This window comes from Pseudomonas sp. MPFS (genome assembly GCF_022537035.1).
In the GTDB taxonomy this organism is placed as follows: domain Bacteria; phylum Pseudomonadota; class Gammaproteobacteria; order Pseudomonadales; family Pseudomonadaceae; genus Aquipseudomonas; species Aquipseudomonas sessilinigenes.
Genome location: NZ_CP066123.1, coordinates 570,310 through 627,980 on the forward strand (window position 1 = coordinate 570,310; position 57,671 = coordinate 627,980).

Below are 57,671 nucleotides of genomic sequence, written 5' to 3' on the forward strand. Positions count from 1 at the left end.
ACCGGCGCACCGCCGACTTTCTGGGCGATGAAGGCGGCCAGTGGCATGTCGGCGTCCTGGCCGTCGAGCTTGAGGCCGTAGAGCGCCGAGACCGCGCCCAGCTGGGCGTCGCCTTCGAGGACGAAGTCGCCGAAGAAGCGCAGGTCCAGACCGCGTTCCGGGGCCTGGCTGAACAGCTTGCCCAGGGCCGGGAGGTTGTGTTCATGGCCGATCACGCACAGCAGGTCGTCGGCTTCCAGTACCGTACTACCCGACGGATGGAGCAGTTGCTGGCCGCGAAACAGGGCGGCGATCCGCGTGCCCTCGGGCATTTTCAGTTCGCGCAGGGCGGCGCCGATGCACCATTTTTCCGCCCCCAGGCGGTAGACGAACAGCTCCCACTCGCTGGTGACGTGGACCTCCAGGGCGGCCCGGGAAATCGGTGCCGGCTCCGGTGGGACCGTGACCTTCAGCCACTTGGCCACCCACGGCAGGCTGGTGCCTTGCAGCAGCAGCGAGATCAGCACGATGAAGAATGCCAGGTTGAAGTACAGCTGGGCGTTGGGCAGGCCGGCCATCAGCGGGAATACCGCGAGAATGATCGGTACCGCGCCACGCAGCCCGACCCACGAGATAAAGGCTTTTTCCCGGCCATGGAAAGCCCTGAACGGCAGCAGCCCCACCAGCACCGACAGCGGCCGGGCGAACAGGATCATCCACAGGGCCAGGCCCAGGGCCGGCAGGGCGATGGGCAACAGGTCGTGAGGCGTGACCAGCAGCCCGAGCACCAGGAACATGCCGATCTGCGCCAGCCAGGCCATGCCGTCGAGCATGTGCAGGATGCCGTGGCGGCTGCGCACCGGGCGGTTGCCGATCACCAGGCCGCACAGGTACACCGCGAGGAAGCCGCTGCCGTGCAGGGCATTGGTCAGGGCAAAGACCACCAGGCCGCCGGCGATTACCAGGATCGGATACAGGCCGTTGGCCAGGTGGATGCGGTTGACCAGTTGCAGCATCAGCCAGCCACCGCCGAGGCCGATCACCGCACCGATGCCGAACTCGCGGATCAGCTCCCCGAGCAAGCTCAAGTGCAGTCCGGTATGACCGTTGGCCAGCATGTCGATCAGGGTCACGGTGAGAAACACGGCCATTGGATCGTTGCTGCCGGACTCGATCTCCAGGCTGGCGGTCACCCGTTCGTTGAGACCCTTGCCCCCCAGCAGCGAGAACACCGCCGCGGCGTCGGTGGAGCCGACGATGGCACCGATCAGCAAGCCCTGGATCAGGTTCAAGTCGAACAGCCAGGCCGCGGCCATGCCCGTGAGCCCGGTGGTGATCAGCACTCCCACCGTGGCCAGTGACAGCGCCGGCCAGAGCGCCACGCGAAAGCTCGCGACCCGGGTGCGCAGGCCACCGTCCAGCAGGATCACTGCCAGGGCCAGGTTGCCCACCAGGTAGGCGGTCGGGTAGTTGTCGAAGATGATTCCGCCGCCATCGACACCGGCAGTCATGCCCACGGCCAGGATGATCACCAGGATCGGGATGCCCAGGCGGGAAGAGAGGGAACTGACCAGAATGCTCGCACCTACCAGCAACGCGCCGATCAAGAACAGGCTGTTGATGGTCGTTGCATTCAAAGGCTGTACTCCAGAGCGGAAAAGGCGGGCGCCAACTGGCCATGCAGTCTGCGTGCCAGCGATTCTAACCTGTTGAAATGTGCCGCTGTCAAAGGCTTTTCATGGCGGCGGCGGGCGCCCCGGCAGACGGTATCCGCCGGGGCTTTTGCCTGTCTGGAAGGCCCCTCAGAGGCTGAAGCGGGCCACCATGCTGTTGAGGTCCACGGCCAGGCGCGACAGTTCGTTGCTGGCCGCACTGGTCTGGTTGGCGCCGGTGGCCGACTGCACCGACAAGTCGCGGATGTTCACCAGGTTGCGGTCCACTTCGCGGGCTACCTGAGCCTGCTCTTCGGCGGCGCTGGCGATCACCAGGTTGCGCTCGTTGATCTGGATGATCGCGCTGTTGATGGTGTCCAGGGACAGGCCGGCACCCCGGGCGATGTTCAAGGTCGATTCGGCGCGCTCGGTACTGTTGCGCATGGAGTCCACGGCCTGTTCGGTGCCGTTCTGGATGCTGCCGATCATGCGTTCGATTTCGCTGGTGGACTGCTGGGTGCGGTGGGCCAGGGCGCGGACTTCGTCGGCGACCACGGCAAAACCACGCCCGGCTTCACCGGCCCGGGCCGCCTCGATGGCAGCGTTGAGGGCCAGCAGGTTGGTCTGGTCGGCCAGGCCACGGATCACGTCGAGAACCTTGCCGATGTCCCGGGATTCATTGGCCAGGTCACCGATCAGCCCGGCGGTGCTCTGGACGTCGGCGCTCATGCGTTCGATGGCCGATACGGTTTCCTGCACCAGGTCGCGGCCGTCGCCGGCCGAGGTGGTGGCCTCCCTGGAAGCCTCGGAGGTGCTGACGGCATTGCGCGCGACTTCTTCCACGGCGCTGGTCATTTCGTTGACCGCGGTGGCGGCCTGCTCGATCTCGTTGTTCTGCTGGGTCAGGCCGCGGGCACTTTCCTCGGTGACGCTGTTGAGTTCTTCAGCGGCGGAGGCCAGCTGGGTGGCAGAGCCGGAGATGCGTTGCAGGGTATCGCGCAGGTTTTCCTGCATCTTGGCCATGGCCCGCAGCAAGCGGCCGGCTTCGTCGCTACCGTCGGCCTGGACCGGGCGGGTCAGGTTGCCCTCGGCGATCTCCTCGGCGGCTTCCAGGGCCTTGGCGATCGGCTGGGTGATGCTGCGGGTCAGCAGCCAGGCGAACAGCAAGGTCAGGCCAGTGGCCAGGAGCAGCAGGACCACCACCAGCTTGAACGCGGCCGAATACTGCTCGGCGGCCTGGCGGTTGGTGTCCACTGTCTGCTGGGTGTTGATCTCCATCAGGCGGTTGAGCACGGCGTTGATCGCCTCTGAGTTGTTCAGCAACTCGGAGTTGAGCAGGTTGCGCAACTCATCCACCTGGTTGTTGCGCGACAGGCTCTTCATCCGCTCTTCGATCTGCCGGTACTGGCCCAGCAGCTGGACGTACTGGTCATAGGCGGCTTTTTCCGCCGGGCCGGTGATGAGCTTTTCATAGGTGGCCTGGGCCGTGCGGATCTGCTGGTTGCGCATATCCAGCAGCTCCATGGTCTTTTGCTGGACATCCGGCTCGCGGTTCACCAGCAGGCGATAGGACAGCACCCGCAGGCGCAGGGTCAGCTGGGTGAACTCGTCGAGGCTCTGGATGCTCGGCACGCTGCTCAGGGTGATGTCTTCGGCGGCGCCACGGATCTTGCTCATCTGGTTCAGGGCGAAAACCCCGAGGATCAGCATCAAGCCGCCGATCATGGCAAAACCGAGGAAGGCCCGCGGAGCGATATTCATATTACGAAGGGACATGATAGGTACCAGGAAGGGCGCATCCGTGCGGGGCTTGAGACTGATCTACCGTGACTTATCGGTCGTACGACTAAAGTCTTGAGTCTTGCCGTGGATTTAACCTGGCATCCATTGCCCTGGCAGGTTGCGCGCTGGCCGGCGTTTGCAGCTCCGCCCGTGAAATTCGCAGGGCGGAGCTGGCTGGCGGGGCTTCTGCCTGTCTGGAGTCCCCTCAGAGGCGGAAGCGGGCGACCATGCTGTTGAGGTCCACGGCCAGGCGCGACAGTTCGTTGCTGGCGGCGCTGGTCTGGTGGGCGCCGGTGGCCGACTGCACCGACAGGTCACTGATGTTCACCAGGTTGCGGTCCACTTCGCGGGCTACCTGAGCCTGCTCTTCGGCGGCGCTGGCGATCACCAGGTTGCGCTCGTTGATCTGGATGATCGCGCTGTTGATGGTGTCCAGGGACAGGCCGGCACCCCGGGCGATGTTCAAGGTCGATTCGGCGCGCTCGGTACTGTTGCGCATGGAGTCCACGGCCTGTTCGGTGCCGTTCTGGATGCTGCCGATCATGCGTTCGATTTCGCTGGTGGACTGCTGGGTGCGGTGGGCCAGGGCGCGGACTTCGTCGGCGACCACGGCAAAACCACGCCCGGCTTCACCGGCCCGGGCCGCCTCGATGGCAGCGTTGAGGGCCAGCAGGTTGGTCTGGTCGGCCAGGCCACGGATCACGTCGAGAACCTTGCCGATGTCCCGGGATTCATTGGCCAGGTCACCGATCAGCCCGGCGGTGCTCTGGACGTCGGCGCTCATGCGTTCGATGGCCGATACGGTTTCCTGCACCAGGTCGCGGCCGTCGCCGGCCGAGGTGGTGGCCTCCCTGGAAGCCTCGGAGGTGCTGACGGCATTGCGCGCGACTTCTTCCACGGCGCTGGTCATTTCGTTGACCGCGGTGGCGGCCTGCTCGATCTCGTTGTTCTGCTGGGTCAGGCCGCGGGCACTTTCCTCGGTGACGCTGTTGAGTTCTTCAGCGGCGGAGGCCAGCTGGGTGGCAGAGCCGGAGATGCGTTGCAGGGTATCGCGCAGGTTTTCCTGCATCTTGGCCATGGCCCGCAGCAAGCGCCCGGCTTCGTCGCTGCCATCGACGTGGATCGGCCGGGTCAGGTTGCCCTCGGCGATTTCCTCGGCGGCGTCCAGGGCCTTGGCGATCGGTAGGGTGATGCTGCGGGTCAGCAGCCAGGCGAACAGCAAGGTCAGGGCGGTGGCCAGCGCGAGCAGGGCCATCACCAGGTTCGACGCATCGCGGTACAACTGCGCTGCTTCCTCGGCCGCCTCGGTGGCGTAGCGGGTGTTGATTTGCACCAGCCGGTTGAGGGTGGCGTTGATTTTCTCGGCGTTGTCCATCAGTTGGGTATTGAGCAGCTCTTGCATGGTGTCGAGCTGGTTGCTGCGCGACAGCTCGATCAAGCGGCTTTCCAGCTGGCGGTGCTGGGTCAGCATGTCGATGTACTGGTCATAGGCCGCGCGCTCCTCGGCCATGCTGATCAGTGCCTCGTAGCCCGGGCGCGCCTCGTCGATCTTGCGGTTGCGCTCGGCCATGGCATCCAGGGTTCGCTGCTGCGCCACGGGGTCACGGTTGACCAGCAGGCGGTAGGCATGGACCCGCAGGCGCAGGCTCAGTTGGGTGAAGTCATCGACACTCTTGATGCTGGGCAGGGTGTCTTGGGTGATCCGTTCGGTAGCCGCGTGGATCTTGCCCATCTGGATCAGGGCAAAGGTCCCGAGAAACAGCATCAGGCAGCCGATCAGGGCAAATCCGAGGAAGGCTCGCGGGGCGATATTCAGGGTGCGCAGGGACATTGTTCATACCTGTAGTGGGCGCGATTCGCGCTGTATGGGTGGTGCAGCACCTGGGCTATCGCATCGAGAAAATGCTTCTTGAATCGCCAAAAGGGGTTTAGGAAATTTCCGATCATTTGTCGGACGGTTCTAGAAAACTCCCGGTGTCCGACAGGACGTTTGGAACCCCGGGGCGAAATGGCAGTCTCTAGCAGCTCTTGTGGAAGGGTCATCGCCAGCAAAATCAAGGCTTTGCGCCCGGATATCCCTGGCATCCAGGGTGACTTTTCTTTATCGTACGCGCCCTTTGCAAAAAGCCCGGAAGATCAAAATGTTGGAAGCATCCCTCAGCCAATTGGAACAGCTGGTCAGTGACCTGGTGGTACAGAACCAGGAGCTGCTCGGTACGAACGAAGCCCTCAAGGCACAACTGGCCCAGGCCAAGGATGAGAACGAAAGCCTGCAGCTGAACCTGATGGAGCAGGAAGAAAAGCACGGTGCCACCGCTGCCCGCATCCAGGCCCTGGTTGAGCGCGTCACTGCGAGCCCGGCCAACCCATGAGACATCACAGCGATGGGGTGAGGGTGGTCAAAATCCTCGGCGAGGATTATTCACTCAAGGCGCCGGCCGGACAGGAGCAGATCCTGATGGATGCGGTGCAGATGCTCCAGGCCACCCTGGCCGATACCAAGAAGAAGTTCCCGACCCTGATCGGCGAGCGCCTGCTGGTGCTGGCGGCGATGAACCTGTGCTCGCAGCAGATCGAGATGCGCAAGCGTCACGACGAAGAGCTGGAGCGCTACCAGGAGCAGGTCAGCGCGACGGTCGAAGTGATCGCCAAGACCATCCAGCAGAACTGATGGCGCTGTGTCCCGTCACCCGCGCAGGCAGGTTGCTGCAACGGATGTGACGGGACGGCCCCGGCCTGCCGGTCCTCGGGCTGGCGAGCTTCAGAACCACTCGTCGCGCATTGCCAGGCAGGTATCGTCCCTGGTCTCCAGCAATGTCAGTTCATGCTGACAGCCCGGCACTTCCCAGGTGAGGAAGTAGCGTGCGGCTTGCAACTTGCCCCGGTAGAAATCGCGATCTGCCGCTTCGCCCCGGGCCAGTCCTTCCTCGGCGCGGATCGCCTGTTCCAGCCAGCGCCAGCCAATGACTGCGTGGCCAAATGCCTTGAGGTACAGCGCCGAGTTGGCCAGGGTCGTGGTGACCTTGCCGCTGACCAGGTCCTCCAGCAGGCTCAGGGTCACGGTTTGCAGGCGCGCCACCAACTGCTCCAGGGGTACGCGTAGGGCATCCAGGGAGGCATGGGCCTGGGCGCGTGCGCCAGTCTCGGCCATCAGGCGGATCAGGCGCTTGAGCCCGGCGCCGCCATTTTGTGCCAGCTTGCGTCCCAGAAGATCCAGGGACTGGATGCCATGGGTGCCCTCATGGATCGGGTTCAGGCGATTGTCACGGTAGTACTGTTCCACCGGATACTCGCGGGTGTAGCCATGGCCGCCGAGGATCTGGATCGCCAGTTCGTTGGCCTTGAGGCAGAACTCCGAAGGCCAGGACTTGACGATCGGGGTCAGCAGGTCCAGCAGCTCATGGGCTTGCTGGCGCCCAGTCGCATCCTCAAGGGTGGTGGTGTCGTCGAACAGCCTGGCTGCATACAGGCCCAGGTCGAAGGCACCTTCGACATAGGCCTTCTGGGTCAGCAGCATCCGGCGCACGTCGGCATGCTCGATGATCGCGACCTGGGGCGAGGTCGGGTCCTTGCCATCCGGCAGGCGCCCTTGAGGGCGTTCGCGAGCGTACTCCAGGGAGTACAGGTAGCCGGCATAGCCGAGCATCACCGCGCCCATGCCGACGCCGATGCGTGCCTCGTTCATCATCTGGAACATATAGGACAGACCCGCATGGGGTTTGCCCACCAGATAGCCGACACACTCGCCGTTATCGCCGAAGTTCAATGCGGTGGAGGTCGTGCCGCGATAGCCCATCTTGTGGAACAGGCCGGCCAGCAGCACGTCGTTGCGCTGACCCAGGGAGCCGTCGGCGTTGACCAGGAACTTGGGCACGACGAACAGCGAGATACCCTTCACTCCGGGCGGCGCGTCCGGCAGCTTGGCCAGCACCATGTGCACGATGTTCTGTGCCAGCGAGTGGTCGCCGCCGGAGATGAAGATCTTGTTGCCCTTGATCCGATAGCTGCCGTCGCCGGCGGGTTCGGCGCGGGTACGGATATCCGACAGCGAGGAGCCGGCGTGGGGCTCGGTCAGGGCCATGGTGCCGAAGAAGCGACCGTCGATCATCGGTTGCAGGAAGCGCTGTTTCTGCTCCTCGCTGCCGAAACTCTCGATCAGGTTGGCGGCACCCATGGTCAGGAACGGATAGGCAGAGCTGCCGACGTTGGCAGCCTGGAAATGAGCGAAACAGGCCTGGGACAACAGGGTTGGTAACTGCATGCCACCGGCCTCGAAGTCGCGGGTGGCGTTGAGGAACCCGGCCTCGAGGAAGGCGTCCACCGCGGGCTTCACCTCGGGGATCAGTACCGCCTGGCCGTTTTCATAGCGCGGTTCATGCTCGTCGCCCTTGCGGTTGTGCGGGGCGAAATACTTCTCGGCGATGCTGCGGGCGGTGCCCAGGGCGGCATCGAAGGTCTCGCGGTTATGCTCGGCAAACCGTTCGCGCTGGGCCAGGCCCTCGGCGTCGAGCACCTCATACAGTTCAAAAGCCAGATTGCGGGAACTGAGCAAGGTCTCGGACATGGCGGCCTACCTGTTGATTGAGGAGATGGGCCGAGTCTAGACGCGTGAATGAAGGCGGGATAGGAAGATTGATAGGCGTGATGAAGCAGGAGAAACCAAACTGCAAGCTGCAAGCCGCAAGCCGCAAGCCGCAAGCCGCAAGCCGCAAGCCGCAAGTTGAAAGCTGCAAGCCAGAGCCAGAAGCAAAAACGGCAAGCAAAGGCCGTTGCCCCTGCTTGCCGCTTGCCGCTTGTAGCTTGTAGCTGCTTTTAACCGATGGTCATCAGGCTGGCATTGCCGCCGGCCGCAGCGGTGTTGACGCTCAGGGCGCGTTCGATCACCAGGCGCTCCAGGGCGATGGCGGTTTCGCCCTGGGACAGGCCCTGGACACCGACGATGGCGCCGGCACGCTGGGCTACCTGCTGGCAGACACTGCGCAGTTGGTCGCTGTCGCCGTGGTGCAGGACCGCGTCGAACACCACCTCATCCTTGGTCCAGTCGGCCACGCGTTTGATGCGCACCTGGATCTCCCTGGGCAGGCGGCCGAACAGGGTCTTGGCTACGGCGCTTTCCGGCCATACCGCCGAACCGCCGACGGCCAGTACCGCCGCCAGCTGGGCCAGTAGGTCACCCTCGATTTCCGCCAGGCACAGGACGTGCTCGCGAGGCAGGATGGCATAGCTGTTGCGCTCGCCAGTCGGGCCGGTCAGCTGGCGGGAGATACCGCTCTGCGATTGCCCGCTGAACTGTTTGCACAGGGTCGCCAGTTCCGCCAGCTTGCTGCTGTCGGCCCAGGCTTGCAGGGCCGTGAGTGGCTTGAGCAGGGTTTCGCGCAGGCGCAGGTCCGGGGCGCTGATGGCATCGGCGCGGACGAAGGATTGCTCGATAGCGTCCACCGGCCGGGTCGACAGCAGGCGGTACAGGTACAGTGGGCCGCCGGCTTTCGGGCCGGTGCCCGACAGGCCTTCGCCACCGAATGGCTGCACGCCGACCACGGCGCCGACGATGTTGCGGTTGACGTAGACGTTACCGGCGTTGACGTTGTCCACCACCTTGGCGATGGTCTCGTCGATCCGGGTGTGTACGCCCAGGGTCAGGCCGTAGCCGGACGCGTTGATCTGGGCGATCAGCTGGTCGATGTCCTTGCGCTTGTAGCGAACCACGTGCAGCACCGGGCCGAAGATCTCGCGCTGCAGTTCGTCGAAGCTTTCCAGCTCGATCAGGGTCGGCATGACGAAGGTGCCGCGCTTGATTTCCTCGCCGTCGGCGATGGCCATCTGGTACACGGTGCGGCCTTTGTCACGCATGGCCTGGATGTGTTTCTCGATACCGGCCTTGGCCTCGGCGTCGATTACCGGGCCGATGTCCACGGCCAGGCGCTCGGGATTGCCCAGGCGGCTTTCGGCCATGGCGCCCTTGAGCATCTCGATCACGCGATCGGCGGAGTCTTCCTGCAGGCACAGCACGCGCAGGGCCGAGCAACGCTGGCCGGCGCTGTCGAAGGCCGAGGACACCACGTCGATCACCACCTGCTCGGTCAGGGCCGAGGAGTCGACGATCATGGCGTTCTGGCCACCGGTTTCGGCGATCAGCGGGATCGGCCGGCCCTGGTTGTCCAGGCGCCCGGCGATGTTGCGTTGCAGCAGGCGGGCGACTTCGGTGGAACCGGTGAACATCACGCCCTTGACCCGCTCGTCGCCGACCAGGCCGGCACCAACGGTTTCGCCACGGCCTGGCAGCAGTTGCAGCACGCCTTCGGGGATGCCGGCTTCCAGCATCAGGCGCACGGCCTGGGCGGCCACCAGCGGAGTCTGCTCGGCCGGCTTGGCCAGTACCGGGTTGCCGGCGGCCAGGGCGGCGGCCACTTGGCCACTGAAGATCGCCAGTGGGAAGTTCCACGGGCTGATGCACACCACCGGGCCCAGAGGGCGGTGGGCGTCGTTGCTGAAGTCGTTGCGGGCCTGCACGGCGTAGTAGCGCAGGAAGTCCACGGCTTCGCGGACTTCGGCAATGGCGTTGGCGTAGGTCTTGCCGGCCTCGCGGGCCAGCAGGCCCATCAGCGGCTGGATCTCGCCTTCCATCAGGTCGGCGGCGCGCTCCAGGATCGCGGCGCGCTCGGCCGCTGGAGTGGCCTGCCAGATCGGTGCGGCATTCAGCGCGCACTGGATGGCGTTGTCGACGTCGGCAATGGTGGCTTCCTGGACATGCCCTACCACATCCCGGTGATCGGACGGGTTGAGCACTGGGGCCGCAGGCTCGTCGCTGGATGGGCAGCCGAGCATCGGCGCCGCCTTCCAGTCGTTGTGGGCGGTGGCCAGCAGCGCGCAGGACAGCGATGCCAGGCGGTGTTCGTTGGCCATGTCGATACCGGCCGAGTTGGCGCGTTCGGCGCCGTACAGGTCGCGCGGCAACGGGATGCGTGGATGCGGCAGGCCGAAGCCGCCTTCCAGGGTCGCCATCTGCTCGATCTGGCTCACCGGGTCGGCCACCAGTTCCTGGATCGAGATCGACTGGTCGGCGATACGGTTGACGAACGAGGTGTTGGCGCCGTTTTCCAGTAGGCGGCGAACCAGGTAGGCCAGCAGGGTCTCGTGGGTGCCCACCGGAGCGTACACGCGGCATGGGCGGTTCAGCTTGCCATCGGCGACCTTGCCCACCACTTGTTCGTACAGCGGCTCACCCATGCCGTGCAGGCATTGGAATTCGTACTGGCCGGGGTAATAGTTCTGACCGGCGATGTGATAGATCGCCGACAGGGTATGGGCGTTGTGGGTAGCGAACTGCGGGTAGATGACTTCCGGCACCGACAGCAGCTTGCGCGCGCAAGCGATGTAGGAGACGTCGGTGTACACCTTGCGGGTGTAGACCGGGTAGCCTTCCAGGCCCTCGACCTGGGCGCGCTTGATCTCGCTGTCCCAGTAGGCGCCTTTCACCAGGCGGATCATCAGGCGGTGGCGGCTGCGGCGCGCCAGGTCGATGACGTAGTCGATCACGTACGGGCAACGCTTCTGGTAGGCCTGGATCACGAAACCGATGCCATTCCAGCCAGCCAGTTGCGGCTCGAAGCACAGGCGCTCGAGCAGGTCCAGGGACAGCTCCAGGCGGTCGGCTTCTTCGGCGTCGATGTTCAGGCCGATGTCGTACTGCTTGGCCAGGACGGTCAGGGCCAGCAGGCGCGGGTACAGCTCTTCCATCACGCGCTCGTACTGGGCACGGCTGTAGCGCGGGTGCAGGGCCGACAGCTTGATGGAGATACCCGGGCCTTCGTAGATGCCGCGACCGTGGGAGGCCTTGCCGATCGAGTGGATGGCCTGCTCATAGGAGGCCAGGTATTTCTGTGCGTCGTGCTCGGTCAGGGCCGCTTCGCCGAGCATGTCGTAGGAATAGCGGAAGCCCTTGGCTTCGAACTTGCTGGCGTTGGCCAGGGCTTCGGCGATGGTCTCGCCAGTGACGAACTGCTCGCCCATCAGGCGCATGGCCATGTCCACGCCTTTGCGGATCATCGGCTCGCCGCTCTTGCCGATGATGCGGCTCAGGGAGGAGGTCAGGCCGGCCTCGTTGTGGGTCGACACCAGCTTGCCGGTGAGCAACAGGCCCCAGGTGGCGGCGTTGACGAACAACGACGGGCTGTTGCCCAGGTGCGGCTGCCAGTTGCCGGTGCTGATCTTGTCGCGGATCAGCGCGTCGCGGGTGCCCTTGTCGGGGATGCGCAGCAGGGCTTCGGCCAAGCACATCAGCGCCACGCCTTCCTGGGACGACAGGGAGAACTCCTGCAGCAGGCCCTGGACGATACCGGCACGGCCGCCGGCGCTCTTCTGGTTGCGCAGTTTCTCGGCGATGGAGGCGGCCAGCTTGTTGGCAGCTTCGGCGGTGGCGGCCGGCAGGCGCGCCTGCTCCAGCAGCATGGGCACCACTTCCGGCTCGGGGCGACGGTAGGCGGCGGTGATAGCAGCGCGCAGGACCGATTGCGGCAGGATGCTTTCAGCGAATTCAAGGAAGCACTGGTGTGCGTGGTCGGTCTGCACTTCGCCTGCGTCGTCGCCGTCTTTGGCAATGGCGCTGCTCAGTTCGGTAAGGGTTGCACCACCCTCGAGTTTTTCCAGGTAATTGAAAATCGCCTGCTTGATCAGCCAGTGCGGAGTCCGATCAATCGAGGCCGCGGCGGCCTTGAGACGCTCGCGGGTAGGGTCGTCGAGTTTGACCCCGAGAGTGGTGGTAGCCATATTTTTATCCTCATGTTTGCCACGCGAGTGTGGCATCAGCTGGCGGCAAGATTATCCGCGCGCTGAAATGGGTGCAACCGGGTGCAACCCATTTTTGAGCGGAAAAAGCGGCAGCTTGTCAGGAATAAAATTCCTGCATGGGATGCAGGCCTCGAATAGGTGCATTTGCTTCTGAGAATGTCTTTTCTTGCGCCAAAAGGGAGCAAGAAACGCCACGAAACAGCGATTTATCGACAAGGTGCAACTGATTCTCCTTAAATTGGTTGCACCTTGTTCATTTTGTTGCATAGGATTCGCGCCCAAGGTGCAACCGTTCTGTCGGACTGGTTCATCGGCCGATGGCTTTCCTGGGGAAACATCGGTGATAAATGCGCGGCACGCCTGAACGTCTCCCAAGCGTCATCGTTTGGCGGCGTGGGCAGTGACCGCCGCACCATAAAAACAAAGCCAGGGCGTTATTCATGAGTGCAAGCAATCCAACCCTGATCACGTTCGTGATCTACATCGCGGCAATGGTGCTGATCGGCTTCATGGCCTATCGCTCCACCAACAACCTTTCCGACTACATTCTTGGTGGCCGCAGCCTGGGCAGCGTGGTGACTGCGCTTTCCGCCGGCGCTTCCGACATGAGTGGCTGGTTGCTGATGGGCCTGCCGGGCGCCATCTACATGTCCGGCCTGTCCGAAAGCTGGATCGCCATCGGCCTGATCGCCGGTGCCTACCTGAACTGGCTGTTCGTAGCCGGTCGCCTGCGGGTACAGACCGAGCACAACGGTGACGCACTGACCCTGCCGGACTACTTCTCCAGCCGTTTCGAAGACAAGAGCGGCCTGCTGCGGATCATCTCCGCGGTGGTAATCCTGGTGTTCTTCACCATCTACTGCGCCTCCGGCATCGTTGCCGGCGCCCGTCTGTTCGAAAGCACCTTCGGCATGTCCTACGAGACAGCCCTGTGGGCGGGTGCGGCAGCGACCATCGCCTACACCTTCGTCGGTGGTTTCCTGGCGGTGAGCTGGACCGACACCGTGCAAGCCACGCTGATGATCTTCGCCCTGATCCTCACGCCGATCATCGTGCTGCTGGCTACCGGTGGCGTCGACACCACCTTCCTGGCCATCGAGGCCAAGGACCCCACCAGCTTCGACATGCTCAAGAACACCACCTTCATCGGCATCATCTCGCTGATGGGCTGGGGCCTGGGCTACTTCGGCCAACCGCACATCCTGGCGCGCTTCATGGCCGCTGATTCGGTCAAGTCGATCGCCAATGCCCGCCGTATCTCCATGACCTGGATGATCCTGTGCCTGGGTGGCACCGTGGCCGTGGGCTTCTTCGGCATCGCCTACTTCTCGGCGCATCCCGATGTGGCCGGCCCGGTAACCGAGAACCCTGAGCGGGTGTTCATCGAGCTGGCCAAGCTGCTGTTCAACCCTTGGATCGCCGGTGTGCTGCTGTCGGCCATCCTGGCGGCGGTCATGAGTACCTTGAGCTGCCAGCTGCTGGTGTGCTCCAGCGCCCTGACCGAGGACTTCTACAAAGCCTTCCTGCGCAAGGGCGCTTCCCAGTTGGAGCTGGTATGGGTCGGCCGGGCCATGGTGCTGGTGGTGGCGCTGGTCGCCATCGCCATGGCCGCCAACCCAGAAAACCGCGTACTGGGCCTGGTGAGCTATGCCTGGGCTGGTTTCGGCGCGGCCTTCGGTCCTGTGGTGCTGATCTCGGTGCTGTGGAAAGGCATGACCCGCAACGGCGCACTGGCCGGTATCGTGGTCGGTGCCGTGACCGTGATCCTGTGGAAACACTTCGCCCTGCTGGGCCTGTACGAAATCATCCCGGGCTTCATCTTCGCCAGCCTGGCGATCGTTTTGGTGAGCAAGCTGGGTGCTCCGAGCGCTGGCATGGTCCAACGCTTCGAAGCTGCCGAGAAGGATTTCAAGCTCAACCACTGAGTGCTTGATCCGGCCCCTGTTTGCCTGGGGCAACAATGAAAACGGCCCGCTGCGGTGATGCAGCGGGCCGTTTTTTTTCGCCTTCTGAAGCCGCAGCAGGCTGCAAGCGAACGTAGAGAAGGGTGGCAGGGGGCTCTGGAGATCGCCAAGCAAGGCCCTGCAGTCCTTTGCGCAACCTCGCCATGGCTCGGTCGCGGCTACATGCCGCTATCGGGCCGTGGCGGGCACGGCTCAGTGCAGCTCAGCGTCGGGCTGGTTGAGGAAGATCAGCACGCCAAGGATCGCCATGTAGAACTTGAACGCCGCTTCCTGGCCGTTCCAGGTGGAGGACTGCCACATCATGAACCATTCGCCGCCCACCACCATGAAGCCAAAGAACCAGACGCAGAAGCCCAGGCAGAAACCGGCAATGGCCCAATGCTTGGCGCGATTGAAGTCGCAGGCTTTGCCGTAGCGTGCGCGCCACAGGCGGGCGGCACCGAGCACCAGCAGCACGCCGGTGGCAGCTTCGCCGGCGATGATCAGCCAGTAGCCGGCATTCCACAGCAATGGTTGGGTGATGGCCCGGCCAGTGGCGCTGTTGCCGGGGAAGACGCTGTCCATGCTTAGCACGTGCTGGACGAAGGCGAAGTTGGAACCGTAGTCGCTGATGTTGTTATAGGCCACCAGCAGGGCGAAGGCGGCGACCGCGAGGGTCATGGTGATCTTTACGTAGCGCACGAGCATGTCAGGGTCCTTTGATAGGGAAACGATCCTTGGGGGAGGGGGATCCTGGGCGGGTGTAGCGAGGGCAGCTTAGTGGCGCGGGGAAAGAGGAGCAAGGGCCCCGCCGGGTACAGGCGGGGCTGTGTGGAATCAGGCTTGTCGCAGGGCCTGGTCCAGGTCTTCGAGCAGATCCTCGATGGCTTCGATACCCACCGAGAGGCGGATCATCTCCGGCTTGACCCCGGCCTTGGCCTGTTCCTGTTCGTTCATCTGCCGGTGGGTGGTGGAGGCCGGGTGGCAGGCCAGGGACTTGGCGTCGCCGATGTTCACCAGGCGCTTGAAGATCTGCAGCGCGTCGTAGAAGCGCACGCCCGCCTCGTAGCCGCCCTTGAGACCGAAGGAGAGAATCGCCGACGGCTTGCCCTGCATGTACTTGCGCGCCAGTTCGTGGTGCGGATGGTCCTCCAGGCCCGCATAGCTGACCCAGGCCACCAGCGGGTGGGCCTTGAGGAACTGCGCCACCTTGAGGGCGTTGTCGGTGTGGCGCTCCATGCGCAGGGCGAGGGTCTCCAGGCCTTGCAGCAACAGGAAGGCGTTCATGGGCGCCAGGGCCGCGCCGGTGTTGCGCAGCGGCACGGTGCGGGCGCGAGCGACGAAGGCGGCGGGGCCGAACTTCTCGGTGTAGACCACGCCGTGGTAGGCCGGCTCGGGGGTGTTGAGGCTGGCGAACTTCTGCGGGTGCTCGGTCCAGGGGAAGTTGCCGCTGTCGACGATTACCCCGCCCAGGGCATTGCCGTGGCCACCCACGTACTTGGTCACCGAATGCACGACGATATCGGCACCGAACTGGATCGGCTTGCACAGGATCGGCGTGGCCACGGTGTTGTCCACCATCAGCGGTACGCCACGGGCATGGGCGACCTGGGCCAGGCCTTCGATATCGACGATGTTGCCCGCCGGGTTGCCGATGCTCTCGCAATACACCGCCTTGGTGTTGTCGTCGATCAGTGCGGCAATGGCCTCGGGCGAGTCGTCGCGGGCGAAGCGCACTTCGACGCCGAAACTGGGCAGCAGGTGGGCGAACAGGGTGTAGGTGCCACCGTACAACTGGGGAGTGGAGACGATGTTGTCGCCGGCCTGGGTCAGGGTCTGGATGGCGTAGTGGATCGCGGCGCTACCGGCAGAGACCGCCAGTGCCGCGACGCCGCCTTCCAGGGCCGCCATGCGCTGTTCCAGTACATCGTTGGTGGGGTTCATGATCCGGGTATAGATGTTGCCCGGCACATCGAGGTTGAACAGGTCGGCACCGTGCTGGGCGTTGTCGAACTCGAAGGCGACGTTCTGGTAGATGGGCACGGCCACGGCCTTGGTGGCGGGGTCAGACTTGAATCCATGGTGCAGCGCAATCGTTGCGTCTTTCATAAATTCTCAACTCAGTAGCAGTCCATTAATGAGCACAGCCAGGCAGGGTCGTGCCCGTACAGCAGTCAGTGGTCCCTTGTGTCTGAGTCGCCAGCAACCGCTTGGTGCGCTGCCGTTTGGTCGCGGCAGGCGGGTCAGTGTCCAACAGGCGTGGCGGATGGGCAAGCTGGCCGCGCCACGCTGGAGCAAATGCGATGGTCTGTCCTGACGCGGTCCCTGGCACAGGGTAAACTTGCGCTCCTGCGCAGGAGCAACCATGAACTATCGTCACGCCTTCCATGCCGGCAACCATGCCGACGTCTTCAAACACCTGACACTGACCCGCCTCATCGCCCTGATGTCGCGCAAGGAACAGCCGTTCGCCTATATCGACAGCCATGCCGGCATCGGCCTGTACGACCTCAAGGGCGACCAGGCGACACGCACCGGCGAGTACCTGGAAGGCATCGCCCGGCTGTGGGGCGCGGACGACCTGCCAGAATTGACTGCCGACTACATGCGTGTGCTGCGCCGGCTGAACCCGGATGGCGAGTTGCGCTACTACCCCGGTTCCCCGGAGCTGGCCCGGCGTCTGATGCGCAACCAGGATCGGGCGCTGCTCAACGAGAAGCATCCCGAGGATGGCCTGCTGCTCAAGGACAACATGAAGGGTGATCGGCGGGTGGCGGTGCACCTGGGCGAGGGTTGGCATGTGGCCCGGGCGCTGCTGCCGGTGGCGGAGAAACGGGCGGTGATGTTGATCGACCCGCCATTCGAGAAACTCGACGAGATGCAGCGTTGCGCCGCGTCGATGAAGGAAGCCATCGGTCGCATGCGCCAGACCGTGGCGGCCATCTGGTATCCGGTCAAGGACCAGCGCGCCCTGCGCCGTTTCTACCAGGACCTGGCCGGTACCGGTGCGCCGAAGCTGCTGCGGGTGGAATTGCTGGTGCATCCGCTGGATACGCCCAACAGCCTCAATGGTTCGGGCCTGGCGATTGCCAACCCGCCATGGGGCCTGGAAGAAGAACTGCGCGAACTGCTGCCGTGGCTGTCGAAAAAGCTCGGCCAGACCCAGGGCGGCTGGCAGATGGACTGGTTGATCGCCGAAGAGCAGCGGTAAGTTGCAAGCGGCAAGCGGCAAGCTGCAGCGCTACCACTTGCAGCTTGAGGCTTGCAGCTTGCAGCTGCTTTAGATTGGGCAGGTCACCCCGGTACCGCCGATACCGCAATAACCTTCCGGGTTCTTCGCCAGGTACTGCTGGTGATAAGCCTCGGCGAAGTAGACGGTCGGCGCCTCTTCGATCTCGGTGGTGATGGTGCCCAGGCCAGCCTTGGTCAGCTCGGCCTGGAACACGTCCTTGCTATGCAGCGCCTGCTGCAGCTGGGTCGGGTTGGTGGTGTAGATCACCGAGCGGTACTGGGTACCGATATCGTTGCCCTGGCGCATGCCCTGGGTCGGATTGTGCAGCTCCCAGAACATCGCCAGCAGCTGCTGGTAGCTGACCTTTTCCGGCTCGTACACCACCAGCACCACTTCAGTGTGGCCGGTCAGGCCCGAGCAGACTTCCTCGTAGGTGGGGTTCGGGGTGAAGCCCCCGGCGTAACCCACGCAGGTGCTGAACACGCCTTCGCGTTGCCAGAAGCGCCGCTCCGCGCCCCAGAAGCAGCCCAGGCCGAAGATCGCGAAGTCCACATTGCCGGGGAATGGACCCAGGAGTGGATTGCCGTTGACGAAGTGTTCCTCCGGAACGGTCATGGGAGTTTCACGGCCAGGCAGGGCTTGTTCTTTGGTTGGAAGCACGTTTTTGTTCACCAGGATTTCCGAGCGCAAGACCATGTCGCAGTCCTCCAGTCAGTGGGATAGTCATTATTCAGACACGCAGTTTGCCCGAGTGTCGCGACGCTGTCAGGCAATTGGACCGCGAGGATATCGTTTGAGCCGGGCGATCAGCTCGCTGCCGGGAATCGGCCGGTCGAACAGGTAGCCCTGGCCAACGTCGCAGCGATGGCGCCGCAGGAAGGCCAGTTGTTCGGCGGTCTCGACGCCTTCGGCCACGACCTTGATCTTCAGGTTGTGGGCCATGGCGATCACCGCCGAGGTGATTTCCATGTCGTCCTGGTTGTCGGGGATGTCATGGATGAAACTGCGATCGATCTTGATGATATCGATGGGGAATTTCTTCAGGTAGCTCAGGGACGAGTAGCCGGTGCCGAAGTCGTCCATGGCCAGGGTCAGGCCAAGTTTCTTCAGTTGCTCGAGTTGCTGGTGGGTGTCGTCGGTGGCCTCCAGCAGCAGGCCCTCGGTCAGCTCCAGTTCCAGCAGCGACGGCGGCAGTTGCTCTTCCTTGAGGATGCTGGCGATGGAGGCCACCAGGTCCGGGTCGGAGAACTGCTTGGGCGACAGGTTGATGGCCACGTGCAGGTTGCCCATGCCGGCGGCGGTCAGTTGCTTGCTCATGCGGCAGGCCTGGCGGGCGATCCATTTGCCAATGGGGATGATCAGGCCGGTTTCTTCCGCCACGCTGATGAACTGGTCCGGGCGGATCATGCCCTTTTCCGGGTGGTTCCAGCGCAACAGCGCTTCCATGCCCAGCAGGCGACCACTGCGCAGGCACAGCTTGGGCTGATAGAACACATCCAGTTCGTTCTGGGTCAGGGCGCGACGCAGGTTGTTCTCGACGAACAGCTTGTAGCTGGCTTCGGCGTTCAGGGCCTCGGTGAACACCTGTACCTGATGCTTGCCGTTGGCCTTGGCCTTGTGCAGGGCCAGCCCGGCATTGCGCATCAGGGTCTGAGGATCGCGCCCGTGCAAGGGAGCGCTGGCCAGGCCCACGGAGCCGGTCACGCTGATGAGCTGGTTGTCGACGAACATGGGCTTGTCCAGGGTCATCAACAATTGGCTGGCGATTTGCTGGCCGGTCTCCAGGTCGGTGTTGTCCAGCAGCACGGCGAATTCGTTGCTGGCGAAGCGCGCCAGGCTGCCGCTGGGGCTCAGGCTGTTGCGCAGGCGCCGGGCCAGGCTGATCAGCAGCTTGTCGCCGGTCTGGTGGCCGAGGCTGTCGTTGATCCGCTTGAAATTGTCGATGTCCACCAGCAGCAGGCTGATCGGGGTATCGCTGTCTCGGGCGAAGCGTTCATCGAGATTGCGGATAAATGCCGGGCGGTTGCCCAGGTTGGTCAGGTTGTCGGTGTAGGCCAGGCGTTCGATGCGCTGCTGGGCCAGCTTGGTCTGGGTGATGTCTTCGTAGATGCCGATGTAGTGGGTCAGCTCGCGATTGTCGCCATAGACCTTGGAGATCGACAGTTGGCCCCAGTAGGGTTCGAGGTTTTTACGCCGGCTCTTGAACTCGCCTTGCCAGCTATTGCTCTTGGCCAGGCTGGAAGGGGCGTCGAACAGCAGCTCGCTGAGATTTTCCAGGGCCGGCAATTCCGACAGGCGGTGGCCGTGGACTTCTTCGGTGCTGTACTGGGTGATCGCCGTGAAGCTTGGGTTGACGTATTCCACCACGCCGTCGCAGTTGACCAGCAGGAAGGCGTTGGCGCTTTGTTCCACGGCGCGTTGGAACAAGTGCAGGGCGCTGGTGGCGGCCCGCCGATTGTGGTTGTTGATGACCTGGGCGAACTGATCCGCCAACTCGCCGGCGAAGGCGATCTCGTCCGACTGCCAGGCGCGGGTCATGCCGGTCTGTTCCAGGCACAGCACGCCGACGACCTGCCCGTCGATGCGGATGCTGGCGTCGAGCATGGCGTTCACATCCCGCGGGCGCAGGCTTTCGGCCATTTCCCGGGTGCGTGGATCGCGCATGGCATTCTGCGCGTCGATGGCCCGGCAGCTGTGCAGAGCTTCCATGTAATCGGGAAAGCTGCTGGCATCGATGGATTCGGGCAGGCTGTATTCCTGGGAAGCACGGTGATAGGCGGCAATCGGCACCAGTTGCTGGTCTTCCAGGTTCCAGATGCTGGCGCAGTCGATCTGGTAGATGTCGCAGGCACTGCGAGTGATCAGCTCGGCGGCTTCCTTCAGGGAATTGCCGGTGCTGTAGCGCTGGCGGGTCAGGAGCAGGATCAGGTCCTGCTGCGCACGTACCCGCTCCAGATGTTGCAGTTGTTCCTGTTGCGCGCGCTGGTTCAGCTCCAGGGCGATCTGCAGCCGGCTGTTCTGGGTTTCCAGATCCTGGGTCGGCATTGGCGGGGCGTGGCCGAACAGGCCTTCGACCACCAGCAGATAACCACGCAGCAGATGCCGGTTGTGCTGCTTGTAGGCTTCACCCAGCTCCAGGATGCTCAGGGGGCCCTGGCCGGTGTGCAGGGTGTAGCGGATCAGGTAATGGGGGCTGTTGCTCAGTTGCTGTTGGATATTGTCGTGCAGCTGATAGCGCGCTTCGGGCTCCATCAGGCTTGCGTAGGGCGAGCCAACCAGGGCACAGAGCTCCACGGCGGGCAGGCCGAACTGGCGTTCGCAGTTGGGATCGAGAAATAGCAGTGCCCAGCTAGCTTCATTCAGCCGTTCGAAACGCAACATGCCGAGCCGCGAAGGCACAGGCAACTGCGTCACTACCTCGGCCACCATACGGCTGGCGGCATCGGGTTGGCTTTTCATGGGGAAACTCGCTTCGAAATTGCTGATCGCGCCGGGCTCACGCCCTCTTTACTGTTGCCTGCGGCAAGGTTGCATCATGGCGCATCGACTGACAAGTAAGATGAAGGCTAAGTGCTATAAACCTGTATCGGCAGGCAGGCGGATTTCTGCAAAGTTACTTTGGGCAGTTTACAGGCCTGGAGCGACGGACGGTTGATGGTACGGCACTGGCAAAAAAAGCCCCGCCAAACTGGCGGGGTTGAGGTACGAGCGTGGCGCTCGAAAGGGGTGCGTCGCCGGCCCTGCTTGGCAGAAGGACCGGCTCGCCGGTTACAGCAGGATGGTGCGGATGTCTGCCAGCAGGTCGCCCAGGCGCTTGGTGAAGCGCGCGGCGGCTGCGCCGTTGATCACGCGGTGATCGTAGGACAGCGACAGTGGCAGCATCAGCTTCGGTTGGAAGGCCTTGCCGTCCCAGACCGGTTGGATCGCTGCCTTGGAAACGCCGAGAATCGCCACTTCCGGTGCATTGACGATCGGCGTGAAGCCAGTGCCGCCAATATGGCCGAGGCTGGAGATGGTGAAGCAGGCGCCTTGCATCTCGTCCGCAGAGAGCTTCTTGGTCCGGGCTTTTTCCGCCAGGGAAGCGGCCTCGGCGGCCAGTTGCAGCAAGCTCTTCTGGTCGACGTTCTTGATCACTGGGACCAGCAGGCCGTCCGGAGTGTCCACGGCGAAGCCGATGTGCACGTACTTCTTGCGGATGATCGCCTTGCCGCTAGGGGCCAGGGAACTGTTGAAGTCCGGCAGCTCCTTGAGCAGGTGCGCGCAGGACTTGAGCAGTAGCGGCAGGATGGTCAGCTTGACGCCGGCCTTCTCGGCCACGGCCTTCTGGGCAACGCGGAAGGCTTCCAGCTCGGTGATGTCCGCCGAGTCGAACTGGGTCACGTGTGGCACGTTCAGCCAGCTACGGTGCAGGTTGGCGGCGCCGACCTGCATCAAGCGGGTCATGGCCACTTCTTCGATTTCACCGAACTTGCTGAAGTCCACAGCCGGGACTGGCGGGATGCCTGCGCCGCCGGTGGCGCCAGCCGCAGCGGCCGGAGCCTCCTTGGCCTTTTGCATCATTGCCTTGACGTACACCTGCACGTCTTCCTTCAGGATGCGACCGTGCGGGCCGCTTGGGCTCACGGCGCTCAGTTCGACGCCGAACTCGCGGGCCAGTTGGCGCACAGCCGGGCCGGCGTGAACCTTGGCGCCAGGCTTGGCCGGAGCGACAGCCGGAGCAGCCACTGGGACGGCCGCGGCAGGAGCGGCAGCAGCAGGAGCCGCAGCGGCTTGGGCCGGAGCGGCAGCCGGGGCTGGAGCGGCCGCAGGCGCAGCGCCTTTGACTTTCAGCTTGAGGATCAGGTCGCCGGTACCGACTTCGTCATCCAGCTTGATGGAAACGCTTTCCACCACGCCAGCGGCCGGAGACGGGATCTCCATGCTCGCCTTGTCGGACTCCAGGGTAATCAGCGACTGGTCGGCTTCGACGCTGTCGCCAGCCTTGACCATCACTTCGATGATCTTGGCCTTGCCGGCCGAGCCGATGTCCGGAACGTGGATGTCCTGGACGCTGTCGGCCACCGGGGCTGCTGTAGCGGCAGCCGGGGCCGGCGCAGCGGCTGGAGCCGCTGCAGGGGCTTGGGCTGGAGCCGCGGCGGCAGGGGCTGCTGCACCGGCTACTTCCAGGTCCAGGATCAGGTCGCCAGTACCGACTTCGTCGTTGAGCTTGACGCTGATGGCCTTGACCACGCCAGCGGCAGGCGATGGGATTTCCATGCTGGCCTTGTCGGATTCCAGGGTGATCAGCGACTGATCGGCTTCGACGCTATCGCCGACCTGGACCTGGATCTCGATGATCTGGGCCTTGCCGGACGAGCCGATGTCTGGCACGTGCACTTGCTGCAACGCGGCTGCGGCAGGCGCAGCACTTGCCGCAGGGGCTGGCGCCGGAGCCGGTTCGGCCTTGGCTGCAGCTGCAGGAGCGGGTGCCGGGGCCGCAGCTGCGGCGCCCTCGACTTCCAGCTCCAGCAGTTCGTCGCCTTCTTTCAAGCGATCGCCCAGCTTCACTTTCAGGCTTTTGATGACACCGGCTTTCGGGGCCGGCACTTCCATGCTGGCCTTGTCCGATTCCAGGGTCAGGATGCTCTGGTCGGCTTCGATGCGGTCGCCGACTTTCACAAACAGTTCAATTACTTCACCTTCACCGCTGCCGATGTCAGGTACGCGAATGAGTTCGCTCACAAAAAGTCTCCTCAGCAGTCCAGTGGGTTGCGCTTGTCCGGATCGATACCGAACTTGACGATGGCGTCAGCCACCACCTTAGGTTCGATCTCGCCGCGGTCGGCCAAGGCTTCCAGGGCTGCCAGCACTACGAAGTGACGGTCGACTTCGAAGAAGTGACGCAGTTTCTTGCGGCTGTCGCTGCGACCGAAACCGTCGGTACCCAGGACCTTGAACTCTTTGGATGGAACCCACTGACGGATCTGTTCGGCGAACAGCTTCATGTAGTCGGTAGAGGCAATGACCGGGCCTTTGCGACCGGCCAGGCACTCTTCGACATAGCTCTGCTTCGGCTTCTGGCCTGGGTGCAGGCGGTTGCTGCGCTCAACGGCCAGGCCGTCGCGACGCAGTTCGTTGAAGCTGGTCACGCTCCATACATCGGCGGCAACGTTGAACTCCTCGCGCAGGATCTTCGCCGCTTCGCGGACTTCGCGCAGGATGGTGCCGGAGCCCATCAGCTGTACATGGTGCGCGGCATCGCGGTTGTCGTCCTCGAGCAGGTACATGCCCTTGATGATGCCGTCCTCGACGCCTTCCGGCATGGCCGGCTGCTGGTACGACTCGTTCATCACGGTGATGTAGTAGAAGACGTCCTGTTGCTCTTCGGTCATCTTCTTCATGCCGTCCTGGATGATCACCGCCAGCTCGTAGCCGTAGGTCGGATCGTAGGTGCGGCAGTTCGGGATGGTACCGGCCAGCATGTGGCTGTGACCGTCTTCGTGCTGCAGGCCTTCACCGTTCAGGGTGGTACGGCCGGCGGTACCGCCGATCAGGAAACCACGGGTACGGCTGTCGCCAGCGGCCCAGGCCAGGTCGCCGATCCGCTGGAAGCCGAACATCGAGTAGAAGATGTAGAACGGCAGCATCGGCTGGTTGTGGCTGGAGTACGAAGTACCGGCAGCGATGAAGGAGCTCATGGCGCCCGCTTCGTTGATGCCTTCCTCGAGGATCTGGCCCTTCTTGTCTTCCTTGTAGAACATCACCTGGTCTTTATCGACTGGCTCGTAGAGCTGGCCGACCGAGGAGTAGATGCCCAGTTGGCGGAACATGCCTTCCATACCGAAGGTACGGGCTTCGTCCGGGATGATCGGCACGATGCGCGGGCCGATTTCCTTGTCCTTGACCAGTTGCGCGAGGATGCGCACGAAGGCCATGGTGGTGGAGATTTCACGATCGCCGGAACCATCGAGGATTGCCTTGAGGGTATCCAGTGGTGGCGTCGGCACGCTGAAGCTCATGGCGCGACGCTGTGGCACGAAACCACCCAGCGCGGTGCGACGCTCGCTCAAGTAGCGGGCTTCGGCGCTGCCGTCTTCCGGCTTGAAGAACGGCAGGTTCTCGAGATCCTCGTCCTTGACCGGAATGTCGAAGCGGTCGCGGAACAGCTTCAGGCTGTCGACGTCGACCTTCTTGGTGTTGTGCGCGGTGTTCTTGGCTTCGCCGGCACCGGTGCCATAACCCTTGATGGTCTTGGCCAGGATGACGGTCGGCTGCTCTTTGTGGTTGACCGCCTGGTGGTAGGCCGCATAGACCTTGTACGGGTCATGGCCACCGCGGTTGAGTTTCCAGATCTCGTCGTCGGACAGATCGGCAACCATCGCCTTGAGTTCAGGGGTGTTGAAGAAGTGCTCGCGGACGAATGCACCGTCCTTGGCCTTGTAGTTCTGGTACTCGCCGTCGATGACTTCGTCCATGCGACGCTGCAGGATGCCGTCGACGTCCTTGGCCAGCAGTGGGTCCCAGAAGCGGCCCCAGATGACCTTGGTGACGTTCCACTGAGCACCACGGAACACGCCTTCGAGTTCCTGGATGATCTTGCCGTTGCCGCGAACCGGGCCGTCGAGGCGCTGCAGGTTGCAGTTGATGACGAAGATCAGGTTGTCCAGCTTCTCGCGGCCAGCCAGGGAGATGGCGCCCAGGGCTTCTGGCTCGTCGCACTCGCCGTCGCCCAGGAAGCACCAGACTTTCTGCTTGCCGGCCGGGATGAAGCCGCGGGCTTCCAGGTACTTCATGAAGCGTGCCTGGTAGATCGCCTGGATCGGGCCCAGGCCCATGGATACGGTCGGGAACTGCCAGAAGTCAGGCATCAGCCATGGGTGTGGATAGGACGACAGGCCGTTGCCATCCACTTCCTGGCGGAAGTTGTTCATCTGTTCTTCGCTGATACGGCCTTCCATGAAGGCGCGCGCGTAGACGCCAGGGGAGGTGTGGCCCTGGAAGTAGATCAGGTCGCCGCCGTGCTCGTCGGTCGGAGCCTGGAAGAAGTAGTTGAAGCCGATGTCATACAGCGTGGCGCTGGAGGCGAAGGAAGAAATGTGGCCGCCCAGGTCCGAATCTTTCAGGTTGGTGCGCATCACCATGGCCATCGCGTTCCAGCGCACCAGCGAGCGAATGCGGCGTTCCATGAACAGGTCGCCAGGCATGCGTGCTTCGTGGGTTACCGGGATGGTATTGCGGTATGGCGTGGTGATGGCGTAGGGCAGTTGCGAGCCGCTGCGGGTCGCGAGTTCGCCCATGCGGGTCATCAGATAGTGAGCGCGGTCTTCGCCTTCTTTGTCGAGAACCGATTCCAGGGCGTCCAGCCATTCCTGGGTTTCGACGGGATCGAGGTCTTGCATGGCTTGCTCCAGGGCGGAAAGGCTTCCAGAATCGGTTGCCTGAGTTTGCGACTGGCCTTGTGGGCAGACGTTATGAATTCTTGGATTGCCGGAGGTTGCTCCAGCGATGTGTAGTTTTACTACAAATCATCGGCCGTTTCAGCCTTTCGAATGTATAGACGAGTAGTAAAACTACAGAGGAATGGCTTGTGGCCTCCTGCTGCGTTGTGAGAAAAATCGTTACTCTTGGTCTGTTATCGACAGGAATTGGCGGATATTTGATTCCTGGTGCCAAAGAATGGCTATTTTCAGCTATTTCTAACCTTTGTTCGACACTCCGCCTGCTGCCCGCCCTTCATATTTCCTTCAGCCTGCATTTTCACGCCCATCAAGGATAGCCCATGAGTCTGCCTGCGCTTGTTCAAGTCCCCGCGATTCTCCAGCCACTGGCCAGCCGTGCGGAGCAGTCCCTGCGCAGCGCGGTGGCGGCCCTGGACGCAGGTCCTGGCCTGGCGGGCTGGAGCGATGAGCGTTGGGCGGAATTCGCCAGGGTCGGTGCGGCCAGCGACTTCGTCATTGAACAGAGCTTGCGTGACCCTTTGATGTTGCTGGAACTGGTGGAGTCTGGCGAGCTGGATCGTGCTTTCGCTCCGGGCGAGCTGTGTGCCCAGATCGCCACTGCGGTGCAAGCGGCCGAGACCGAGGACCAACTGGGGCGAGTGCTGCGACGCCAGCGTACCCGGCACCAGGTACGGATCATCTGGCGCGACCTGACCCGCCGGGCAGACCTGGTGCAGACATGCCGCGATCTTTCCGACCTGGCCGATGCCTGTATCGACCAGGCTTACGCCTGGCTGTACTTGCGCCATAGCCAGCAGTTCGGCGTGCCCATGGGCGGGCGCAGCGGCGAACCGCAGCAGATGGTGATCCTTGGCATGGGCAAGCTGGGAGCGGTGGAGCTCAACCTGTCTTCGGACATCGACCTGATCTTCGCTTATCCGGAGGGGGGCGAAACCGTGGGTGCCAAGCGCGCCCTGGACAATCAAGAGTTCTTCACCCGCCTGGGGCAGCGCCTGATCAAGGCCCTGGACCCGATCACCGTCGACGGTTTCGTGTTCCGCGTCGACATGCGCCTGCGCCCTTATGGTTCTTCCGGTGCCCTGGTCCTGAGTTTCAATGCCCTGGAGCAGTACTACCAGGACCAGGGGCGTGACTGGGAGCGCTACGCGATGATCAAGGCCCGAGTGGTGGCGGGGGACCAGGCCGCCGGTGCGCAATTGCTGGATATGCTGCGGCCCTTCGTCTATCGGCGCTACCTGGACTTCTCCGCCATCGAGGCGTTGCGCACCATGAAGCAGCTGATCCAGCAGGAGGTGCGGCGCAAGGGCATGGTCGACAACATCAAGCTGGGTTCGGGCGGTATCCGCGAAGTCGAGTTCATCGCCCAGGCATTCCAGCTGATCCATGGCGGTCGTGACCTGAGCCTGCAGCAGCGTCCTTTATTAAAGGTACTGGGCACCCTGGAGGGGCAAGGTTATCTGCCGGCCGCGGTGGTTGGGGAGTTGCGCGAGGGGTACGAGTTCCTGCGTTATACCGAGCATGCGATCCAGGCCATCGCCGACCGCCAGACCCAGATGCTGCCGGACAACCCGCAGGACCAGGCGCGAATCGCCTTCATGCTGGGCTTTGCCGATTGGGAGGCATTCCATGAACGGCTGATGCACTGGCGAGCCCGGGTGGAGTGGCACTTCCGCCAGGTGATCGCCGATCCTGACGAAGATGACGGTGCGCAGAGCGAAGTGGTGGTGGGTGGCGAGTGGCTGCCGCTCTGGGAAGAGGCCCAGGATGAAGAGGCCGCCTGCCGCCAGCTGCAGGACGGTGGCTTCAACGATGCGCCCAGGGCCCTGAAGGCGCTCGCTGGCCTGCGCAGTAGCCCACAGCTGCGGGCCATGCAACGTTTGGGGCGCGAGCGCCTGGATGCCTTCATTCCGCGTTTGTTGGCCCAGGCGGTTGAACACGCCAGTCCGGATCTGGTGCTGGAGCGGGTGCTGCCCTTGGTGGAGGCGGTGGCGCGGCGTTCGGCGTACCTGGTACTGCTGACCGAGAACCCAGGCGCCTTGCGCCGACTGTTGACCTTGTGCGCGGCAAGTCCCTGGATCGCCGAGCAGATCGCCCGTTTCCCGCTGTTGCTGGATGAGCTGCTCAATGAGGGCCGTTTGTTCAAGCCGCCCCTGGCGCCGGAGCTGGCGGCGGAGTTGCGCGAGCGCCTGACGCGGATTCCCGAGGACGACCTGGAGCAGCAGATGGAGGCCCTGCGCCACTTCAAGCTGGCCCACCGCTTGCGGGTGGCAGCTTCGGAAATTACCGGCAGCTTGCCTTTGATGAAGGTCAGCGACTACCTGACCTGGCTCGCCGAAGCCATTCTCGAACAGGTGCTGGCCCTGGCCTGGCGCCAGACTGTGGCGCGCCATGGCACGCCGCTGCGCACCGATGGCAGCCTCTGCGATCCGGGGTTCATCATCGTCGGCTACGGCAAGGTCGGCGGCATCGAACTTGGCCATGGCTCCGACCTGGACCTGGTCTTCATCCATGATGGCGACCCTCAGGCGGAGACCGATGGGCCCAAGCCTATAGACGGGGCGCAGTTTTTCACCCGGTTGGGGCAGCGCATCATCCATCTGCTGACAACCCAGACCAACTCGGGGCAGCTCTATGAAGTGGACATGCGCCTGCGTCCTTCAGGGGCTTCGGGCCTGCTGGTCAGCTCCCTGGGGGCATTCGCCCGCTATCAGGAGCAAGAAGCCTGGACCTGGGAGCATCAGGCACTGGTGCGGGCGCGGGTGCTGGTGGGAAGCCAGGATGTCGGCCAGGCGTTCGAGAAGGTGCGGGCCGCCGTGCTGGGCAAGCATCGTGACCTGGATAAGCTGCGCCAGGAAGTCAGCGAGATGCGGGCCAAGATGCGCGACAACCTGGGCACTCGCCTGACCGCTGCCGGTACCGCGGCGAATGCCTTCGAGGCCAGTGCGCCGTTCGACCTCAAGCAGGACGCCGGAGGTATCGTCGATATCGAATTTATGGTGCAATACGCGGCCCTGGCGTGGTCCGAAGAGCACCCGTCACTCGTGCGGTTTACCGATAACATCCGCATTCTGGAAGGCCTGGAGCACGTCGGCTTGATGCCGGCCAGCGATGCCAGCCTGCTACGCGAGGTCTACAAGGCCTATCGTTCCGCAGCTCATCGGCAGGCGTTGCAGAATGAGGCCGGGATCATTACCGGTGATCAGTTCGTGACCCAAAGGCGGGAAGTGTTGCGGATTTGGCACGAGCTGGGGCTAAGCTAGACAGCCTGAGAAGGTTGTCCATGTATTGGCAAGCCTGCGGGCTTGCCTAAATTAAACCGGCGGTGAACCCGCGGTGCTGGATTCTCGAGGCGGGGAGGCGAATGCCTCCCCTGCTCGTTTATGGAAACCACATGAATATTCTGATCGTTGGGCCCAGTTGGGTCGGTGACATGGTGATGGCGCAGACACTTTTCCAGTGCCTGAAACAACGTCATCCTCAATGCGAGATCGACGTGCTGGCCCCCGAATGGAGCCGGCCGATTCTCGAGCGTATGCCCCAGGTGCGTCGGGCCTTGAGCTTCCCCCTGGGCCATGGCGCACTGGAGTTGGCGACCCGGCGCGGCATCGGCAAGTCCCTGGCCGGCCAGTACGATCAGGCCATCCTGCTGCCCAATTCGCTGAAGTCGGCCCTGGTGCCGTTCTTCGCCGGCATTCCCAAGCGCACCGGCTGGCGTGGCGAATTCCGCTATGGCTTGCTCAATGACGTGCGCAAGCTCGACAAGGAACGCTATCCGCTGATGATCGAGCGGTTCATGGCCCTGGCCTATGAGCCGGGCGCCGAGCTGCCGCAGCCTTATCCACGGCCGAGCCTGCAGATCGAGATGCACAGTCGTGATGCGGCCCTGGCCAAGTTCGGGCTGGCCCTGGATCGCCCGGTATTGGCGCTGTGCCCAGGGGCCGAGTTCGGTGAGGCCAAGCGCTGGCCCTCCGAGCATTACGCGCAGGTGGCCGAGACCAAGATCCGCGAGGGTTGGCAGGTCTGGTTGTTCGGTTCGAAGAACGATCATGCCGTGGGCGAGGATATCCGTGGCCGGCTGATCCCCGGGTTGCGTGAGGAGTCGGTCAATCTCAGTGGTGAAACCTCCCTGGCCGAGGCCATCGACCTGTTGTCCTGCGCCGATTCGGTGGTGTCCAACGACTCGGGGCTGATGCATGTCGCTGCTGCGCTCAACCGCCCGCTGGTGGCGGTGTACGGCTCCACCTCGCCGGGTTTCACCCCACCTTTGGCCGATCAGGTCGAAGTGGTGCGGCTGGGTATCGAATGCAGCCCATGTTTCGATCGCACCTGTCGTTTTGGCCATTACAACTGCCTGCGCCAATTGTTGCCGCAGCCGGTGAACGAAGCCTTGCAGCGTTTGCAGGGCTCTGCGGTCGAGGTCCAATAAGTTGCGGGTACTGCTGATCAAGACCTCTTCGCTGGGTGATGTGATCCATGCCTTGCCGGCACTCACCGATGCCATGCGAGCGATCCCCGGAATCAAGTTCGACTGGGTCGTGGAGGAGGGGTTCGCCGAGATTCCCACCTGGCATCCGGCAGTGGGCAAGGTGATTCCAGTGGCGATCCGCCGCTGGCGCAAGAATATCTGGCAAACCATCAAGAGCGGCGAGTGGCGGCGCTTCAAGCAGAGCGTGCGCTCCACCAAGTACGACCTGGTGATCGATGCCCAGGGCCTGCTCAAGAGCGCCTGGTTGACCCGCTATGTGCGTGCTCCGGTAGCGGGGCTGGACAAGAACTCGGCCCGTGAGCCCCTGGCTTCGCGTTTCTACTCCCGGCGTTTGGCTGTGGCCCGTGGGCAGCATGCGGTTGAACGGGTGCGCCAGTTGTTCGCCTTGGCCCTGGGCTATGACCTGCCCCAGGGCCTGGGTGATTACGGCCTGAACGTCGAGAAGCTGGTGGAGTTGCCACGCAAGAAACCATTCGTGTTGTTCCTGCACGGCACCACCTGGGACACCAAGCACTGGCCCGAGGCCTACTGGCGCGAGCTGGCCGAGCGCATGGGGATGCTTGGGGTCGAGGTCCGGTTGCCCTGGGGCAACGCAGCCGAGAAGGCCCGTGCCGAACGCATCGCCAGTGGCCTCAAGAGTGCCACGGTCTTGCCCAAGCTGAACCTGGCTGGCGTCGCCAAGGTGTTGGCCGATGCCCAGGCCTGTGTCGCCGTGGATACCGGATTGGGGCACCTGGCCGCTGCGCTGGATGTGCCCACGATTTCCCTGTTCGGCCCTACCAACCCGGGATTGACCGGCGCCTATGGCCGAGTGCAGATCCACATGGGCAGTGATTTCCCCTGTGCGCCCTGCCTGCAAAAGCAATGTACCTACCAGCCCACTGCCGTAGACCGGCAGCGTTATGACCTTACGCGTGAGTTGCCCCTGTGCTTCACGCGCCTGAATCCCGAGCGTGTCGCCAGCCGACTGAGCACCTTGTTATTGGCTGAGGAGCCACGCTGATGCAATTGGCTTTTGTCCTGTATAAATATTTCCCCTTCGGCGGCCTGCAGCGAGATTTCATGCGCATTGCCCTGGAGTGCCAGCGTCGCGGTCATGGGATTCGCGTCTACACCCTGATCTGGGAAGGTGATGTCCCGCCTGGCTTCGAGGTGCTGGTGGCGCCGGTCAAGGCGCTGTTCAATCATCACCGCAATGAAAAACTCAGTGCCTGGATGGAGGCCGACCTGGCCAAGCGTCCGGTGGACCGGCTAATCGGCTTCAACAAGATGCCGGGCCTGGATGTCTACTATGCCGCCGACGGCTGTTTCGAGGACAAGGCGCAGAACCTGCGGCACTCCCTGTACCGTCGCTGGGGGCGCTACCGGCATTTTGCCGAGTACGAGCGGGCCGTGTTCGCCAAGGATGCCAAGACCGAGATATTGATGATCTCCGAGGTCCAGCAACCCTTGTTCATCAAGCACTACGACACACCGCTGTCGCGCTTCCACCTGTTGCCGCCGGGGATTGCCCAGGACCGTCGAGCCCCCGCCAATGCGGCCGAGATCCGGGCTGATTTTCGGCGTGAGTTCGACCTCAAGGACGATGACCTGTTGCTGGTGCAGATCGGCTCCGGGTTCAAGACCAAGGGCGTGGATCGCAGCCTCAAGGCCCTGGCGGCCTTGCCTGCGGCGCTGAAGAAACGCACCCGGCTGTTTGTAATTGGCCAGGATGACCCCAAGGTATTCCAAGTGCAGAGCGCTGCCCTGGGCTTGAGCGAACACGTGCAGTTCATGAAGGGACGCAGCGATATCCCGCGTTTCCTGCTGGGCGCCGATTTGCTGATCCATCCGGCCTACAACGAAAACACGGGCACTGTGTTGCTGGAGGCCCTGGTGGCTGGCTTGCCGGTGCTGGTCAGTGCGGTCTGCGGTTATGCCCATTACATTGCCGAGGCCGAGAGTGGCCTGGTGCTGGATGAGCCGTTGGAGCAAGGGCAGCTCAATCAATACCTCACCACCATGCTCAGCGACGATGCCGCTCGTGCGACCTGGAGCCGAAATGGCCTGGCGTTTGCCGAGACGGCCGACCTCTACAGCATGCCGCAGCACGCTGCGGATGTGATTCTGGCGGAGCAAGACCGATGAAGTTGATGCTTGCCGAACCCTTCAAGAGCCTCTGGGCCGGACGCGATGCGTTCGCCGCCGTCGAGGAGCTCAAGGGCCAGGTTTACCGTGAGCTGGAAGCGCGTCGTACCCTGCGTACGGAAGTCGAGGGTCGCGGTTATTTCGTGAAGATCCATCGAGGGATCGGATGGGGCGAAATCCTCAAGAACCTGGTCACTGCCAAGCTGCCAGTGCTGGGGGCCGGCCAGGAGTGGCAGGCCCTGGAGCGCCTGCATCAGGTCGGTGTGCCGACCATGACGGCCGTGGCCTATGGCGAGCGTGGTGCCAACCCGGCGGACCAGCACTCCTTCATCGTCACCGAGGAGCTGGCGCCCACTGTCAGCCTTGAAGATTTCAGCATCGACTGGATCAAGCAGCCGCCAGAGCCTGCGCTCAAGCGAGCGCTCATCGCCGAAGTGGCGCGCATGACCGGCACCATGCATCGTGCGGGGGTCAATCATCGCGACTGCTACATCTGCCACTTCCTTTTGCATACCGACCGGCCGATTCGTCCTGGAGAGCTGAAGCTCTCGGTCATCGACCTGCATCGTGCGCAGACCCGCTCGAAGATCACCCAGCGCTGGCGTAACAAGGACCTGGCGGCCCTGTATTTTTCGGCCCTGGATATCGGCCTGACCCGCCGCGACAAATTGCGTTTTCTCAAGGGCTACTTCCAGCGGCCACTGCGCCAGATCCTGGCCGAGGAAGCGGCGCTGCTGTCCTGGCTCGAGGGCAAGGCGGAAAAGCTCTACGCACGCAAGCAACGGTACGGAGATGCGCTCTGATGGCTAGTTGGAACCTGGACCCGGCCTACCAGGCCCTGGCACAAGATTTCGGCAGCCTGGATGCGGTGTTTGTCCTCAAGGGCGAACACCTGACCCGCGATCCACTGTCCGATGTCGTGCGTGTCGAGCGTGACGGGGTCAACTATTACGTCAAGCGCTATACCGGGGCGGGCAAGAATCTGCGGCGCTACCTGGGCAAGCCGCGGGTCAAGTTCGAGTGGCAGAACCTCAAGCGTTTCGCCAAGTGGGGTATTCCCACCGCCGACGTGGTGGCCTGGGGGCTGGAGCGTCGCTGCCTGGCCTATTCCCGGGGGGCGATGATTACCCGCGAACTGCCACGGACCGAAGACCTGTCGGTGCTGGCCGATCGTAGCGATCCGCGACTCAAGGACCGACGCTGGGTCGATGGCATCAGTCGCCAGTTGGCGACCTACACCCGTACCATGCACCAGCATCGCTTTACCCATAACGATTTGAAGTGGCGCAACCTGCTGGTCGACGACCAGGACCGGTTGTACCTGATCGACTGTCCGAACGGTGATTTCTGGCGGGGATTCTGGCTCAAGTACCGGATCACCAAGGATCTGGCCTGCCTGGACAAGGTGGGCAAGTATCACCTTTCGGCTACCCAGCGCCTACGTTTCTATATGCAGTATCGTCAACGTGATCGCCTGACGGCTTCGGACAAAGAGCGTATTCGCCATGTAGTGAGATTTTTTGAGGGGCGTGAATGACTGATTTCCTGGCGTCCGAGGAACGTGCGCTGCTGGAGCGCAACGGACTCGGCACTTTCGATCAGCTGTGGGCCAGGCAACTGGATGCGGTGGACGAACCCAATACCGGACGTGGCGGCCATAGCAGCGTCTATCGGTTGGATGTGGAAGGGCGAGGGTTCTATCTCAAGCGCCAGACCAACTACCTGACCCACACCTTGCGCCATCCTTTTGGCGAGCCGAGCTTCTCGCGTGAGTTTCGCAATATCCGCCGTTATCAGCAGTTGGGAATTCCAGCCCTGCAGGCGGTGTTCTTCGGGATGCGCAAGGTCAATGGCGAGTCCCGGGCGATCCTCATGACCCGGGCCCTGGATGGCTGGGATGACCTGGATGCGTTGTTGGCGCAATGGGCCCAGATGCCGGAGCCCCAGCGCCAGGCGGTGCTCAAGGCCTGTGGGCATTTGGCTCGCCAACTGCACGGCCTGCGCCAGGTGCACGGCTGCTTTTATCCCAAGCATATTTTCCTGCGTCCGGAAGGGGCGGGTTACCAGGCGCAACTGATCGACCTGGAGAAAACCCGGCCATTGCTGTTCGGCCAGCGCGACCGGGTCAAGGATCTCGAGCCGCTGTTGCGCCGAGCTTCGGTGTGGGGTGTCGAGGATGTGCGCTGCCTGTTGGCGACCTACCTGGACCAACCCTTGGACAGCTCGCTGCTGGATGCCTGGGTCGCCCGTCTCAGCGCCCGTAGCAGCCACAAGGAATCTCGCTGATGCGTTTGTCCGAGCTGAAGAATGCCGGGCGCAACCCGACCCTGCCCCTGAGCCTGGAGCTGGCGGATGCCGCTGGCCCGGCACAGTTGCAGCTGTTGAGCCTGCTGCGGGTGCTGCCAGGGCAGCGTTATGTCGGCGCTGGCGTATGGCGCGGGCGTACGGTGCTGGCCAAGTTGTTGGTGGGGCCCAAGGCCGCAAGGCATTTCCAGCGGGAATTGCAGGGTGTGCGCCTGTTGGCAGAGCAGGGGCTGACCACGCCGCTGCTGTTGGCCGATGGTCTGCAGGAGGGCGAGGGTGGTTGGCTGCTCTTCGAATTCCTGGAGGGCGCGCAGAGCCTGGGCGACGCTTGGAGCCAGGTGCAGGCATTGCCGGTGTTGGCCGATGAGCAGGTCGCGGTCCTGGCCGAAGCCCTGAGTTCGATCGGCCAGTTGCACGCCAAGGGGTTGTGGCAGGAAGACCTGCACCTGGACAACCTGTTGCGCCACGGTGGCCAGTTGCATTTGATCGATGGCGCGGGAATTTGTGTCGAGGAAGCAGGCAAGCCCTTGTCTCGCCAGAAGGTCCTGGAGAATCTCGGGGTGTTCTTCGCCCAGCTGCCCAAGAGCCTGGAGCCATTCACCGAAGAGCTGCTGGTGCATTACCTGCTGAGCAACGCCGAGCACGCCTTGCCCTTGGAGGCCCTGCAAAAGCAGGTGGACAAGGTTCGTGCCTGGCGCCTGCGGGATTTCCTGGCCAAGGTCGGTCGTGAGTGCACGCTGTTCTGCGTGCAGCGCGGGCCTTTTGCCCTGAGGGCGATTCGCCGTGAGGAGGAAGCGGCGATGTTGCCGGTGCTGGCGCAGGCCGACACCTTGCTGGAGCAGGGGCACCTGTACAAGACCGGCGGCGCGGCCAGTGTCGGCCGGATCGAGTCCGCAGGGCGCACGCTGGTGCTCAAGCGCTACAACATCAAGGGTTTCGCCCATTGGCTCAAGCGTTTCTGGCGCCCGAGCCGGGCCTGGCATTCCTGGCGCGAGGGCAATCGCTTGGCATTCCTCGGGATCGCCACCCCCAAGCCCTTGGCAGTACTGGAACAACGCTTCCTCTGGTTGCGCCGGCGAGCCTACCTGGTGACCGAGTACCTGGCGGGGCCGGACGTCATCGAGCGCTTCGCGCCTTTCGTCGATAGCGGTGCGCCTCCGGAGCAGGAGTTGCAGGCCCTGGACCGGCTTTTTGCCGAGTTGATTCGAGAGCGCATCAGCCATGGCGACCTCAAGGGGCACAACCTGTTCTGGCAGGAGGATCGTTGGGCCCTGATCGACCTGGACTCCATGTGCCAGCATTCCAGCCCAGGGAGCTTCGCTGCGGCTTATGCCCGTGATCGCGCGCGTTTCATGCGCAACTGGCCTGAAAGCAGCAAGTTGTATCAAGTGATTGATCAGCGCTTGCCCAAGGCTCCCGACGCATCTGCGGCCTGACCTGCGACCTGTGGTCGCTGCCATCGCCGCGATGAGCCCTGGAGGATCTCCCAGGGGCGTGGCGGCGATGGGGCGGGCGCGCCGCGACGTCGTCTGGCTTGTGGCTTGCCGCTAGAGGCTTGCCCCTGCTTTTACGCTATAATCCCGCCCTTTCGTTGTTTCTCGCGCTTTGCGAGCACACTTTATTTTCAAGGCGCTTTGCGCCCGCATGCAGACTAAACGAGGCTAGACCCCTGTGGCATTGACGATTCTTGGCCTGTCCGGCGCCCTTAGCCATGATCCTTCAGCAGCCCTGTATATCGACGGCAAGCTGATTGCCGCCGCTGAAGAAGAGCGTTTCGTGCGCGACAAGCATGCAAAGAACCGCATGCCCTACGAGTCGGCGAAGTTCTGCCTGGAACAGGCCGGGATCAAGCCTTCCGACGTTGATGTGGTGGCGATTCCTTTCGCCCCGATCAGCTTGTTCGGCAAGGCGCGCTGGCACTACGCCAAGCGCTACTGGTATGCCCCGGACCGTGCCCTGGATGCGATCCTGATGGGCAACCGCCGCTACAAGCGCTATCGCAAGAAGATCGTCTGGTGCCTGGAGCAGCTGGGCTTCGATCCGAAGAAGATCAAGATCGAGCCGGTCGAGCACCACCTGGCCCACGCTTCCAGTGCCTACCACTGTTCCGGCTTCAAGGAGAAGACCGCGATCCTCGGGATCGACGGCAAGGGCGAGTACGCCACCACCTTCTTCGGCTATGGCGAGAACGGCAAGATCCACAAGCTCAAGGAGTTCTACGACCCGGACTCCCTGGGCGGCCTGTATGGCGCGATCACCGAGTTCCTCGGTTTCGAGATGCTCGATGGCGAGTTCAAGGTCATGGGCATGGCGCCTTACGGCGATGCCAGCAAATACGACTTCTCGCGCCTGGCCAGCTTTGAAAACGGCGAGCTGGTGATCAACACCGACTACGCCAACGTCATTGGCCTGCGCCGCTATAAAGAGAAGGGCAAGGGTTTCTACTTCTCGCCTAAGTTGATCGAGTGGCTGGGTCCCAAGCGTGAAGGCGATATCGCCGACGAGCCGTACATCCACTACGCCGCCAGCATGCAGGCGCTGTTCGAGAAGCTGGCCCTGCAGATGATCGACCATTACCTGGGCGACACGCTGAAGGAAACCGGCAAGCTGGCCTTCGCCGGCGGCTGTGCGCTCAACGTCAAGCTGAACCAGAAGATCATCGCCCGTCCGGATGTGAAGGAGCTGTTCGTCCAGCCGGCCTCCGGCGATGCCGGTACCGCCGTCGGTGCCGCGGCCTACGTCTCCCACGCCCGTGGCGTACCGGTGGAGAAGATGGAGCACGTCTACCTTGGTCCGTCGTACTCCAACGAGGACGTGATCGCCGCCTGTGCCCGGCATCCGAACAAGCCGGCCTGGCGCCAGATCGACAACACCCCCGAGCGCATCGCCAAGATCATGGTCGATGGCAACCCGGTGGCCTGGTTCCAGGGCCGCATGGAGTTCGGCCCGCGCGCCCTGGGTGGTCGCTCGATCATCGGTTGCCCAAGCGCCTCGGGCGTGGCCGACCGCATCAACGAGCAGATCAAGTTCCGTGAGCGCTGGAGGCCTTTCTGCCCGTCGATGCTCGACACCGTCGCACCACAGATGATCAAGGTCGACCATCCGGCTCCGTTCATGACCTTCACCTTCGAAGTGGCTGAAGAGTGGAAGACCCGGGTGCCGGAAGTGGTCCACGAGGACGGCACGTCCCGGGCCCAGGTGCTCAAGCGCGAATACAACCCGCGCTACTACGACATGATGAAGGCCCTGGAGGTCTTGACCGGCAACGGCGTGTCGCTGAACACCTCGCTGAACCGCCGTGGCGAACCGATGATCTGCTCGCCCACCGACGCCCTGAACATGTTCTACGGGTCCGACCTGCAGTACCTGATCATGGAAGACATCCTGGTGGTCAAAGACGGCGTGGATCCTTATGACACGGTCGGCTGAACGCCATGTGCTGCAGTTCTGCCACGGCTATGACGGGCCGTTCCTGGACTGCGCGCGGCAATATGCCAACCTGTTCGCGGGCAGCGGCTATCGGGTGACCACGGTCTTTCTGACCGGGGTCGCCGATGCCGAGGTCGCCGCGGGTTGCGCGTCCGACGAAGTGCTGTTCATGGAGTACAGCTCCAAGGCCATTCGTGGCCTGAAGCTGGGCGCTATCCGTGACCTGCGCAAGATTGCCGCATCGCGCAACTTCAGCTTCTGCATCGCCCATCGCTTCAAGCCGATCTACATCGCCCTGCTGGGGACGCGCTTGCCGGTGATCGGTGTCCACCATGCGTTCAGCGACTACAAGCGCGGCAGCCGCAAGCTGTTCGCCGGACTGTTCGGCAAGCGCCTGAGCCTGCTCGGGGTCTCCGACGCAGTACGCGACGACATGCGTGCCTGCCTGCCCAAGTGGCCAGCGCAGCGGATCCAGACCCTGTACAACCGGATCGACCTGGAGGCCTTGCAGGCCAGCCAGTTGAGCCGGGCCGAAGCCCGCACCGAACTGGGCCTGCCCGCCGATGCCTGGATCGTCGGCAACGTCGGGCGCCTGCATCCGGACAAGGACCAGGCCACCTTGCTGCGTGGTTTCGCCGCGGCGGTGGCGCAGCTCCCCCAGGGCAGCCAGTTGGCGATCCTGGGTACCGGCCGCCTGGACAAGGACCTCAAGTCCCTGGCCCGGGAGTTGGGAATCGCCGATCGCGTGCTGTTCCTCGGCCAGGTCCCTGAGGCCCGGCGCTATTTCCGGGCGTTCGATGTATTCGCCCTGAGTTCCGACCACGAGCCTTTCGGCATGGTCCTGCTGGAGGCCATGGCCGCCGGCGTGCCCTTGCTGGCCACTGCCTGTGGTGGCGCCAAGGAAGTGGTCGAGGGGGTGGGCATCCTGTTCCCTCTGGGTGATGTCGAGCACCTGGCCCAGGGCCTGCAGCACCTGGCGGCGATGGATGAACATCAGCGCCGGGTTTGCGCCGAGCTGATGTCCGATCGCCTGCGCGAGCGTTTCTCCGATCGGGCCGTACGCGACGTATTCTGGCGCTTGCCACAAGTCACCGAACTGACCGCGAGGGGCTGATGCTCAATCGATTCCAAGGCTGGCGCGAGCGTGGCTGGTCCGTCATCGACGCGTCGACCTATGCCGATGCCTGGCAGCGTTTCGGTGGCAGCGTGGCGACCCATCCGTTGGTCGTTGCGCAGTTGGCCGACCTGGCACAGATTCCAGTGCGCTACCTGGCCTTCGAATGCGCTGGCCAGTTGCAGGCGGCCATCGCCACCTGGGGGCGGGACTTGGCGCTGTCCAAGGATGTGCTCAAGCGCGCGGGCAAGAAGGGCTTGTTCGACATCGGCAATGCCGAGTTGATCCTGCCGGCCGCCGCAGATGCTCAAGTTCCACTGCGCCATCGCGGGCGCTACCTCTCGGCCCTGAACGAAGGACGCTTCAGCGGCCAGCGACCCCAGGCCGAGCAGCTCGCCATGGCCAGGCCCCCCGAAGAACTGTCGAAGAAGTTCCGCTACAACCAGCGTCGTGAACTGCGCTTGCTGGAAGAGGCGGGCGGTGTGGTGCGTCCGGTGAGCGAGTTCACCAGCCCTGAACTGGCGGCTATCTACTGCGATCTGTTCCAGCGTCGCTGGGGGTTTGCCGCCACCGGTGCCGAGCGCATGGCCGAGGTGCTGGAGCGTCTGCGCGAGTTGTTGATCGGCTCGGTGATTTTCCTCAATGATGCGCCGATTGCCGTGCAGTTGATCTATCGGGTCGAGGCTCCGGAGTGGATCAGCGTCGAGTATGTGAACGGTGGCGTCGACCCCGAGACTCGCGAGTTCAGCCCAGGCAGTGTGCTGAGTTTCCTCAATACCCAGAGCGCCTGGGAACAGGCTCGAGCCTTGAACAAGCCTCTGCGCTTTTCCTTCGGTCGTGCCGACCGAGAGTACAAGGACCGTTGGTGCAATCCTGTGCCGGTTTTCCAGGTGTGAGTCAGCCCATGAGTCGCAAGCAGCAACTGCTCAAGCGCCACCGGCGCAATAAACGAATCGCCTTGCTGATTGGCCTGGTGCTGATGCTGCTGGCTGGCGTCCTGGTGGCTTGGTGGTTGCCATTGCTGCTGGCGGTGGGTGCCTGGCTGGCTCACGAGGCCTGGTTCGCCGATCACCTGTTCTATTCGCCCAAGGATGACTATCTCTACGATTTCGGCGATCAGGCTCGGCAGATCCCCGTGCGCCTGGAGTCCGGGCGCCTGGTGCCGGAGTCGCCGTTGGAGCTGGCCCCTGGAGAAACCCTGGTCCTCGGGGTGCAGGTCAAGAGTTCCTGGCTGGGTCGGTTCTTCGATCCGGCCATCGAGGTCGCAGGTGGCCAGAGCCTCGATCGCCAAGGTTTTGAGCGCGGGGTCGATGGCCTGCGCTACCTCAACCTGAGCGGCTTGACCGATTCGTTGGCCAGTGGCGAGCTGCAGTTGCGCGGGCGTCACTGCCGAATCCGTATCCAGCCGCAGTTGCTGGCGTGGCGCGATCCCGATTATCGCTGCCAGCGGGTCATGGTTATCGCTCCCCATGCCGACGATGCCGAGCTGGCGGCGTTCGGCCTGTACAGCCAGGCGGACGAAGCCTGGATCGTGACCCTGACGGCAGGGGAGATCGAGGCCGAGCACTACCAGGCCATGGGCCTGGAGCCGGCTGCGGCGGCGCAGCTCAAGGGGCGCTTGCGAGCCTGGGACAGTATCGCCGTGCCTCGCTGGGCCGGAGTTCCCGAAGCCCATTGCGTGCAATTGGGATACTTCTGCCTGCAACTTTCCGCGATGCAGGCGGCTCCAGAGCAGCCAGTGGCTTCCCGTGAGGCGCAATTGAGCGATATCCGCCTGTTCCGCCAGTTCAATCCGTTCCCGTTGCCCGCCGACCACGATGGTTTGCCGACCTGGAACAACCTGCTGGCCGACCTGCGCGAGTTACTGCTCAAGGCCCGTCCCGACGTCATAGTGCTGCCCCATCCTTCGCTGGACCCGCATCCGGACCATATCTGTGCCCAGGCAGCCGTGATGCAGGCGCTGGAGGGGCTGGAGTGGCAGCCGGGCACGGTGCTCGGCTACGCCAATCACCTGCACGACAATGATCGCTGGCCGATGGGTGACTCGGGGGCCGGTATTGCCTTGCCGCCGGTGTTCGACGCGAGCAGCGTGCTACGGCCCTGGTGCCTGCCGCTTTCCCAGGCCGAGCAGTATGACAAGGCCATGGCCCTGGGCATGATGCACGACCTGCAACCGAGGATGCCGTTCAAGCGGCGTCTGCGCAGGTCGATACAACGCCTCTTGGCCGGCAGGGTGCCTTCGGCCTTGGGCGAGAACGAGTTTTTCCGCAAGGCGGTCAGGCGGCACGAGCTGTTCTGGCTGCTGCGGCAGCGATAAACATACATATCCATAGGGGCGCTTTACAGCCCGAATCGACAGTGAGTCTTTTGTGATCAATCCTCGTCCGCGAATCTTGTTCCTCATGCCCTACTTCGGGCGCTGGCCTTTCTGGATGCCGTTCTTCCTGGAAAGCTGCCGACGCAATCCGGATATCGACTGGCTGTTCTTCAGCGACTGCGGCGTGCCGGACAATCTGCCGCCGAATGTCAGGCATGAAAGCATGAGCTTCGCCGACTACTGCGCCCTGGTTTCCCAGCGCCTGGGCATCGATTTCGCGCCCAAGGCCGCCTACAAGATCTGCGATATCCGACCGGCATTCGGGCTTATCCATGCCGATCGGCTGGAAGGTTACGATTTCTGGGGCTTTGGCGATATCGACCTGGTCTATGGCGATCTGCGGGCTTATTTCACGGCAGAACGCCTGGCCAAGCATGACCTGTTCTCCACCCATGAGCGGCGGATCGCCGGGCACTTGTGTCTGATTCGCAACAACGACCACCAGCGCGAGTTGTTCCGCAAGATCAAGAATTGGCAGGAGCGCTTTGTCGACCAGCAGCATCACGCTCTGGACGAGGGAGCGTTCACGCGGATCTTCCTCTGGCGCAAGAATTTCCCGGAGCCGTTGTTCAAGCTGGTGGGCAAGTTCAACCCGGAGCGCCGTCGCAGCGAGTTCACCGAGGCGTTCAGCACCCCGGGTGGAGTCATCAAATGGCATGACGGCAGCCGCGACTTCCCCACGTGCTGGTACTGGAAGGATGGGCGCGTGACCAATGATCTCGATGGCGCTCGTACCTTTCCTTATTTTCACTTCGTGTGTTGGAAGCGCAATGAATGGTCAGCGCTGGCGGAGCCTGATGCACAGGCGATCCAGGCCCTGGCCAGCGAGTCGTCCTGGCTCATCGATGCCACAGGTTTCCACCGGGGATAGTTATGAGCCAGCGCTTCAAAGTCTTGCAATTGCAGCCGGACTACAACGTCAAATCCCATGATTTCGCCGACCTGGCCGAACAGATCGTCAAGGCCTTGCCCGACGAGCGTTATGAGGTCACCGCAGCGTTTCTGCGTGGCCGTCCCGGGCCTAACGACCCGGTGAGCCGGGCCGATCACTCGGTGTATTTCGAGTTTTCCGACAAGTCCCTCAAGGGCATGCGCCTGCGGGCCATGTGGCGGCTGTACCAGTTCTGCCGCAAGGAAAAGTTCGATGTGGTGATCTGCAACCGCTTCAAGCCGGTGAACATGATGCTGGCGCTCAACCGTTGGCTGAAAGTGCCGTTGTGCATCGGCATTTCCCACGGTTTCGGCGAGTACGATCGGTTCTACCGGCGGCGCCAGACCCAACGCCTGATCGATCGGCACTGGCGCTTCGTCGGCGTATCGCCAGCGGTCAAGCAGTACCTGCTCGATTGCCGGTGCGGTTTTACCGACCAGAACACCTGGGCCATCACCAACGCCATCGATATCGAGCAGGCTGAAGCCCTGCAGCATTCCCGCGAGCGCTCCCGGGAGTTATTGGGGCTGGATCCGACAGTCCGCCTGGTTGGCGCCCTGGGGCGGCTGGTGCCGGTCAAGGGGCATACCTACCTGCTGCAGGCGTTCGCCCAGCTCAAGGACAAATATCCACAAACCCAGTTGGCGATCATCGGTGCCGGGCGCGAAGAGGCCAATCTGCGGGCCGAGATCCAGCGCCTGGGCCTAGAGGGCCGTACTCACCTGCTGGGCTTCAAGGAAAATGCTTTGCAGTACGTGCGGGCTTTCGACATCTGGACCATGCCGTCGCTGGCCGAAGGCTTGGGCCTGGCCTTGCTGGAGGGCATGAGCGGGCGGTTGCCAGTGATCGCCTCCAACGTGCCGGCCATGCTGCCCTTGATCGAAGGAGCCGGCGGCCTGGCGGTGGAGCCGGCCAATGTGCCGTCGCTGGCGGCGGCGCTGGATGCCTACCTGGGACTGTCCGACGAGGAACTGGTCGCCAAGGGACAGCAAGCCTATCGCTATTTGCAAAAAGAACATGATATCGAGGTATTCCGTGGGCAATACCTGCAGTTGATCGACTCGGGTTTGAGTCAGGCGGGCAAGGGGCAGTAATGACAGACCAGCAACCTGTGGTGACGGTAATCATCGCCTCCTACAACCATGCGCCCTACATCGAGCAGAGCATCCTCAGCGTCATCAATCAGACTTACTCGAACATCGAGTTGCTGGTGGTGGATGATGGTTCCAAGGATGACAGCGTCGAGCGCATCCAGCGTCTGCAAGAGCAATATGGCTTTGATTTCCGGGTCCAGCAGAACCAGGGACTGACCAACACGCTCAATGGCGCCATAGCCCGGGCCAGGGGCAGTTTGATCGTGCCGTTCGGCTCGGACGACATCATGATGCCCGAGCGTATCGCCATCCAGGTGGCCTACATGGATGGCAAGCCTGAAGTGGGTATCTGTGCGGGCAACATCGAGCTGATCGACAGCGATGGCAATCTGTTCCCTGAGAAGCGTCAGCGCCGTGACGTGCCGTTCCGGCGCCTGGACTTCGAGGATATGTTCCTGGAGCGCAAGCCCTATCCGCCGGCGCCGACCCTGATGATTCGCCGCGAAGCGCTGGACAAGGTCGGTGGCTTCGATCCGAACATCCGCCTCGAAGACTTGCTGATCGAGTTGAAAGTCACCCATGCGGGTTACTTCATCGATGGCCTGAATGTGGTGATGGCTCGCTATCGCAAGCACGCCACCAATTCCTACAAGAACCATCGGTTCATGATCGACAACATCCTGCGTACCTATGCCTTGTTCAGTGATCATCCGCTGTACGACGAGGTGCGCTACAAGGCCTTGAACTCGATGTTTCTCAAGGTTTCCAATCGCGACCGAGCGTTGGCTCGTGAGCTGCTGGCACAGATTCCGCTCAAGGCCTGGAACAAGAAAACCTGGCGCGGGCTGGCCCGCCTGTACTTTTCTGCACTTGAGAAAGACTGACTTCAAGGTTCGCCCGAGTTCGCGCCCTACAAAAAAGACAGCCCTCTGGGCTGTCTTTTTTTGACTCTTGCTTGCGGGTGAAATCGTTATGCTGCTTTTAGCAGTCCCTGTGCCTGGTTCGCGGAGGTTAGTTGAGCGTAGCCAGAGCGCAGTGCATCGAGATGCTCATGGAAAAGCCACTGGTTATCTTCGGTATAACGCTGCATATGGCGCAGGTTGCGCTGGCGTAGCGAAGACCTTAGGGACGACGGATAGACCCGCAGGTCGGCTAGGTCGATCAGGCCGAACCCACCGCTTTCCAGGACCAGTACATTGGCCAGGTGCAGTGAACGGAAATACACGCCGTGTTCATGCAGGCTGGCCATGTAGGCACCGAAGGCCCTGACCAGTTTGGCGCGTTCATCTGCAGAGCCCGCGACCTGCAGGCAATGGCGCAGGGTTTGCCCGGCCAGTGGCTGGTAGCGAACGGCGCTACTGCCGTCGGCGAGACGGTACAAGTCCATGATGGTTGGCGTAACAATTCCCAGCTCACCCAGCTGTTCGCTGTTGCTGGCAAATCGCTCCGAGTAGGGGTTGAAGCCACCAGAAGTGTACCAGCGACGTGGGCGGAACAGCTTGAGGAAGCTGCCATCGTTGAGGCGCATGACCTTTGGTCCAAGACCATCGGACTCGATCACCTGGGCATCGCAAGTGAGTTGTTCCAAGGCGGGCGGTGCCAGTGTTTGCATGACGTGGGGAGGTGTGCGGCGAGCCCTTTGGGCAATGCACAGTGCGGCAATCAAGGCCAGGGGTATCCATAGCAGGAACCAGTGTTCCTTGGGCCGTGACAGCACCCCGCCGCCTTCGGTCAGTCCCGCACCGATACCAAACACCAACCAGCTTGAGGCAAGAACAACCAGTGGCGTGCTGCGTAGCTGCCAACTCTTGAACAATCCCCAGGCCTGCATGAACAACCAGGGGACCAGGCCGACGATGCCAACGTAGTACAACACGCCCAAGGCAAAGTTATGAGGTTCTTCCAGGAGATAGCCGATGTTCACATCCACACTCAGGTTGGCGTTAAAACCATGGCCAATCCAAGGGTGCTCGGCAATGTAGTTCAGGACCAGCGCCCATATCTCAAGGCGATAGGAGTCCCCGCGTTCTCCCAGCATATGCGGGAACATCAGCAATACTGCCGTTGCACAAGTCAGCATTGTCGTCAGCAGTATCAACGAACGCTTGTTCGAGTACATGAAGCAGATCCAGGCGACCGCCAGCGTCAGCGCTACCAATGGCGTTCGAGAGCCTGTGGCAAGGACGGCGGCGAACATGACGGCCATGGCCGGAATGCTGAGCAGCAGAACCCGCATGCGTTGGCAACTCATGCTCAACCAGAGCCAGTACACCAGGAAGAAGCCGAAGACGTGGGAGCTCAACAATGGATTGTCAAAGGCTCCGCCGCCAATCATGCGCGCTCCGGGCGTGTAGGCCAGGTCGAATGCATACAGATTAAAGAGCGATGCGACGAGCGCGACCATCGCTGCGCAAAAGCACAAGGGTCGAAGCACATCAAGCCGATAGCTGACTAACAGGCTGCAGCCGACAAAGAGCATCAGCAGGTGCGCAGGGGGTTTGAACTCGCCGGGCAGGCTATCGACGGGAGGGCTCCAAGCCAGGCTGATCAAGGCCCAGATACAGAAAAGTAGCACTGCAATGAAAATAGGTTCACGCAATAGACTCTTCAACTTGGCAGGTCGTAGGCACAGCGCGATCAGTGTTGGAATGCTGAACAGACCGTAATAAAGCTTATGCAAGAGACTGCGTTCCGGGAGGAAAAATAGTGCGCACAGCAGCAATAAATAGCCAGTAGGCAGAATCCATAAGCAAATAAAATCGAAGAGTCGATTGGATAAATTGCGAAGAGCGCAGGGCATGCTTAGACGTTCATTCCGAAAATTAGGTCGGGCATGATAACGGCTAACCTACAGTGGTGTCGTTTGTCTGCTGAACAATAGCTGACAGAGGGGGATTTTCAGTGCGAAAGATAAGCTGTGCTAAAGTCACTCTCCTTTTTGACTACGTTCGCGTGATATGACCGACTCCAGCCCCGGCGTAAGCCCTTCAAGTCTGAAAATCTATTTCCGCCTGCTCGGCTATGTGCGGCCTTATATTGGGTTGTTCCTCATCAGCATCATCGGGTTCCTGATCTTCGCCTCGACCCAACCCATGCTTGGCTACATCCTCAAGTACTTCGTCGATGGCCTGTCCAATCCACAAGCCGTGCTGTTCCCCAGCGTGCCTTATCTGCGTGACATGCAACTGCTGCAGGCCGTGCCCCTGTTGATCGTATTGATTGCCGCCTGGCAAGGCCTCGGCTCCTATCTGGGCAACTACTTCCTGGCCAAGGTGTCCCTGGGGCTGGTACATGATCTGCGGGTCGAGTTGTTCAACAACCTGCTGACCCTGCCCAATCGCTATTTTGACAAACATAACTCTGGGCACTTGATCTCGCGCATCACCTTCAACGTGACCATGGTGACAGGGGCGGCGACGGATGCGATCAAAGTGGTGATCCGCGAAGGCATGACAGTGGTCTTCCTGTTTGCCTCCCTGTTGTGGATGAACTGGCGCTTGACCCTGGTGATGATCGCCATCCTGCCGCTGATTGCCGTCATGGTCCGCACTGCCAGCAAGAAATTCCGCAAGCAAAGCAAAAAAATCCAGGTAGCCATGGGTGACGTGACTCACGTTGCTTCGGAAACCATCCAGGGTTATCGCGTCGTACGCAGTTTCGGTGGTGAGGTCTATGAGCAGCAGCGGTTTCTCGCTGCCAGTCAGGGCAATACCGATAAGCAGTTGCGTATGACGCGCACTGGAGCCATCTATACGCCGTTGCTGCAATTGGTGATCTACAGCGCCATGGCGATATTGATGTTTCTGGTGCTCTACCTGCGCGGCGATGCTTCGGCGGGTGAAATGGTTGCCTACATCACGATGGCTGGCTTGCTGCCCAAGCCTATCCGCCAGTTGTCCGAAGTCAGCTCCACCATCCAGCGAGGGGTGGCCGGTGCCGAAAGTATTTTCGAGCAGCTGGATGTCGAGCCGGAAGTCGATCGCGGCACCGTGGAGAACTCCAATGTCAGCGGCCGCCTGGAAGTACGCAATCTGAGCTTTACCTATCCTGGTACTGAGCGTCAGGTGCTTGATGACATCAGCTTCAGCGTCGAACCGGGAGAGATGGTGGCGTTGGTCGGGCGTTCAGGCAGTGGCAAGTCGACCCTGGCCAATCTGATTCCGCGCTTTTACCACCATGACAAAGGTCAGATCCTTCTGGATGGTACGGAGATTGAAGACTATCGCCTGCTGAATCTGCGTCGGCATATTGCCCAGGTCACTCAGCATGTGACCCTGTTCAGTGACAGTGTTGCCAACAATATTGCCTATGGCGACTTGGCTGGTGCGCCGCGTGAGGACATCGAAAAGGCGGCCGGCGATGCCTATGCGATGGATTTCATCTCACAGTTGCCTGACGGGCTGGACACTCAGGTTGGCGAGAATGGCGTGCTGCTTTCAGGTGGTCAGCGCCAGCGCTTGGCAATTGCCAGGGCCCTGTTGAAAAACGCCCCGCTACTGATCCTTGATGAGGCTACCTCGGCCCTGGATACGGAGTCTGAGCGGCATATCCAGGCGGCACTGGACAAGGTCATGAAGGGGCGTACTACCCTGGTGATTGCCCATCGCCTGTCGACCATCGAGAAGGCCGACCTGATCCTGGTCATGGATCAGGGGCGGATTGTCGAGCGTGGCACTCATGTGGAGTTGCTGGCACAGAACGGTCATTACTCGCGCCTTCATGCCATGGGCTTGGAGGAGCCGGCCCCTACCGGAGCCGTATGATCCTGTCCTGGGGGGCTTGCCCCCCAGGGTTATCCGTCAAGGCACCTACTTGAGTTTGTATCGTCTTTCTTACAGTCTTGACCAAGACTAAATAATTTCCCATTACCTGCTTGTTATGTTTCCCGCCTGAATCTTTGATTGGATCGAGAGGGCTATCCCTTTCGTGCGGGTGTCGGAATGTTGCAACGCTTTGTATGGAAGTTATTGCCAAAGACTCAGCGGCACTTCTTGCTTGGGCGCCTGTCGGTGGTGGACCGTCAGGTGGTAAACAAGTCCATGTCCGCCAATGTTCGTTTTCCTGAAGCTTTTTCCAGACATTCCTGCCTGTTCATCCATGTTCCCAAATGTGCCGGCAGCAGCATCTGCTCGGCATTGTTCGATGGCTGGATGCCAGGGCACTTGCCGTTGTACTGGTATGAACACCAGTTCCCGGAAGCATTTTCCAACTGCTTCAAGTTCGCTTTTGTCCGCGATCCTCTCGAGCGGGCCTATTCGGCCTACACCTTCCTGCGTAGCAACGATCTAGGGCGCCGGGATCGAGCCGCTCAGGACCTGGTTACGCATTATCGAGACTTCGATGATTTCGTCAGCCACTGGCTGCATCCGGAAAATGTCCACAAGCAGATGCATTTTGCTCCCCAGAGCGACTTCCTCATTAACTCCCTTGGTCGTCTGTCCCTGGATTTCATGGGGTACCAGGAGCATTTGCCGCGTGACTTCCAGCTGTTGTGCGAGCGCCTGGGCGTCGAGGCGCAGCTCCCGCATGTCAACGGTACCCAGCAACGTGAGACGGCCCCAGTCAGGGAAATATGCTCAGTACGTACCCGACGCCTGGTACGTCGGGTTTATCAACGCGACTACGAGATGCTCGGTTATGAATAAGCCTGCCTGCGTGACCATGGAACAACCGCAGATTCGCCCTTATACCCTGTCGCTTTCATCTGGCGCCCGCGCGGCCCTCAAGCACCAGCAGCCGTGTTGTCTGTGGCTGACGGGCTTGTCGGGGGCAGGCAAGTCGACCCTGGCCAACTTGCTGGAGCTGCGGCTCAATGAACTGGGCCTGCACACCTTCGTGCTCGATGGAGACAACGTGCGTACCGGTTTGTGCCGGGATCTGGGGATGGATGCACAGGCACGCAAGGAGAACATCCGACGCATGTCCGAAGTGGCGCGGCTGATGGTAGAGGCGGGGCTGGTGGTGATCGTTTCGGCGATCTCGCCATTTCGTGTCGAGCGTGATGCGGCACGAGCATTGTTCGCCACCGGGCAATTCTTCGAGGTGTACATCAGCACGCCATTCGATACTTGCGCCCAGCGCGACCCCAAGGGGCTGTACAAGGCGGCGAGAGAGGGGCGCATCAAGAATTTCACCGGCCTGGACAGCCCCTATGAGGCCCCTTTGCAAGCCGAATGCGAGATCGATACGGCGAGCATGGCACTACCGGAGGCGATTCGCTGCCTGTTGCAGCTTCTACAGCGCTGAATAGACGGGGGAATTTCTTCGTCGGCCCCATGCAAGCCATAGAACTAGGCGGCGCCAACCCTGTGCTAATATCGCGCCCCTGTTCATTTTGTATGTGGGATGCTCCATGAAGTTGTCCATGCCGCGATTCGATCAAGCCCCCGTCTTGGTGGTCGGCGATGTCATGCTCGACCGTTACTGGCATGGTGGTACCTCACGGATTTCCCCTGAGGCGCCAGTACCGGTGGTCAAGGTCGAGCAGATCGAGGACCGCCCGGGCGGTGCCGCCAACGTTGCCCTGAACATTGCTGCACTCGGTGCGCCCGCGTCCCTGGTCGGGGTAACGGGCGACGACGAGGCGGCCGACAGCCTTGCCAACAGCCTGCAAGGCGCCGGTGTACGCGCCCTGTTCCAGCGCATCAAGCATCAGCCCACCATCGTCAAGCTGCGGGTCATGAGCCGCCACCAGCAATTGCTGCGTATCGATTTCGAAGAACCTTTCGCCACTGACGCCCTGGCCCTGGCAGCTGAAGTCGACACACTGCTCGAAGGCATCAAGGTGCTGGTGTTGTCCGATTACGGCAAGGGTGCGCTACGCAACCACCAGGCGTTGATCGCCGCCGCTCGGGCGCGGGGCATTCCGGTGCTGGCCGATCCCAAGGGCAAGGATTTTTCCATTTACCGTGGCGCCAGCCTGATCACCCCGAACCTCAGCGAGTTCGAGACCATCGTGGGTGGTTGCACCGATGAGCATGACCTGGTGAACAAAGGCGCCAAGCTCATGCATGACCTGGAGCTGGGGGCATTGCTGGTGACTCGTGGCGAGCACGGCATGACGCTGCTGCGCCCGGGGCACCCGGCCCTGCACCTGCCAGCCCGTGCTCGTGAAGTGTTCGACGTCACCGGCGCCGGGGACACGGTGATCTCCACCCTGGCCGCTGCCATCGCAGCGGGTGAGGAGCTGCCCCATGCAGTGGGCCTGGCCAACCTGGCCGCAGGCATCGTGGTTGGCAAGCTGGGGACCGCGGCCATCAGCGCACCCGAGCTGCGCCGGGCGATCCAGCGCGAAGAAGGTACCGAGCGTGGCGTGCTGAGCCTCGACCAGCTATTGCTGGCCATCGACGATGCCCGGGCGCACAACGAGAAGATCGTTTTCACGAACGGTTGTTTCGACATCCTCCATGCTGGCCATGTGACTTATCTTGAGCAGGCCCGGGCCCAGGGAGATCGCCTGATCGTGGCGATCAACGACGACGCCTCGGTCAGCCGCCTGAAAGGCCCTGGCCGGCCGATCAACAGTGTCGATCGGCGCATGGCGGTACTGGCCGGACTGGGCGCTGTGGATTGGGTGATCAGTTTTCCCGAGGGTACCCCGGAAAACCTGCTGTCCCAGGTGCGGCCAGATGTACTGGTCAAGGGCGGGGACTACGGCATCGATCAGGTGGTGGGCGCCGATATCGTCACGGCTTATGGCGGTACCGTGAAGGTGCTGGGCTTGGTGGAGAACAGTTCCACCACGGCCATCGTCGAGAAGATTCGCAAGACCGACAAAACCCAGTAACCACGCCAGAGCTGAAAACGGCGCCGGGTTAATGCCTGTCAGTTAATCGGTGATCCCCTGCAGGAGCAGCCGGTCGACGCTCGATTGCTCGCGATGGTCGAACGGTAGCGCGTGTTTACTGGGTAAACGCCGTGCTCTGAAGCCCATCGCGGGCAAGCCTCGCTTCTACAATTGCCTTGACTGATCGGCCCCCTGGGGTGCCGTTTTATCCCTGGCGCCGGGTCTTGGCGGGAACGATCCTGCGCAGGATCTGCCGCGCCCTGCCGGTCAGGCGGGCAAGCTGGGTATCTTTCTCCGGCTCGTCCAGGCCTCGCTGCCTGAGCCAGTCCTTCCAGCGAATTCGTTCATCGCTCACGACCCAGCCTTCCTGTTGGGCGAAGCTTTCCGCCAAGTGCAGGCCACGAGTGCTGGCAGGGTGCAGCTGGTCTTTCTTCAAGGTGTACAGCTCGGCACAGGGCTGGCCGTTCTCCAGGGGCATCAGGTACAGGTCGGGGCGCTTGCGATCCAGGCGGGCCACCAGTTGGTCGCCCTCCAGGCGTTCGTCGACGTGGAACAGGCTCAGGGACTTGGCGTCCTTGGGAACATCCAGGCGCAAGTCATAGATCAGCTGCAACGAGGCTGTCGGCAAGTGCACGTAGGCCCGGGGGCGCTCCAGCAATTGCAGGTTGGCGCAGCGTACCGGGCGGGCGGCACCGGATAATGGCGTCAGGCGAAAGGCTGGAGCCTCCCGATAATGCAGGGCCCCGGCATAGGGGGCGGGCAGCCAGGTGTCGTTGAAGCGCCCTGCCAACCAGCCCTCTGGCGTCTCCAGCAGGCATTCCTCGGCGATTTCCTGGATGGCGGTATGCAGTGGCAGGTTCAGCTCATGGGCGGGGACATAACCCGAGATCAGCTTCAGGACCACGTCGCCCCGGTCCTGGCGGCGCTGGCGCACCAGGACCCAGTAGTCGCGGTTCTGCCAGTGCAGGGTCAGGCGCACCGATACCCCGAGGTTGGCCAGTTCCAGGGCAAAGCGTTCGTTGTCGGCGACAGTCACCGGGCGCCTGCGTTGCAGGGTCTGGGCGAAGTTCAGGGGCATCCCTACGCTCTGGTAGCTGAGCCCTTCGGGAGTGGCTTCGACGAACAGGGGCAGGGTCTTGAAGTTGCTGGGGTTCTTTCTGATCAGCGGTCGCGACATCTCAGCTCCTTCCTGCGTCGGGGGCGGCCGCCTCGGCGGCGTCAGTGCTTGCCCAGGACTTGCGCCACGATGGTTACGTTGTGGGCCAAGTGCAGTGGATTGATGGTCCCGACGATAGCACTGGCGACCCCGGGCCGGTCAAACAGCAGTTCGAAGCTGGCTCGCACCGGATCGATGCCCGGGCTCAGGCAGGCATGGCCGCTGGCCAAGGCCTTTTTCACCAGGATGCCCTTGCCATGGGTCGCGGCATAGTCAATGACTGGCCGCTCGGCCTGTTCGTTCAGATTGTAGGTAACCATGGCGCAATCGCCTTGCTCCAAGGCCCTGAGCCCACCCTCGACGGTCTTGCCGGAAAAGCCGAAGCCGCGAATCTTGCCTTCTTGCTTGAGCTGCGCCAGGGCCTGGTAGACCTCGCTCTGGTCGAGGATGGCCAGGTCATTGCCATCGGAGTGCACCAGCACCAGGTCGATGAAGTCGGTTTCCAGGCGCTGCAGGCTACGCTCGACGGACAAGCGCGTATGGGCGGCACTGAAGTCATGCCGGGAAACGCCGTCACAGAACTCTTCGCCCACTTTGCTGACGATCACCCATTCGTGGCGCTGGCCGCGCAACAGCGGGCCCAGGCGCTCCTCGCTACGACCGTAGGCCGGGGCGGTGTCGATCAGGTTGATGCCCAGGTCACGGGTTAGCTTGAGCAGCATCCGGGCTTGCTGATCGTCGGGGATCTGGAAGCCGTTGGGGTATTTCACTCCCTGGTCGCGGCCCAGCTTCACGGTGCCAAGGCCCAGGGGCGAGACCATCAGGCCGGTGCTGCCCAGTGGGCGGTGCAGGTCGTGCAGTGTGGCTTGGCTCATGGCAGCAGCTGCTCCCAGGCCGGTTGTCCCAGGGCGGGCTTGGGCAGCTCCGGCAGGGCTTCGTTGTGGGCAGGCTTGATGCCGTCCCGCTCCAGGGCTGCCAGGACCCGGTCGGCAAAGTCGGGAGCCAGGGCCAGCTTGGTCGGCCAGCCCACCAGCAGGCGATCCTGTTCGGCCAGGAAGGCATTGTCCGGGCGCGTCAGGCCCGATTGTGCCGGTTCGGCCCGGTCCACCCGCAAGGTGGCCCACTGTGCCTGGCTCAGGTCGATCCAGGGGAGCAGTTGGGCCAGTTCCTTCTGGGCGGCGGCGATCTGCGCCGCCGGTTCCCGGGCCACGCCCTCGGCTTCAGCGAGATCGCCTCCCAGGTACCAGACCCACTGGCCATCGGCGGCCGGATGGGTGGTGACCGTGACCCGTGGCTTCGGGCCTCCGCCCAGGCAGTGGGCGTAGAGGGGGCTGAGAGTCGGTCCCTTGACCAGCACCATGTGCAATGGCCGTCGTTGCATGGTCGGCTGGCTCAGGCCCAGGGCCTTGAGTACATCGGCGGTTCCAGCACCAGCGCTGAGCACGATACGTTGCGCGCGAATATCCCGCTCATCGACCCGCAGGCCCACCAAATGGCCGTCTTCCATCAGGGGTTCGATCTTCTGTCCGGCCAGCAGGCCGTCGCCGGCCAGTTCGGCCAGGCGTGCGATGAGGTCCGGCACGTCCACCACCAGCTCGGCCAGGCGGTAGACCTTGCCCTTGAAACGCTTGTCCTGCAGGGCCGGCGGCAGTTGCTCGCCCTTGACCTGGTCGACCCGGCCGCGCACGGCCTTGCTGGCGAAGAAGCTGGTGAGATTGCCGGCCAGGGTTCCCGGGGACCACAGATAATGAGCCTCGGACAGCATGCGCACACCCGACAGGTCCAGCTCGCCGGTGCCGGCCAGCGCCTCGCGCCAGCGCCTGGGCATGTCGGCGATCGCCTCCGAGGCCCCGGTGAGGGCGCCATGCAGGGCGTACTTGGCGCCACCGTGGATAATCCCTTGGGATTTCACGCTCTGTCCGCCGCCGAGCGTGGCGTTCTCCACCAGTACGGTGGAAAAGCCTTGGCGGCGCAGACGGGCGTTGAGCCAGAGACCGGCGACGCCTGCGCCGACGATCAGCACATCGGTGGAAATAGCGGATGGCATGCAGCGACCTCGGGAAACAAAAACGAAGCCGCAAGTTTCAAGCCTTGAGCCTCAAGCTGCAAGCCTGCTGCACTTGCCGGGCGCTTGGGGCTGTCGCAGGTCATGGGTTTTTCTAGTGACCCGCGGTTTTCGAGAACAGCTGGATCACCAGTACGCCGATGACGATCAAGGCCATGCCGAGCATGGCCGGGATATCCAGTTTCTGGCCGTAGAGCACCAGCGCGGCGATGCTGACCATGACGATCCCCAGGCCGGACCACACGGCATAGGCCACCCCTACCGGGACCGTGCGCATCACGAGGGTCAGCATCCAGAAGGCCACGCCATAGCCGGCGATGACCAGCAGCAGGGGTTGCGGTGTGCTAAGGCCCTTGACCGCTTTCAATGAAACAGTGGCAATCACTTCCGCGCAGATGGCGATAGCCAGGTAGTAGTAAGCGTTCATGGGAGGGGTCCTCGTAACTGGGGCTGCTTTCTGAGGTCGGCATTCTAGGGCTTGCCCGGATGGGGTAAAGTCATTTCCTATCTGGATAAGAGATAGGTTGCGTCATGAACACACAGTGGAGCCTGGAGCAGTTGCGCTTGTTCGTTGGCGTAGCCGAGTTGCGTTCGTTTTCGGCGGTGGCTCGCCAGCAGCGCAAGGCCCAGTCTGCGGTCAGTAATGCCATTGCCCTGTTGGAAGATGACCTGGGGGTCAGCCTGTTCGAGCGTAGCAGTGGCCGCCAGCCGAAGCTGACCGAGGCCGGAACTGCCCTGTTGCAGGAAGCCCGGGAGATCTTGCGTCAATGCGATCGCCTCAATGGTCGGGCGCTGGCGCTGATGCGGGGCCAGGAAGCCCGTTTGCGACTGGCCCAGGACGAAGCGATGCCCTATCAGCCAGTGCTCGACAGCCTGGAGGCCTTGTCCGAGCGGTTCCCCAGCCTGGAGGTGCAATTGGCCAGCAGTGCCCAGGGGGATGTGGCGCGCAAGCTGGTGGAGCGGCGTGCCGACCTGGGGCTGCTGTTCCACCACGAGCAGATGCCCGAGACCCTGGAGCGCCAGGCCCTGGGCAGCGTCGAGATGGTCACGGTGTGTGGGGTCAGTCATCCGTTGGCCGGGGAGAAACGGGTCAACCGGCGGATATTGGCCATGCATCGGCAATTGCTGATCGCGCCGCAGCTCAGTGGTTATCCCGGAGGCGATCAGGTCAGTCCCCAGGTCTGGCGGGCCGACAGTTTCTATGTCCTGGCGGAATGGCTGATGCGTGGCCTGGGCTGGGCCTGGTTGCCACGGCATGTGGTGCAGTATTCGGCCTACCAGCACCAGATGGTGGAGTTGGCCAGTGATTGGACGCCTCCGGCGCTGGTGGTGGAGTTGGCCTGGCGCCGTGATGAGCCCCTGGGGCTGGCTGCCTGCTGGCTGGCGGAACGTTTTGCCGTGCACCTGAAGGCGATCGGCTAAAAAACCGATAAACTCCGCCGCCATGAATAGAACTCTCTACACCGTACTGTTTTACCTGGGGCTGCCATTGGTGGCGATTCGGCTATGGCTGCGCTCGCGCAAGGCGCCGGCTTATGCCAAGCGCATTGGCGAGCGTTTCTCCGTTGGCCTGCCGGCCATGCAGCCCGGTGGCATCTGGGTGCATGCGGTGTCGGTGGGCGAGAGCATTGCCGCCGCCCCGATGATCCGCGCACTGTTGGCCCGCTATCCGCAATTGCCGATTACCGTGACGTGCATGACCCCCACCGGTTCGGAGCGGATCCAGGCGCTGTTCGCCAACGAGCCACGGATCCAGCACTGCTACCTGCCTTATGACCTGCCGTGTGCCGCTGCCCGGTTTCTCGAGCGGGTGCAGCCCAGGCTGGCGGTGATCATGGAGACCGAACTCTGGCCTAACCACATCGATCAATGCGCCCGGCGCGGGATTCCGGTGGCACTGGCCAATGCACGGCTGTCCGAGCGCTCGGCGCGCGGTTATGGGCGGTTTTCTGGCCTGAGCGCGCCGATGCTGGCGCAGATGAGCCTGTTCGCAGTACAGACCAGGGCCGAGGCCGAGCGCTTTCTGCAGCTGGGCGCACGCCCTGAAACGGTGGAGGTGACCGGCTCGATCAAGTTCGACCTGACCATCGATCCTCAGCTGTTGCAACGTGCTGCGCAGTTGCGCCAGCAATGGCAGGCCGTGGAGCGACCGGTGTGGATCGCCGCCAGTACCCATGAGGGTGAAGATGCCGTGGTGCTCGACGCTCACCGGCAATTGCTGGCCAGCTACCCCAATGCCCTGTTGATCCTGGTGCCGCGGCATCCGGAACGCTTCGACCCGGTATTCGAACTGTGCCGGCAGCAAGGGATGGCGACGATCCGTCGCTCCAGCGCCGAGCCGGTGAGCGCAGATACCTCGGTGTTGCTGGGGGATACGATGGGCGAGTTGTTGTTCCTCTATGCCCTGGCCGACAGCGCCTTCGTCGGCGGCAGCCTGGTGCCTAACGGTGGTCATAACCTGTTGGAGCCCGCTGCCCTGGCCAAGCCGGTGATCAGCGGCCCGCACCTGTTCAATTTCCTGGAGATCGCCGCGATGCTGCGCGAGGCCGGGGCCTTGCAGGAGGTGGATGATGCCCAGGGTCTGGCCGAGGCGGTGCAGCGTCTGTTCGAGTTGCCCCAGGACGCCCGGACGATGGGCGAAGCGGGGCTGTCGGTCATGCGGGCCAATCAGGGTGCGCTGCAGCGCCTGCTCGACGGCCTGGGGCGTCTGTTGCCGCCACGCTGAGCCTGGTTGTTCACGCAGGATGAAAAAGGCCACCCGCTTGGGTGGCCTTTTTCATGGGCGGATACTTCAGGGGCGAGCCTTGAGTTGCTCGGCGGCGGCCTTGGCCAGGTCCGGAGGCAAGAAGTCGCGGTCCGGGTTGTAGTCGGCCTTGAGGTACCGAGCCAGGTCTTGCAGGTCCCCTGGGTTCAAGGTACCGGCGGCCTGTTTCAGGCGCAGGTTGTCGAGGATGTAGTCGTAGCGGCTGTTGTTGTAGTTGCGCACCGA

Annotated in this window: 42 protein-coding genes (2 of these 42 only partly in view); 25 read left to right on the forward strand and 17 right to left on the reverse strand. The window is 62.6% G+C overall.

All coding sequences use genetic code 11. The features are described 5' to 3' along the window. The 3 genes from I9018_RS02495 to I9018_RS02505 form a co-directional block, all read right to left on the reverse strand. A protein-coding gene (locus tag I9018_RS02495) for a potassium/proton antiporter (RefSeq protein WP_068578618.1) crosses the window boundary here: on the reverse strand, positions 1-1,616 show its 5' portion. It extends 127 nt beyond the left edge of the window; 1,616 of the gene's 1,743 nt are visible here — the first part of the coding sequence; it begins with the start codon at positions 1,614-1,616; its stop codon lies beyond the left edge, outside the window. Positions 1,617-1,781: 165 nt separating this feature from the next. Then, positions 1,782-3,407, reverse strand: coding sequence for a methyl-accepting chemotaxis protein (locus I9018_RS02500; protein WP_124345583.1), 1,626 nt, complete (start codon positions 3,405-3,407; stop codon positions 1,782-1,784). Between the two features lie 211 nt (positions 3,408-3,618). Continuing rightward, entirely contained in the window at positions 3,619-5,244 is a 1,626-nt protein-coding gene (locus tag I9018_RS02505) for a methyl-accepting chemotaxis protein (RefSeq protein WP_241108659.1), read from the reverse strand. A gap of 310 nt (positions 5,245-5,554) precedes the next feature. On the opposite strand from I9018_RS02505, the gene I9018_RS02510 reads away from it, so the two are divergent. Both I9018_RS02510 and I9018_RS02515 read left to right on the forward strand, forming a co-directional pair. Then, positions 5,555-5,785, forward strand: coding sequence for a hypothetical protein (locus tag I9018_RS02510; protein WP_068581496.1), 231 nt, complete (start codon positions 5,555-5,557; stop codon positions 5,783-5,785). Then, complete coding sequence (locus I9018_RS02515) at positions 5,782-6,084, forward strand: cell division protein ZapA (RefSeq protein ID WP_068581499.1); 303 nt, start codon at positions 5,782-5,784, stop codon at positions 6,082-6,084. The genes I9018_RS02510 and I9018_RS02515 overlap by 4 nt, the downstream gene beginning before the upstream one ends. Positions 6,085-6,174: 90 nt before the next feature. On the opposite strand, the gene I9018_RS02520 is transcribed toward I9018_RS02515, so the two are convergent. Both I9018_RS02520 and putA read right to left on the reverse strand, forming a co-directional pair. Beyond that, a complete protein-coding gene (locus tag I9018_RS02520) occupies positions 6,175-7,977 on the reverse strand; it encodes an acyl-CoA dehydrogenase (protein ID WP_241108660.1) in 1,803 nt (600 codons plus the stop codon). A gap of 248 nt (positions 7,978-8,225) precedes the next feature. Then, on the reverse strand, positions 8,226-12,179 hold the full coding sequence (putA, locus tag I9018_RS02525; RefSeq protein WP_241108661.1) for a trifunctional transcriptional regulator/proline dehydrogenase/L-glutamate gamma-semialdehyde dehydrogenase: 3,954 nt from the start codon (positions 12,177-12,179) through the stop codon (positions 8,226-8,228). A 461-nt stretch (positions 12,180-12,640) separates the two neighbouring features. Here putA and putP point away from each other — a divergent pair, with 461 nt between their 5' ends. Next, the gene (putP, locus tag I9018_RS02530) at positions 12,641-14,125 is read left to right on the forward strand and encodes a sodium/proline symporter PutP (RefSeq protein ID WP_022640790.1); all 1,485 of its coding nucleotides are present in this window, start codon (positions 12,641-12,643) and stop codon (positions 14,123-14,125) included. Positions 14,126-14,356: 231 nt separating this feature from the next. Here putP and I9018_RS02535 read toward each other — a convergent pair whose 3' ends face one another. Both I9018_RS02535 and I9018_RS02540 read right to left on the reverse strand, forming a co-directional pair. Further along, on the reverse strand, positions 14,357-14,851 hold the full coding sequence (locus I9018_RS02535; protein ID WP_124345587.1) for a DUF2165 domain-containing protein: 495 nt from the start codon (positions 14,849-14,851) through the stop codon (positions 14,357-14,359). A 129-nt stretch (positions 14,852-14,980) separates the two neighbouring features. After that, a complete protein-coding gene (locus tag I9018_RS02540; protein ID WP_241108662.1) occupies positions 14,981-16,252 on the reverse strand; it encodes an O-acetylhomoserine aminocarboxypropyltransferase/cysteine synthase family protein in 1,272 nt (423 codons plus the stop codon). 256 nt (positions 16,253-16,508) lie between these two features. On the opposite strand from I9018_RS02540, the gene rlmJ reads away from it, so the two are divergent. Next, on the forward strand, positions 16,509-17,354 hold the full coding sequence (gene rlmJ, locus I9018_RS02545) for a 23S rRNA (adenine(2030)-N(6))-methyltransferase RlmJ (RefSeq protein WP_068581520.1): 846 nt from the start codon (positions 16,509-16,511) through the stop codon (positions 17,352-17,354). Positions 17,355-17,423: 69 nt separating this feature from the next. Here the strand turns inward: rlmJ and msrA are convergent, their stop codons facing one another. From msrA to aceE, 4 genes are all read right to left on the reverse strand, one after another. Further along, entirely contained in the window at positions 17,424-18,071 is a 648-nt protein-coding gene (gene msrA / locus I9018_RS02550; RefSeq protein ID WP_124345589.1) for a peptide-methionine (S)-S-oxide reductase MsrA, read from the reverse strand. Positions 18,072-18,140: 69 nt separating this feature from the next. Continuing rightward, positions 18,141-20,834 (reverse strand): GGDEF and EAL domain-containing protein, encoded by a 2,694-nt coding sequence (locus I9018_RS02555; RefSeq protein ID WP_241108663.1) that lies wholly within the window; start codon positions 20,832-20,834, stop codon positions 18,141-18,143. A gap of 309 nt (positions 20,835-21,143) precedes the next feature. Then, the gene (gene aceF / locus I9018_RS02560; RefSeq protein WP_241108664.1) at positions 21,144-23,096 is read right to left on the reverse strand and encodes a dihydrolipoyllysine-residue acetyltransferase; all 1,953 of its coding nucleotides are present in this window, start codon (positions 23,094-23,096) and stop codon (positions 21,144-21,146) included. A gap of 11 nt (positions 23,097-23,107) precedes the next feature. Beyond that, the gene (gene aceE, locus I9018_RS02565) at positions 23,108-25,753 is read right to left on the reverse strand and encodes a pyruvate dehydrogenase (acetyl-transferring), homodimeric type (protein WP_068576537.1); all 2,646 of its coding nucleotides are present in this window, start codon (positions 25,751-25,753) and stop codon (positions 23,108-23,110) included. A gap of 380 nt (positions 25,754-26,133) precedes the next feature. Here aceE and glnE point away from each other — a divergent pair, with 380 nt between their 5' ends. The 15 genes from glnE to I9018_RS02640 all read left to right on the forward strand — a co-directional run bounded on the left by glnE (position 26,134) and on the right by I9018_RS02640 (position 44,559). Then, positions 26,134-29,073, forward strand: coding sequence for a bifunctional [glutamate--ammonia ligase]-adenylyl-L-tyrosine phosphorylase/[glutamate--ammonia-ligase] adenylyltransferase (gene glnE / locus I9018_RS02570; RefSeq protein WP_241108665.1), 2,940 nt, complete (start codon positions 26,134-26,136; stop codon positions 29,071-29,073). A 131-nt stretch (positions 29,074-29,204) separates the two neighbouring features. Then, the gene (gene waaF, locus I9018_RS02575; protein WP_068576533.1) at positions 29,205-30,239 is read left to right on the forward strand and encodes a lipopolysaccharide heptosyltransferase II; all 1,035 of its coding nucleotides are present in this window, start codon (positions 29,205-29,207) and stop codon (positions 30,237-30,239) included. Between the two features lies 1 nt (position 30,240). Continuing rightward, positions 30,241-31,302 (forward strand): lipopolysaccharide heptosyltransferase I, encoded by a 1,062-nt coding sequence (gene waaC / locus I9018_RS02580; RefSeq protein WP_068576530.1) that lies wholly within the window; start codon positions 30,241-30,243, stop codon positions 31,300-31,302. Next, positions 31,302-32,426: a glycosyltransferase family 4 protein gene (locus I9018_RS02585; RefSeq protein WP_241108666.1), complete on the forward strand. Its 1,125-nt coding sequence runs from the start codon at positions 31,302-31,304 to the stop codon at positions 32,424-32,426. Before waaC ends, I9018_RS02585 begins: the two co-directional genes overlap by 1 nt. Further along, the gene (rfaP, locus tag I9018_RS02590) at positions 32,423-33,229 is read left to right on the forward strand and encodes a lipopolysaccharide core heptose(I) kinase RfaP (protein ID WP_068576526.1); all 807 of its coding nucleotides are present in this window, start codon (positions 32,423-32,425) and stop codon (positions 33,227-33,229) included. The genes I9018_RS02585 and rfaP overlap by 4 nt, the downstream gene beginning before the upstream one ends. Beyond that, a complete protein-coding gene (locus tag I9018_RS02595) occupies positions 33,229-33,963 on the forward strand; it encodes a lipopolysaccharide kinase InaA family protein (protein WP_241108667.1) in 735 nt (244 codons plus the stop codon). The genes rfaP and I9018_RS02595 overlap by 1 nt, the downstream gene beginning before the upstream one ends. Next, a complete protein-coding gene (locus tag I9018_RS02600) occupies positions 33,960-34,712 on the forward strand; it encodes a lipopolysaccharide kinase InaA family protein (protein ID WP_068576523.1) in 753 nt (250 codons plus the stop codon). Before I9018_RS02595 ends, I9018_RS02600 begins: the two co-directional genes overlap by 4 nt. Further along, positions 34,712-36,166 carry a lipopolysaccharide kinase InaA family protein gene (locus I9018_RS02605; RefSeq protein WP_241108668.1) on the forward strand — a complete coding sequence of 485 codons (1,455 nt, stop codon included), beginning with the start codon at positions 34,712-34,714 and terminating at the stop codon, positions 36,164-36,166. The genes I9018_RS02600 and I9018_RS02605 overlap by 1 nt, the downstream gene beginning before the upstream one ends. 235 nt (positions 36,167-36,401) lie before the next feature. Continuing rightward, a complete protein-coding gene (locus I9018_RS02610; protein ID WP_068576519.1) occupies positions 36,402-38,159 on the forward strand; it encodes a carbamoyltransferase in 1,758 nt (585 codons plus the stop codon). Further along, the gene (locus I9018_RS02615) at positions 38,143-39,273 is read left to right on the forward strand and encodes a glycosyltransferase (RefSeq protein WP_124345596.1); all 1,131 of its coding nucleotides are present in this window, start codon (positions 38,143-38,145) and stop codon (positions 39,271-39,273) included. Before I9018_RS02610 ends, I9018_RS02615 begins: the two co-directional genes overlap by 17 nt. Then, positions 39,273-40,169 carry an antimicrobial resistance protein Mig-14 gene (locus tag I9018_RS02620; RefSeq protein ID WP_241108669.1) on the forward strand — a complete coding sequence of 299 codons (897 nt, stop codon included), beginning with the start codon at positions 39,273-39,275 and terminating at the stop codon, positions 40,167-40,169. The genes I9018_RS02615 and I9018_RS02620 overlap by 1 nt, the downstream gene beginning before the upstream one ends. An 8-nt stretch (positions 40,170-40,177) precedes the next feature. Then, positions 40,178-41,590: a PIG-L family deacetylase gene (locus I9018_RS02625; protein ID WP_241108670.1), complete on the forward strand. Its 1,413-nt coding sequence runs from the start codon at positions 40,178-40,180 to the stop codon at positions 41,588-41,590. 52 nt (positions 41,591-41,642) lie between these two features. Next, on the forward strand, positions 41,643-42,521 hold the full coding sequence (locus I9018_RS02630; protein WP_241108671.1) for a DUF6625 family protein: 879 nt from the start codon (positions 41,643-41,645) through the stop codon (positions 42,519-42,521). Between the two features lie 2 nt (positions 42,522-42,523). Continuing rightward, on the forward strand, positions 42,524-43,675 hold the full coding sequence (locus I9018_RS02635) for a glycosyltransferase (RefSeq protein WP_068576510.1): 1,152 nt from the start codon (positions 42,524-42,526) through the stop codon (positions 43,673-43,675). Next, positions 43,675-44,559: a glycosyltransferase gene (locus I9018_RS02640; protein ID WP_068576508.1), complete on the forward strand. Its 885-nt coding sequence runs from the start codon at positions 43,675-43,677 to the stop codon at positions 44,557-44,559. The genes I9018_RS02635 and I9018_RS02640 overlap by 1 nt, the downstream gene beginning before the upstream one ends. An 86-nt stretch (positions 44,560-44,645) precedes the next feature. Here the strand turns inward: I9018_RS02640 and I9018_RS02645 are convergent, their stop codons facing one another. After that, on the reverse strand, positions 44,646-46,475 hold the full coding sequence (locus I9018_RS02645) for a bifunctional O-antigen ligase/aminoglycoside phosphotransferase family protein (RefSeq protein WP_241108672.1): 1,830 nt from the start codon (positions 46,473-46,475) through the stop codon (positions 44,646-44,648). A 157-nt stretch (positions 46,476-46,632) separates the two neighbouring features. Here I9018_RS02645 and msbA point away from each other — a divergent pair, with 157 nt between their 5' ends. The 4 genes from msbA (at position 46,633) to hldE (ending at position 51,461) form a co-directional block, all read left to right on the forward strand. After that, a complete protein-coding gene (msbA, locus tag I9018_RS02650) occupies positions 46,633-48,438 on the forward strand; it encodes a lipid A export permease/ATP-binding protein MsbA (RefSeq protein ID WP_068576504.1) in 1,806 nt (601 codons plus the stop codon). Positions 48,439-48,615: 177 nt separating this feature from the next. After that, positions 48,616-49,320 carry a sulfotransferase family 2 domain-containing protein gene (locus I9018_RS02655; protein WP_124345600.1) on the forward strand — a complete coding sequence of 235 codons (705 nt, stop codon included), beginning with the start codon at positions 48,616-48,618 and terminating at the stop codon, positions 49,318-49,320. Further along, on the forward strand, positions 49,313-49,921 hold the full coding sequence (cysC, locus tag I9018_RS02660; RefSeq protein WP_241108673.1) for an adenylyl-sulfate kinase: 609 nt from the start codon (positions 49,313-49,315) through the stop codon (positions 49,919-49,921). The genes I9018_RS02655 and cysC overlap by 8 nt, the downstream gene beginning before the upstream one ends. Positions 49,922-50,027: 106 nt before the next feature. Further along, positions 50,028-51,461 (forward strand): bifunctional D-glycero-beta-D-manno-heptose-7-phosphate kinase/D-glycero-beta-D-manno-heptose 1-phosphate adenylyltransferase HldE, encoded by a 1,434-nt coding sequence (hldE, locus tag I9018_RS02665; protein ID WP_068576498.1) that lies wholly within the window; start codon positions 50,028-50,030, stop codon positions 51,459-51,461. Between the two features lie 205 nt (positions 51,462-51,666). Here the strand turns inward: hldE and I9018_RS02670 are convergent, their stop codons facing one another. The 4 genes from I9018_RS02670 to I9018_RS02685 form a co-directional block, all read right to left on the reverse strand. Then, positions 51,667-52,638 (reverse strand): metal ABC transporter ATPase, encoded by a 972-nt coding sequence (locus I9018_RS02670; RefSeq protein WP_068576496.1) that lies wholly within the window; start codon positions 52,636-52,638, stop codon positions 51,667-51,669. Between the two features lie 41 nt (positions 52,639-52,679). Beyond that, the gene (locus I9018_RS02675) at positions 52,680-53,492 is read right to left on the reverse strand and encodes an aldo/keto reductase (RefSeq protein WP_124345602.1); all 813 of its coding nucleotides are present in this window, start codon (positions 53,490-53,492) and stop codon (positions 52,680-52,682) included. Beyond that, positions 53,489-54,664: an FAD-dependent oxidoreductase gene (locus tag I9018_RS02680; RefSeq protein ID WP_124345603.1), complete on the reverse strand. Its 1,176-nt coding sequence runs from the start codon at positions 54,662-54,664 to the stop codon at positions 53,489-53,491. The genes I9018_RS02675 and I9018_RS02680 overlap by 4 nt, the downstream gene beginning before the upstream one ends. Positions 54,665-54,776: 112 nt before the next feature. Next, positions 54,777-55,109: a multidrug efflux SMR transporter gene (locus I9018_RS02685; RefSeq protein ID WP_068576489.1), complete on the reverse strand. Its 333-nt coding sequence runs from the start codon at positions 55,107-55,109 to the stop codon at positions 54,777-54,779. Between the two features lie 104 nt (positions 55,110-55,213). Between I9018_RS02685 and I9018_RS02690 the strand changes: the two genes are divergently transcribed. Both I9018_RS02690 and waaA read left to right on the forward strand, forming a co-directional pair. After that, positions 55,214-56,104: a LysR family transcriptional regulator gene (locus tag I9018_RS02690; RefSeq protein ID WP_241108674.1), complete on the forward strand. Its 891-nt coding sequence runs from the start codon at positions 55,214-55,216 to the stop codon at positions 56,102-56,104. Between the two features lie 22 nt (positions 56,105-56,126). Next, positions 56,127-57,407: a lipid IV(A) 3-deoxy-D-manno-octulosonic acid transferase gene (gene waaA, locus I9018_RS02695; protein ID WP_124345604.1), complete on the forward strand. Its 1,281-nt coding sequence runs from the start codon at positions 56,127-56,129 to the stop codon at positions 57,405-57,407. Between the two features lie 66 nt (positions 57,408-57,473). Here the strand turns inward: waaA and I9018_RS02700 are convergent, their stop codons facing one another. After that, positions 57,474-57,671 carry the final stretch of a TolC family outer membrane protein gene (locus tag I9018_RS02700; protein ID WP_068576483.1) on the reverse strand. The gene runs 1,245 nt beyond the window's last position, so 198 of the gene's 1,443 nt are visible here — the last part of the coding sequence; the start codon falls outside the window, past its right edge; its stop codon occupies positions 57,474-57,476.

Coding starts and splice junctions, on each gene's coding strand:
- I9018_RS02500 (WP_124345583.1), bottom strand. CDS start 3,407: ATGTCCCTTCGTAATATGAATATCGCTCCGCGGGCCTTCCTCGGTTTT.
- I9018_RS02505 (WP_241108659.1), bottom strand. CDS start 5,244: ATGTCCCTGCGCACCCTGAATATCGCCCCGCGAGCCTTCCTCGGATTT.
- I9018_RS02510 (WP_068581496.1), top strand. CDS start 5,555: ATGTTGGAAGCATCCCTCAGCCAATTGGAACAGCTGGTCAGTGACCTG.
- I9018_RS02515 (WP_068581499.1), top strand. CDS start 5,782: ATGAGACATCACAGCGATGGGGTGAGGGTGGTCAAAATCCTCGGCGAG.
- I9018_RS02520 (WP_241108660.1), bottom strand. CDS start 7,977: ATGTCCGAGACCTTGCTCAGTTCCCGCAATCTGGCTTTTGAACTGTAT.
- putA (WP_241108661.1), bottom strand. CDS start 12,179: ATGGCTACCACCACTCTCGGGGTCAAACTCGACGACCCTACCCGCGAG.
- putP (WP_022640790.1), top strand. CDS start 12,641: ATGAGTGCAAGCAATCCAACCCTGATCACGTTCGTGATCTACATCGCG.
- I9018_RS02535 (WP_124345587.1), bottom strand. CDS start 14,851: ATGCTCGTGCGCTACGTAAAGATCACCATGACCCTCGCGGTCGCCGCC.
- I9018_RS02540 (WP_241108662.1), bottom strand. CDS start 16,252: ATGAAAGACGCAACGATTGCGCTGCACCATGGATTCAAGTCTGACCCC.
- rlmJ (WP_068581520.1), top strand. CDS start 16,509: ATGAACTATCGTCACGCCTTCCATGCCGGCAACCATGCCGACGTCTTC.
- msrA (WP_124345589.1), bottom strand. CDS start 18,071: ATGGTCTTGCGCTCGGAAATCCTGGTGAACAAAAACGTGCTTCCAACC.
- I9018_RS02555 (WP_241108663.1), bottom strand. CDS start 20,834: ATGAAAAGCCAACCCGATGCCGCCAGCCGTATGGTGGCCGAGGTAGTG.
- aceE (WP_068576537.1), bottom strand. CDS start 25,753: ATGCAAGACCTCGATCCCGTCGAAACCCAGGAATGGCTGGACGCCCTG.
- glnE (WP_241108665.1), top strand. CDS start 26,134: ATGAGTCTGCCTGCGCTTGTTCAAGTCCCCGCGATTCTCCAGCCACTG.
- waaF (WP_068576533.1), top strand. CDS start 29,205: ATGAATATTCTGATCGTTGGGCCCAGTTGGGTCGGTGACATGGTGATG.
- I9018_RS02585 (WP_241108666.1), top strand. CDS start 31,302: ATGCAATTGGCTTTTGTCCTGTATAAATATTTCCCCTTCGGCGGCCTG.
- rfaP (WP_068576526.1), top strand. CDS start 32,423: ATGAAGTTGATGCTTGCCGAACCCTTCAAGAGCCTCTGGGCCGGACGC.
- I9018_RS02595 (WP_241108667.1), top strand. CDS start 33,229: ATGGCTAGTTGGAACCTGGACCCGGCCTACCAGGCCCTGGCACAAGAT.
- I9018_RS02600 (WP_068576523.1), top strand. CDS start 33,960: ATGACTGATTTCCTGGCGTCCGAGGAACGTGCGCTGCTGGAGCGCAAC.
- I9018_RS02605 (WP_241108668.1), top strand. CDS start 34,712: ATGCGTTTGTCCGAGCTGAAGAATGCCGGGCGCAACCCGACCCTGCCC.
- I9018_RS02615 (WP_124345596.1), top strand. CDS start 38,143: ATGACACGGTCGGCTGAACGCCATGTGCTGCAGTTCTGCCACGGCTAT.
- I9018_RS02620 (WP_241108669.1), top strand. CDS start 39,273: ATGCTCAATCGATTCCAAGGCTGGCGCGAGCGTGGCTGGTCCGTCATC.
- I9018_RS02625 (WP_241108670.1), top strand. CDS start 40,178: ATGAGTCGCAAGCAGCAACTGCTCAAGCGCCACCGGCGCAATAAACGA.
- I9018_RS02635 (WP_068576510.1), top strand. CDS start 42,524: ATGAGCCAGCGCTTCAAAGTCTTGCAATTGCAGCCGGACTACAACGTC.
- I9018_RS02640 (WP_068576508.1), top strand. CDS start 43,675: ATGACAGACCAGCAACCTGTGGTGACGGTAATCATCGCCTCCTACAAC.
- I9018_RS02645 (WP_241108672.1), bottom strand. CDS start 46,475: ATGCCCTGCGCTCTTCGCAATTTATCCAATCGACTCTTCGATTTTATT.
- msbA (WP_068576504.1), top strand. CDS start 46,633: ATGACCGACTCCAGCCCCGGCGTAAGCCCTTCAAGTCTGAAAATCTAT.
- I9018_RS02655 (WP_124345600.1), top strand. CDS start 48,616: ATGTTGCAACGCTTTGTATGGAAGTTATTGCCAAAGACTCAGCGGCAC.
- cysC (WP_241108673.1), top strand. CDS start 49,313: ATGAATAAGCCTGCCTGCGTGACCATGGAACAACCGCAGATTCGCCCT.
- hldE (WP_068576498.1), top strand. CDS start 50,028: ATGAAGTTGTCCATGCCGCGATTCGATCAAGCCCCCGTCTTGGTGGTC.
- I9018_RS02670 (WP_068576496.1), bottom strand. CDS start 52,638: ATGTCGCGACCGCTGATCAGAAAGAACCCCAGCAACTTCAAGACCCTG.
- I9018_RS02675 (WP_124345602.1), bottom strand. CDS start 53,492: ATGAGCCAAGCCACACTGCACGACCTGCACCGCCCACTGGGCAGCACC.
- I9018_RS02680 (WP_124345603.1), bottom strand. CDS start 54,664: ATGCCATCCGCTATTTCCACCGATGTGCTGATCGTCGGCGCAGGCGTC.
- I9018_RS02685 (WP_068576489.1), bottom strand. CDS start 55,109: ATGAACGCTTACTACTACCTGGCTATCGCCATCTGCGCGGAAGTGATT.
- I9018_RS02690 (WP_241108674.1), top strand. CDS start 55,214: ATGAACACACAGTGGAGCCTGGAGCAGTTGCGCTTGTTCGTTGGCGTA.
- waaA (WP_124345604.1), top strand. CDS start 56,127: ATGAATAGAACTCTCTACACCGTACTGTTTTACCTGGGGCTGCCATTG.